At 71.3% G+C, this 57031-nt stretch carries 51 protein-coding genes and 1 pseudogene (1 of these 52 cut by a window edge); 19 read left to right on the top strand and 33 right to left on the bottom strand.

Features of this window, described 5'->3' with window-relative positions; genetic code table 11:
* A protein-coding gene (locus IE317_RS29350; RefSeq protein ID WP_191314587.1) for a hypothetical protein crosses the window boundary here: on the bottom strand, window positions 1-643 show its 5' portion. Its footprint begins 347 nt before the window's first position; 643 of the gene's 990 nt are visible here — the first part of the coding sequence; it begins with the start codon at window positions 641-643; its stop codon lies off the left edge, out of view.
* A 187-nt stretch (window positions 644-830) separates the two neighbouring features.
* Between IE317_RS29350 and IE317_RS45510 the strand changes: the two genes are divergently transcribed.
* On the top strand, window positions 831-1520 hold the full coding sequence (locus IE317_RS45510; protein ID WP_191314586.1) for a helix-turn-helix domain-containing protein: 690 nt from the start codon (window positions 831-833) through the stop codon (window positions 1518-1520).
* Between the two features lie 9 nt (window positions 1521-1529).
* Here the strand turns inward: IE317_RS45510 and IE317_RS29340 are convergent, their stop codons facing one another.
* From IE317_RS29340 to IE317_RS29325, 4 genes are all read right to left on the bottom strand, one after another.
* Window positions 1530-2354: a DUF72 domain-containing protein gene (locus IE317_RS29340; RefSeq protein WP_191314611.1), complete on the bottom strand. Its 825-nt coding sequence runs from the start codon at window positions 2352-2354 to the stop codon at window positions 1530-1532.
* Between the two features lie 74 nt (window positions 2355-2428).
* A complete protein-coding gene (locus IE317_RS29335; RefSeq protein WP_191314585.1) occupies window positions 2429-3280 on the bottom strand; it encodes an alpha/beta fold hydrolase in 852 nt (283 codons plus the stop codon).
* A 31-nt stretch (window positions 3281-3311) separates the two neighbouring features.
* Entirely contained in the window at window positions 3312-4484 is a 1173-nt protein-coding gene (locus tag IE317_RS29330; RefSeq protein ID WP_191314584.1) for a hypothetical protein, read from the bottom strand.
* Window positions 4485-4488: 4 nt separating this feature from the next.
* Window positions 4489-5700: an SAM-dependent methyltransferase gene (locus IE317_RS29325; RefSeq protein ID WP_191314583.1), complete on the bottom strand. Its 1212-nt coding sequence runs from the start codon at window positions 5698-5700 to the stop codon at window positions 4489-4491.
* Window positions 5701-5888: 188 nt separating this feature from the next.
* On the opposite strand from IE317_RS29325, the gene IE317_RS29320 reads away from it, so the two are divergent.
* The 9 genes from IE317_RS29320 to IE317_RS29280 all read left to right on the top strand — a co-directional run bounded on the left by IE317_RS29320 (window position 5889) and on the right by IE317_RS29280 (window position 16034).
* A complete protein-coding gene (locus IE317_RS29320; RefSeq protein WP_191314582.1) occupies window positions 5889-6782 on the top strand; it encodes a TIGR03619 family F420-dependent LLM class oxidoreductase in 894 nt (297 codons plus the stop codon).
* 310 nt (window positions 6783-7092) lie between these two features.
* Entirely contained in the window at window positions 7093-8274 is a 1182-nt protein-coding gene (locus tag IE317_RS29315) for a hypothetical protein (protein ID WP_191314581.1), read from the top strand.
* A 10-nt stretch (window positions 8275-8284) separates the two neighbouring features.
* The gene (locus IE317_RS29310) at window positions 8285-8896 is read left to right on the top strand and encodes a vWA domain-containing protein (protein WP_191314580.1); all 612 of its coding nucleotides are present in this window, start codon (window positions 8285-8287) and stop codon (window positions 8894-8896) included.
* Window positions 8893-9873 (top strand): phosphotransferase, encoded by a 981-nt coding sequence (locus tag IE317_RS29305; RefSeq protein WP_191314579.1) that lies wholly within the window; start codon window positions 8893-8895, stop codon window positions 9871-9873. The genes IE317_RS29310 and IE317_RS29305 overlap by 4 nt, the downstream gene beginning before the upstream one ends.
* Window positions 9870-10511: a hypothetical protein gene (locus tag IE317_RS29300; RefSeq protein ID WP_191314578.1), complete on the top strand. Its 642-nt coding sequence runs from the start codon at window positions 9870-9872 to the stop codon at window positions 10509-10511. The genes IE317_RS29305 and IE317_RS29300 overlap by 4 nt, the downstream gene beginning before the upstream one ends.
* A gap of 179 nt (window positions 10512-10690) precedes the next feature.
* Window positions 10691-11353 (top strand): lytic polysaccharide monooxygenase auxiliary activity family 9 protein, encoded by a 663-nt coding sequence (locus IE317_RS29295; RefSeq protein WP_191314577.1) that lies wholly within the window; start codon window positions 10691-10693, stop codon window positions 11351-11353.
* Window positions 11354-11528: 175 nt separating this feature from the next.
* Window positions 11529-12983: an RICIN domain-containing protein gene (locus IE317_RS29290; RefSeq protein WP_191314576.1), complete on the top strand. Its 1455-nt coding sequence runs from the start codon at window positions 11529-11531 to the stop codon at window positions 12981-12983.
* 196 nt (window positions 12984-13179) lie between these two features.
* Window positions 13180-14226, top strand: coding sequence for a glucose 1-dehydrogenase (locus IE317_RS29285; RefSeq protein ID WP_191314575.1), 1047 nt, complete (start codon window positions 13180-13182; stop codon window positions 14224-14226).
* A 5-nt stretch (window positions 14227-14231) separates the two neighbouring features.
* A complete protein-coding gene (locus IE317_RS29280; protein ID WP_191314574.1) occupies window positions 14232-16034 on the top strand; it encodes a glycoside hydrolase family 15 protein in 1803 nt (600 codons plus the stop codon).
* A 43-nt stretch (window positions 16035-16077) separates the two neighbouring features.
* Here the strand turns inward: IE317_RS29280 and IE317_RS29275 are convergent, their stop codons facing one another.
* The gene (locus IE317_RS29275; protein WP_191314573.1) at window positions 16078-16638 is read right to left on the bottom strand and encodes a TetR/AcrR family transcriptional regulator; all 561 of its coding nucleotides are present in this window, start codon (window positions 16636-16638) and stop codon (window positions 16078-16080) included.
* Window positions 16639-16721: 83 nt separating this feature from the next.
* Between IE317_RS29275 and IE317_RS29270 the strand changes: the two genes are divergently transcribed.
* Window positions 16722-18176 (top strand): aldehyde dehydrogenase, encoded by a 1455-nt coding sequence (locus IE317_RS29270; RefSeq protein ID WP_191314572.1) that lies wholly within the window; start codon window positions 16722-16724, stop codon window positions 18174-18176.
* 135 nt (window positions 18177-18311) lie between these two features.
* Here IE317_RS29270 and IE317_RS29265 read toward each other — a convergent pair whose 3' ends face one another.
* Window positions 18312-18803, bottom strand: a complete 492-nt coding sequence (locus IE317_RS29265; protein WP_191314571.1) for a carboxymuconolactone decarboxylase family protein — start codon at window positions 18801-18803, stop codon at window positions 18312-18314.
* A 69-nt stretch (window positions 18804-18872) separates the two neighbouring features.
* Entirely contained in the window at window positions 18873-19487 is a 615-nt protein-coding gene (locus IE317_RS29260) for a hypothetical protein (protein ID WP_191314570.1), read from the bottom strand.
* A 60-nt stretch (window positions 19488-19547) separates the two neighbouring features.
* Here IE317_RS29260 and IE317_RS29255 point away from each other — a divergent pair, with 60 nt between their 5' ends.
* On the top strand, window positions 19548-20159 hold the full coding sequence (locus IE317_RS29255) for a GNAT family N-acetyltransferase (RefSeq protein ID WP_229902983.1): 612 nt from the start codon (window positions 19548-19550) through the stop codon (window positions 20157-20159).
* A 32-nt stretch (window positions 20160-20191) separates the two neighbouring features.
* Here IE317_RS29255 and IE317_RS29250 read toward each other — a convergent pair whose 3' ends face one another.
* Genes IE317_RS29250 through IE317_RS29240 form a run of 3 tightly spaced genes read right to left on the bottom strand, consistent with a single transcriptional unit; the run spans window position 20192 to window position 25189 of the window.
* Window positions 20192-22933: a bifunctional YncE family protein/alkaline phosphatase family protein gene (locus IE317_RS29250; protein WP_191314569.1), complete on the bottom strand. Its 2742-nt coding sequence runs from the start codon at window positions 22931-22933 to the stop codon at window positions 20192-20194.
* 4 nt (window positions 22934-22937) lie between these two features.
* On the bottom strand, window positions 22938-24275 hold the full coding sequence (locus IE317_RS29245; RefSeq protein WP_191314568.1) for an ABC transporter permease: 1338 nt from the start codon (window positions 24273-24275) through the stop codon (window positions 22938-22940).
* Complete coding sequence (locus tag IE317_RS29240; RefSeq protein WP_191314567.1) at window positions 24272-25189, bottom strand: ABC transporter ATP-binding protein; 918 nt, start codon at window positions 25187-25189, stop codon at window positions 24272-24274. Before IE317_RS29240 ends, IE317_RS29245 begins: the two co-directional genes overlap by 4 nt.
* Window positions 25190-25478: 289 nt before the next feature.
* Between IE317_RS29240 and IE317_RS29235 the strand changes: the two genes are divergently transcribed.
* The gene (locus tag IE317_RS29235) at window positions 25479-25691 is read left to right on the top strand and encodes a DUF5988 family protein (protein WP_191314566.1); all 213 of its coding nucleotides are present in this window, start codon (window positions 25479-25481) and stop codon (window positions 25689-25691) included.
* Window positions 25692-25904: 213 nt separating this feature from the next.
* Here the strand turns inward: IE317_RS29235 and IE317_RS29230 are convergent, their stop codons facing one another.
* From IE317_RS29230 to IE317_RS29220, 3 genes are all read right to left on the bottom strand, one after another.
* Complete coding sequence (locus IE317_RS29230; protein ID WP_191314565.1) at window positions 25905-26573, bottom strand: response regulator; 669 nt, start codon at window positions 26571-26573, stop codon at window positions 25905-25907.
* A 122-nt stretch (window positions 26574-26695) separates the two neighbouring features.
* Window positions 26696-27361 (bottom strand): polysaccharide deacetylase family protein, encoded by a 666-nt coding sequence (locus IE317_RS29225; protein WP_191314564.1) that lies wholly within the window; start codon window positions 27359-27361, stop codon window positions 26696-26698.
* Between the two features lie 2 nt (window positions 27362-27363).
* On the bottom strand, window positions 27364-28029 hold the full coding sequence (locus IE317_RS29220) for a glycoside hydrolase family 11 protein (RefSeq protein ID WP_191314563.1): 666 nt from the start codon (window positions 28027-28029) through the stop codon (window positions 27364-27366).
* Between the two features lie 204 nt (window positions 28030-28233).
* Between IE317_RS29220 and IE317_RS29215 the strand changes: the two genes are divergently transcribed.
* Window positions 28234-28557 (top strand): hypothetical protein, encoded by a 324-nt coding sequence (locus tag IE317_RS29215; protein ID WP_191314562.1) that lies wholly within the window; start codon window positions 28234-28236, stop codon window positions 28555-28557.
* Between the two features lie 40 nt (window positions 28558-28597).
* Here IE317_RS29215 and IE317_RS29210 read toward each other — a convergent pair whose 3' ends face one another.
* Together IE317_RS29210 and IE317_RS29205 are read right to left on the bottom strand one after the other, a co-directional pair.
* Entirely contained in the window at window positions 28598-31138 is a 2541-nt protein-coding gene (locus tag IE317_RS29210; protein WP_191314561.1) for an ABC transporter permease, read from the bottom strand.
* A complete protein-coding gene (locus tag IE317_RS29205) occupies window positions 31132-31866 on the bottom strand; it encodes an ABC transporter ATP-binding protein (RefSeq protein ID WP_191314560.1) in 735 nt (244 codons plus the stop codon). The genes IE317_RS29210 and IE317_RS29205 overlap by 7 nt, the downstream gene beginning before the upstream one ends.
* 124 nt (window positions 31867-31990) lie before the next feature.
* On the opposite strand from IE317_RS29205, the gene IE317_RS29200 reads away from it, so the two are divergent.
* The 3 genes from IE317_RS29200 (at window position 31991) to IE317_RS29190 (ending at window position 34100) form a co-directional block, all read left to right on the top strand.
* Complete coding sequence (locus IE317_RS29200; RefSeq protein ID WP_191314559.1) at window positions 31991-33190, top strand: sensor histidine kinase; 1200 nt, start codon at window positions 31991-31993, stop codon at window positions 33188-33190.
* The gene (locus IE317_RS29195) at window positions 33178-33834 is read left to right on the top strand and encodes a response regulator (protein ID WP_191314558.1); all 657 of its coding nucleotides are present in this window, start codon (window positions 33178-33180) and stop codon (window positions 33832-33834) included. Before IE317_RS29200 ends, IE317_RS29195 begins: the two co-directional genes overlap by 13 nt.
* A gap of 71 nt (window positions 33835-33905) precedes the next feature.
* Entirely contained in the window at window positions 33906-34100 is a 195-nt protein-coding gene (locus tag IE317_RS29190; protein WP_191314557.1) for a hypothetical protein, read from the top strand.
* Here the strand turns inward: IE317_RS29190 and IE317_RS29185 are convergent.
* Window positions 34097-34516 carry a MarR family winged helix-turn-helix transcriptional regulator gene (locus IE317_RS29185; protein WP_191314556.1) on the bottom strand — a complete coding sequence of 140 codons (420 nt, stop codon included), beginning with the start codon at window positions 34514-34516 and terminating at the stop codon, window positions 34097-34099. The two genes, IE317_RS29190 and IE317_RS29185, sit on opposite strands and share 4 nt — an antisense overlap.
* Before the next feature lie 81 nt (window positions 34517-34597).
* On the opposite strand from IE317_RS29185, the gene IE317_RS29180 reads away from it, so the two are divergent.
* Window positions 34598-35743 (top strand): MFS transporter, encoded by a 1146-nt coding sequence (locus tag IE317_RS29180; RefSeq protein WP_229902982.1) that lies wholly within the window; start codon window positions 34598-34600, stop codon window positions 35741-35743.
* Between the two features lie 15 nt (window positions 35744-35758).
* On the opposite strand, the gene IE317_RS29175 is transcribed toward IE317_RS29180, so the two are convergent.
* The 11 genes from IE317_RS29175 to IE317_RS29125 all read right to left on the bottom strand — a co-directional run bounded on the left by IE317_RS29175 (window position 35759) and on the right by IE317_RS29125 (window position 46955).
* Window positions 35759-36871, bottom strand: a complete 1113-nt coding sequence (locus IE317_RS29175; RefSeq protein ID WP_373309140.1) for an MFS transporter — start codon at window positions 36869-36871, stop codon at window positions 35759-35761.
* Window positions 36872-36995: 124 nt separating this feature from the next.
* Entirely contained in the window at window positions 36996-37472 is a 477-nt protein-coding gene (locus IE317_RS29170; protein WP_229902980.1) for an HPF/RaiA family ribosome-associated protein, read from the bottom strand.
* Complete coding sequence (locus IE317_RS29165) at window positions 37472-38038, bottom strand: TetR/AcrR family transcriptional regulator (RefSeq protein ID WP_191314555.1); 567 nt, start codon at window positions 38036-38038, stop codon at window positions 37472-37474. The genes IE317_RS29170 and IE317_RS29165 overlap by 1 nt, the downstream gene beginning before the upstream one ends.
* Before the next feature lie 59 nt (window positions 38039-38097).
* Window positions 38098-39411, bottom strand: a complete 1314-nt coding sequence (locus IE317_RS29160; RefSeq protein ID WP_191314554.1) for an ABC transporter substrate-binding protein — start codon at window positions 39409-39411, stop codon at window positions 38098-38100.
* Entirely contained in the window at window positions 39398-40468 is a 1071-nt protein-coding gene (locus IE317_RS29155) for a branched-chain amino acid ABC transporter permease (protein ID WP_191314553.1), read from the bottom strand. The genes IE317_RS29160 and IE317_RS29155 overlap by 14 nt, the downstream gene beginning before the upstream one ends.
* Complete coding sequence (locus IE317_RS29150) at window positions 40465-41316, bottom strand: branched-chain amino acid ABC transporter permease (RefSeq protein WP_191314552.1); 852 nt, start codon at window positions 41314-41316, stop codon at window positions 40465-40467. The genes IE317_RS29155 and IE317_RS29150 overlap by 4 nt, the downstream gene beginning before the upstream one ends.
* Before the next feature lie 28 nt (window positions 41317-41344).
* Window positions 41345-42052: an ABC transporter ATP-binding protein gene (locus IE317_RS29145; protein ID WP_191314551.1), complete on the bottom strand. Its 708-nt coding sequence runs from the start codon at window positions 42050-42052 to the stop codon at window positions 41345-41347.
* Window positions 42045-42851, bottom strand: coding sequence for an ABC transporter ATP-binding protein (locus IE317_RS29140; protein WP_191314550.1), 807 nt, complete (start codon window positions 42849-42851; stop codon window positions 42045-42047). Before IE317_RS29140 ends, IE317_RS29145 begins: the two co-directional genes overlap by 8 nt.
* 232 nt (window positions 42852-43083) lie before the next feature.
* Window positions 43084-44064, bottom strand: a complete 981-nt coding sequence (locus IE317_RS29135; protein ID WP_191314549.1) for an ABC transporter substrate-binding protein — start codon at window positions 44062-44064, stop codon at window positions 43084-43086.
* A gap of 625 nt (window positions 44065-44689) precedes the next feature.
* Window positions 44690-45934, bottom strand: a complete 1245-nt coding sequence (locus tag IE317_RS29130) for an MFS transporter (RefSeq protein WP_191314548.1) — start codon at window positions 45932-45934, stop codon at window positions 44690-44692.
* A gap of 604 nt (window positions 45935-46538) precedes the next feature.
* Window positions 46539-46955, bottom strand: a complete 417-nt coding sequence (locus IE317_RS29125) for a MarR family winged helix-turn-helix transcriptional regulator (RefSeq protein WP_191314547.1) — start codon at window positions 46953-46955, stop codon at window positions 46539-46541.
* A gap of 53 nt (window positions 46956-47008) precedes the next feature.
* Between IE317_RS29125 and IE317_RS29120 the strand changes: the two genes are divergently transcribed.
* A complete protein-coding gene (locus IE317_RS29120) occupies window positions 47009-47410 on the top strand; it encodes an SRPBCC family protein (protein WP_191314546.1) in 402 nt (133 codons plus the stop codon).
* Here IE317_RS29120 and IE317_RS29115 read toward each other — a convergent pair.
* The 5 genes and pseudogenes from IE317_RS29115 to IE317_RS29095 all read right to left on the bottom strand — a co-directional run.
* Complete coding sequence (locus IE317_RS29115) at window positions 47407-49440, bottom strand: cellulose binding domain-containing protein (RefSeq protein WP_229902979.1); 2034 nt, start codon at window positions 49438-49440, stop codon at window positions 47407-47409. The genes IE317_RS29120 and IE317_RS29115 overlap by 4 nt on opposite strands.
* A 271-nt stretch (window positions 49441-49711) precedes the next feature.
* The gene (locus tag IE317_RS29110; protein WP_191314545.1) at window positions 49712-53038 is read right to left on the bottom strand and encodes an error-prone DNA polymerase; all 3327 of its coding nucleotides are present in this window, start codon (window positions 53036-53038) and stop codon (window positions 49712-49714) included.
* A 130-nt stretch (window positions 53039-53168) separates the two neighbouring features.
* Window positions 53169-54119: a hypothetical protein gene (locus IE317_RS29105; protein ID WP_191314544.1), complete on the bottom strand. Its 951-nt coding sequence runs from the start codon at window positions 54117-54119 to the stop codon at window positions 53169-53171.
* Between the two features lie 118 nt (window positions 54120-54237).
* A complete protein-coding gene (locus IE317_RS29100; RefSeq protein ID WP_191314543.1) occupies window positions 54238-56529 on the bottom strand; it encodes an Orn/Lys/Arg decarboxylase N-terminal domain-containing protein in 2292 nt (763 codons plus the stop codon).
* A 154-nt stretch (window positions 56530-56683) separates the two neighbouring features.
* Window positions 56684-57031, bottom strand: a pseudogene (locus IE317_RS29095) (DNA polymerase Y family protein); the annotation flags it as partial.

Here is a 57031-nt window from a genome sequence, read left to right as displayed (position 1 = left end):
AGCCGAACTCGGTGGCCGCCAGCGGCTTTCCGTGCCGGGCGTATTCGCGCAGGCCCTGGCGGAAGGCGTCCCCGGGATCGCCGTAGGCGTCGGCGCTCACGATGTCGAACGGCGTCCAGTCGATCTGCTCCCAGGTCCCGGAGGCGTAGGTGAGCTTGCCGCGGAACCGGGTGCGCACCGCGGCCGCGACGGCGGCCAGCACCGGGTTCAGCTTCGCGGACGCCGCGGCGACCTCGGCCAGCGCCTCGGGCGCGCCACCGGCCAGGGCTTCGATCCTGGCGAAACTGTCGCGGCCGGGGAAGAAACCGGGGGTGAACAGGCTCAGCTCGCAGCCGGTGACGAACACCTCCGCCCCCGCTTCCTCGGCGCGGTCCGCACAGTCGGCGAAGTACGGCACCAGTTCCGCCGCGGGCAGCTCACAGGGGAACGGCGAGAACCAGACCTCCAGCCCGGCGTCGGCGGCGTGCCGGGCCGCCACGGCCAGCCGCTCGGGGTCGCCGCCGGTGATCCGGACCGCGTCGCAGTGCAGGTCCTCGGCGATGACGCGGATCTCCCGCCGCACCGCCTCCGCGTCGAACACGGGCCGCGAACATTTGCCACCCGGGCTGAAGCCGGTGTCGTACGTGATTCCTCGAGCTCTCATCCCGGAACATTTAGTACGCGGCAAAACCACGGTCAACGAAGGAATTCCCAGTCGACATCGTTTGCGCAGTTCACGCCGGTAGTAGTCGTTGCAACGACCGTGACGGCTAATGCACGTTCGTTGCAAAGATCGACGAGCGGCCCCCATACTGGCCGCACCCACCCCCGGAGCGGAGGAGCCTGCCGGAATGCCAGGACGCAGGCTGACCAGCGCCGACCGGCAGCGGATCGCCGAAGGGCTGGCCCGGAACCTGGACTACGCCGAAATCGCCCGCAGCCTCGGACGTCCCCCTTCGACGGTGAGCCGCGAGGTCGCGCGCAACGGCGGGCCGGGCCGCTACCGCGCGGAGCTGGCGCAGCTCGCGACCACCCACCGCGCCCGGCGCAGTCCGGCCCCGCCCGCGAAACCGGAAGTCAGCGCCGGCGCCGCCACGGCCTTCGTCGCCGAACTCACCGCAGCCCTCGTCGACACCGGCATGCCGCGCACCGCCGCCGGCGTGCTGGCGTGCCTGTTCACGTCCGAAACGGGCAGCCACACGGCCGCCGAGCTGGCGCAGCAGCTGCGGGTCAGCGCGGCGACCGTCTCGCACGCGGTCACCCTGCTGCGCCGCCACGGACTGATCCGCGTCGGCCGCGACAGCCGGCGTCACCGCTACTTCCTCGACGAGAACGCGGGCATCCGTTCCGCGGTGGCCGGTGTCCACGCCAACCAGCGACTCGCCGCCACCGCATTGCGCGGCGCCGGCATCTTCGGCGCCGGCACCGCCGTCGGTACCCGGCTCGCCGCCGCCGGGACGTTCCTCGAACAACTCGGCAACGACATCCTTCGTGCCGCGGAAAAACACGCACGCGCCGCAGGGTCCACTGCGCCCGGCTAGATCGGGGCCTCAGAACAAAGTTGCGGGCTCGATCGGTTCCGGCTCCGGCAGCGCGTCGAGGTCCGGCACCAGCGCTCGCACGTCGTCGTGGAAGCGGCGGGCCAGTGCCGGTGCGTCGGCGTTGTCGGGCGTGTGCACGAACACCGTCGGCGTGCGGCCCTCCCGCAGCCAGCCCGCCACCACCTCGGTCCACGGCTGCCAGCCCTCGACCGTCTCCGCCACCGAGTCGCGGCCCAGGTAGCGGACGATCGGCCGGTCGGTCAGGGCCCGCGTCCGCCGGGGCAGGCGCGGTTTCATGGTCCAGGTTTCCCGTTCGGCTTTGCTGGCCGGCGGCCGCCCGAAGAACACCGTGGTGTCGAACGGCACCCACTCCGCGTCCGCGTCGGCGAGCGCGGCCTCCAGCGACGATGCCGCGCCCGCGTCGGTGAAGAATCCGGGGTGCCGCACCTCCACCGCGCGCCGGCGGCCGGTGGGGAGGCGGCGCAGGAACCGGCGGAGGGCATCGACGTCCGGCGGGCCGAACGAGCCGGGGAGCTGGGTCCACAGGACCGCCCGTTCGCCGAGCGGTTCGAGCGCGTCCAGGAACGCCCGCATCTCAACCTCGACCCCGGCGAACCGGCGCTCGTGCGTGACGACCTTGGGCACCTTGACCACGAACCGGAAATCGGGTCCGGTCTGCTGCGCCCAGCCCGCGACGGTCTCGCGGGCGGGGGTCGCGTAGAACGTCGTGTTGCCTTCGACCGCATTGCACCAGCCCGCGTAGGCGCGCAGCCGCTCCTTGGCCGGCAGCGCCGACGGCACGAACCGGCCGGCCCACGCCTTGTGGGTCCACATCGCGCAGCCGACGTGCAGACGTGCCACTCTGCCAGCTCCCCTCGGGTCCGTGGGTGAACCTACCCCGGGCGTGCCTAGGTGACCGCCAGTGCGTCCTCGACCGCCGCGGCCACGACGTCCGGCGCCTCCAGCGGCGCCGCGTGGCCCACCCCCGGCAGCACCCGGATTTCCGCGTCCGGCAGCAGATCCGCCATGACCCCCGTGTCGGCGACGCTCGTCATCGGGTCCAGGCCGCCGACCAGGAAGAGCACCTTGGCCGGGATTCCGGCGGCCGTGCGCTCGAATTCGCGCCAGTAGTGGCGGTTCTGCCAGAGTCCCGCGATCGTCTGCGCGTTGCCCGCCTCCTCCATCAGGGAGTCGCGGGCCTCGCGGGACGCCAGCGCCGGCCGCGAGACCAGCCGGCGCCCGACCAGCAGCCTGCTCGACCACTCGCGGCTGGCTATCGCCCGTTTCACCACCGGCGGCACCGGGGTGCCGACCAGCGCGAACAACCGCAGGTAGGACAGGCGCGACGTCGTGGTGCCGGGCACCCGGCGCAGGGGCCGGTCGATGAACCGGGCCACGCTCGACAGGCCGCCGTTGGCCAGGACCGCCGACCGCACCGCCGACGGCAGCTCGTGGGCGATGACCAGGGCCACGAACGCGCCGACCGAGTGGGACACCACCGTCACGCGGTCGCGGCCGGCCGCCGTCAGCTCCGCGGCGATCGCCTCGCCCAGCTGGGAGACCGTGGGGCGCGTGTTGCCGAACGCCGCGTGCGCCAGCACCGGGGCGCCGTACGCGAGATCGGCGTCGACGCCGTCCAGCCGGCGGATCACGAAGTCCCATTGCCGTTTGTTGCCGCTCATTCCCGGCAGAAACAGGACCAGCGGGCGGCCGGGACGAAATTCGGTGATCGGCTCCAGCAGGCTGGAAATTTCGGCCACCACACGCCTCCTCGCCAGAGTTTGCCGAATCCTAACGCTTCAGCAGCCACGAAACAAGCGCAAGCACGATCGGGGCGAGCAGGTAGACGAATACCGCGGTGAACGTCGCCCGCGTCCGGAACGGCAGGTCGGGGCTCTGCCAGACTTTTTCCGCCTCCTCGGCCGCGGTCTTCTTTTCTTCCTCCGTTTTCGCGGACAAGAGCCGGTCGTCGACGTAATTCTGTTTCGCCTGCAGCACCGATTTGTGCGCGATCATCGTCGGGTAGATGACGAGCGTGCTGTTGACGATCATCACGGCGGTGACGATGAAGAACGTCCACTGCGTGAACGGCAGCCACACGATGCATACGCCGAGCGTCGTCACGAAGTGCGCGAGCGTCGAGCCGTACGTCCACTGCATGAACCGGCGCAGCGTCCGCAGGCCCCAGTAGCCGTCGTTGTTGGCACGCAGGTGGGGCGTGACGCCGAAGCCGACCGTGGTCGCCGTCTGCGCGAAGATCGCGAAGATCAGGCCCATCAGCAGCTGCTTGAGCACGAAGTAGAACATGTACGCGCCGAGCAGCCAGAGCAGGACGGCCATCACCGGATGCGCGTCGCCGTTCGCCCACCAGCCGGCGTAGACGGCCGCGCGCCACGGCTCGGTCTTGCCGGGCACCGGGTTCCACCCCGCCAGCAGGCCGCCCGTCTGGAGGTAGCGCAGCAGGCAGTACGCGCCGAAGCCGCTGAGCAGGAACAGCCCGAGCGAGACCTTCTTCCCGCCGATCCGGCGGAACCGCCCGTTGGCCCGCATGATCAGGATCTGGACCTCGCGCGGGTCGAAGTGCGGGACGTCGTCGCCGATGTTGCGCACGGTCATCGGGATGAAGTCGCGGATGGACTCCACCTGCTCGAGGCAGAACAGCGGCGTGGCCAGCGCCGTGAAGAGGACGACGAGTGCCACCGGGTCCTGCAGCAGCGGCATCCCGATGCCGTCGAACCGGGCCGGCGCCCGCACGACCGCGGCGATCGCCGACGGCTCCTCCGAGGTGTTGATCAGCACCTGCTGCTGGCCCGCGAACGCGAGGATCACCAGCGCCGTGAACACGCCGAACGAGTTGAACCCGGCTTTCGCGCGCAGCGGGCGCGTCGAGCCGGTGAGCTGCCGGTTTCGGCCGAACGACCGCCCGATCAGCTGCGGTTTGAGGCTGTCCAGCGAGACCGCCATCGCCTCACCTCGCCTCCGCGAGGACCTGGGTGACGTCGATGCTGCCGTCCTCGAACCGCCGCCGCGAACCCGCGAGGTAGGCCCGCCAGGCCCGCGCCCGCTCGAGCCCGGCGGCGGCGACGCAGGCGTCCCAGTTCCGTTCGAGGTTGTCCAGCCAGGCGCCGGTGGTCCGCGCGTAGCCTTCGCCGAAGCTTTCGGCGGACAGCACGCGGAACCCGGCCCGGTCGAGGTCGGCGAGCTGCCGTGACAGCGGGAGCAGCTGGCCGTTCGGGAACACGTACCGCTGCGCGAAGGCGTTGGCGCGCAGCCGCCGCGGCCCGCTCTCGCGGCGCGTGATCGCCTGGTTGACGTAACGGGCGCCGGGCCGCAGCGAGCGGCGGACGAGCGAGAAGAACGCGGGCGAGTGGCGTTCCCCGACGTGTTCGTACATCCCGACACTGGCCGCCGCGGTGATCCCGGGAACCGGCAGCAGCTGCCGGTAATCACCGTACTCGATCCGCACCCCGGCACGGCCGGAAAACCGCCGCGAGGCGTATTCGTACTGTTCGCGGGACGCCGTGAACCCTATTCCCCGCGACCCGAAGGTGGTTTCGGCGTGGTCGAGGAAACTCCCCCAGCCGCAGCCGATGTCGAGCACCGTCGAATGCGCGCCGAGTTCCAGTTTTTCGCCGATCCGCGCGTGCTTGCGGTCCTGCGCGGCTTCCAGGGAATCCGCGGGTTTGGCGAACATCGCCCCGGAATAGGTCATCGACGGGCCGAGCAGCAGGGCGTAGAAATCGGCGGTCAGGCCGTAGTGGAAGTCGAGTTCGGCCCGGTCGCGGGCGACGGTGTGCCGTCCCGGGCGCGCGGCGCGGTACTCGCTCGCCGTGGCCCCGGCCGTGGCCAGGTCGCGGAACCCGCGCCGGGCCGTCACCCGCAGCGCGGTGGTGAGCAGCCCGGCGGCGACGGCCGGGTGGTGGAGATCGGCTTCGTGCGCCGCCACCGGCGCGATGTCGCCGGAGATCTCGATGTCACCCGCGACCCACGCCCGCGCCAGGCCTAGACCGCGCGGCGCCCGCAGCACCCGCGCGAACGCGGCGGGCGTGCGGATCACCAGCGTCGTCGACGCGTCCGAGGGGCCGCTCCGGCTGCCGTCGTAGGCGGCGACCGCGACACCGGGCAGGCGGCGCGAAAGGCGGTCGACCAGCGGCTGGAGTTCCGGGGCCGGTGCGCGCACGGGGGTCCCCCACTTCGTCGGAAGTGACGTCCGCGCGGGAAACCGCGGCTTCCCGCGTCCAGTCAGTCGCACAGCGAGTCCCGCTCGTTACGGTCAGTCGAACCGCAGACTGCTTGAAGGCGCAACTGAATGCGAGTAGTAGTGGCTTCAGGACCGATCGGGTCCGTTCACTCTTCAGGGGAGAAGCAATGCCACTTGGTTTCAGCCTTCCGGTGTTCGGCAAGGCGGCGGCCACGCCGGGCGGGATCGCGCGGTACGCGCGCGAGGCGGAAAGGGCCGGCGCGGCCGGATTCTGGGTCGGCGACCGGTTGCTGTCGCCGGTCAAGCCGGTGGTCTCGTACCCGGGTTACGACACCATGCCCGAGGAGTTCCACACCGCGCAGGATCCGTTCACCGCACTGGCCATCGCGGCGGCGGTGACCGAGACCGCGGTGCTCGGTTCCAGCACCATCAACGCGACCCAGTACCAGCCGGTGAACTTCGCCCGGCTGCTGACCAGCCTCGACGTCGCGAGCAACGGACGGCTGCTGCCCGGGCTGGGCATCGGCTGGTCCCCCGACGAGTACGAGGCCGTCGGCGTGCCGATGGCCGAGCGCGGCAAGCGGCTCGACGACCTGCTCGACCTGCTCGAGAAGTGGTGGACCCAGGACACCGTGACCCACGAAGGGGTCGGCTACCGGGTCGCGGAGTCCCACATCGGCCTCAAGCCGGTGCGCAAGCCGCCGATCCACCTGGCCGGCTTCGGCGAGAGGTCGCTGCGCCGGGTCGCCGAACGAGCCGACGGCTGGCTCCCGGTCTGGTCGGTGCCCGAGCAGTACCCCGCGGACGTGATCACCTCGACCCTGGCCAAGCTCCGCGCCGACGCCGAGCGGGCCGGCCGCGACCCGCAGGCGCTCGGCGTGGCCCTGCGGGTGAACACCGATCCCGGCACGGACGCGAAGGCCATCGCCGAGTCGGTCACGAAGATCGTCGAGCTGGTGGAGCCGGACCACACGTTCGTGGACCTCACGTACCTGACTGGAGGTATCGAGGAACACCTCGACCTCACCGGCCGGTTGCTCGAGCTGACTGCCAAGGGCTGAGGTCCGGCGCGGGAACCCCACGGGGTTTCCGCGCCGGCGTTCACGGTTGCCGGAGTGCGCCGGCGAAGCCGGGTGACGCCGAAGCCCGCCCGAGCACCCGCCGGTTCGGCGGTCGCCGCCGAGTGGTGTAACGCGGGTCGGCCCGTCCGACGACTCCTCGCGGTAACCGGTCCTCGAAGGGGGTGGCTTGCCGACCGAAGACGTGCACCGGCGGATGGTGGAGACGCTGCTGCGGGCAGGAGGCGAACGCGAGCCGAACGAGTTCCCATTGGGAGTGCGATGGGACAAGGCCGTCCGGAGGCCTCGTTGGGTGTTCCAGAGGAACTTCGCATGGGAGTGGTCGTCGGCGCTGGCGGTGAAGTCCCTGTTCGCCGGCGAATCCCGCGTCGGGACCATGCCCGGCGACGAACGTTCGACGTTGCTCACCCGCTACGACCTCTGGTGCCGGCGTGGGGCGCGCCTGAAGTGGATGCTCGACTTCCTCGGCGAGGCCGTACCGGCGGCACTGGCGATGTTCTTCGTGATCTCGACCTTCGTCGTGCCGATTTCGCTCTGGGATTCCGGAAATCTAGGCCGGGTCGCGCTCGTCGGCGAGCTGGTGGTGCTCTTCGGCTCCGGGGTCATGACCGCGACCGTCGTCGCGGAAACCCGTCCCGACCGGGTCTCCACGCTCTTCGCCCTGACGGCGATCGCCGTCGGATTGGCCGCCACACTGACCATCGGTGGCCCCTGGGCGGTCTCCGTCGGCGAAGCTTCCGTCGAATGGTCCAGCCCGCTCGGGCTGCTGATCCTCCTCGGTTCCTGCCTCCTGACGATCTTCTGCGTCGTCGTCCTCAGCCTCGTCGGCTCGCTCGCCACGCGCCTGTTCGCCAAGTACGTCAGCCGGAGCAGGCGCGAGGAGCTGACCCTTTACTCCCTTGCGCTCGTGCTGGTCCAGCTGGTGGACCGCGCGCCCGGCGAACGGCGCCTGCCGTCGCCCGGCCACCTGCGGTCCGTGGCCGCGTGCCTCGAAGGCCTGGGGGGCACCGTCGACCTCACCGACGCCCGCCACCGGCGCGTGTTCCGGGACCGGATCCGGTCGGCGGCGCTGGCCGTGCGGGAAAAGGCGCTGTGGATCGCGCTGCCCAAGGTCGACACGCAGGCTGCTTTGCGCACCTTCGTCGTGGGCCTGATGACGGCGGTGCTCGAGGGCACCTATGACGAATTGCCAGTCACTCCAGCCGGTTCTCCGGCGAAAAGGTGGCGCCGGACCAAGGCGTTCGCCGTCTTGCTGCGGACGCTGGTGGTCGGTGCGTTCCCGGTCGGCGTCCTCTGGCTCATCCACCGGCTCGGCGTGCCACTGCCCGATCCGCTGGGCGCCACGGCTACCCTGTTCGCCGTGCTGTGGGCGAGCATCACGGTGCTCACGGCGCTGGATCCGGCCCTGCGCGAACGCGTCGACCTTCTCCGGAGCGTCACCGGGTTGCTCTCCGGACCCAAGCCGGACAAGTGAGGAGTGCGGAATGCACCGGATCATGCCGCTGTACCTGGTGGTGAACACTTCGCGTTCGATGGCCGCGCGCCTGGTGGAAATCGAACACGTGCTCACCGCTCTGTCCGACGAACTGCTGGAGTCGCCGATCCTGGGTGACCGGGTCCGAGTCTGCCTGGTGACCTTCGCCGAAAGCGCCCGGTGCGTGCTGCCCCTTTCGGACCTGACCGAGGTGACCGACTTCCCCGCCCTGTCGCCGGGGCGAGAAACCCGGTTCGGACCAGCCTTCCAGCTGCTCACCCGGCTGACGGGCGCGGACTCGGCCGCCCACCTGGCCGCCGGGGTGTCTTTCTACCGGCCGCTGGTGCTGCTGGTGACCGACGGCGTCCCCGCGGACCGCGGCTGGCGGGAGGCGTTCGACCAGTTCTACCGGCACGCCCACCCCCGCCTCATCCTCATCACCCTGGGTGTGGAGCGGTCGCAGGCGCAACAGATCCTCGACGCGATGCAGGTCTCCGGGATGCGCATGCTGAGCGACTCCCCGGACCAGCCACTGGCCAAGCAGATCCTGGCCGACCTGATGGCCTACACCGACGAACTGGTGACCTCCCGGGCGATCCGGAACCGGGACGACTTCGCATGAGCGCCGAGACCTGGCCGCCCGTACCGACCCGCATCACCGAAGCCGAGGTCGCGGTCGGCGAGCAGGTGGCGCGCGGCGGCGCGTCGACCGTCTTCTCGATCGCCGGCCCGCGGAAGACGTTGCTGTACAAGAAGTACACGAAGCCGCGAGACGCCGACGAGCTCGACGGATTGGTCGCGACGTACGCCGGCTGGGACGCGAAGACGCTCGGCCACGTCCGGCGCACGCTGGCTTGGCCGGTCGCGACGGTCGGCGAAGGCGGCCAGGCCGTCGGGGCGCTGGTGGTGCGGGCCGCGGCTCACTTCCAGTTCACCCTGCCGTCCGGCCGGATGCGGGTCCGTGACTTCAACTTCCTGCTGTACGAGAAGCGGTCCGAGAAGCTCGGCGTGCCGCGGGCGACCGACCGCGAGAAGGTCGACTTGCTTCGCGCGCTCCTGGACGTCCTGTCGTGGCTGGACGAGCGCGGCTTCGTGCACGAAGACCTCGCGTCGCACAACCTGCTGTGGAAACTCGATCCCGCCGAGGTGTTCGTGCTGGACTGCGATTCGCTGCGGCCGCTCAGCAGCGAAAGCTCCGCGCCCCTTTACACGACAGTCGACTGGACCGACCCTCGCGTGCTCTCCGAGGAGGTCGGCCGACCCGACCGGGCGTCGACGTCGTACGTTCTCGGCCTCCTGGTACCCCGAGTGCTGGTCTCGCCCCACTGGTACCCCGGCGACGCACTGCCGCCCGAACGCCTGCCGGCCGCGCTCACCGAGCTGGTTGTCCGAGCATCCGGCCCAGCCGGGTCCCGGCCCTCGTTGATGGAGTGGGAACGCGGGCTGGCCAAGGCGTCGGCGCAGACGACCGGCACTGTCGTGGAACCGGCACCGGTCGGCGACCCGGCCGCCGTGCGGAGAGCAGACCGGTGGATCTTCGCCGGCGGACTGCTGCTCGGGGCGCTGTTCGCGATCTTTGTGCTGGCGAGGCTCTGGTGAGCACGTCGAAACTGGCCGGGGTTTCGGAATGGGCCGCGCAGGCCACGCAGATCACTACCGGCGTAGCGGGCCTGTCCTACGCCTTCGGCTGGATCCTGATGGCCCGCTTCTACGGCGCGCTCGGCGTCGACCCGGAAGACGTCGGCATCACGTTCACCTGGCTGGTCGTTCGCGCGTTCCTGGTCGGCCTGGTCGTACTAGGGGCGTTCCTGGCCGTCCGCTGGCTGCAGAACCGGGCGGCGTCGGCACAGTCGACGTGGATCACCCTGTCCGTCGGCACCGGCGTGCGGTCGCTGGCGGAGGTGCGCCTGTCACTGCCCGGGCGCTACCTGCTCCGCGGCCTGGCCGGTGCGCTGACCGGATTCGCGGTGGTCTTCCTGGTGGTCCTGCCCTTCCGGCTGGGCGACCACTTCGCGGCCGACGCTCTGGCCGGCCGCCCGGTCGATTTCGGCGTCCTCGGCACGACGGTGATCAGGGCGCCGGAAGTCCGGATTTCTTCGGCCGACCCGGCGAAACCGTCACCGGCGGCGGGATGTGTCCTGCGGCTGGGCGGCAACGCAGGCACGTCGTTGTTCGTCGTCGGCGGCCGCGTGCTCCGCGTGTCGGACCAGAACGTGATGGTGTCGTCGTCTTGCTGATCAAAGTTCCGAAAGTTTCGGCGGGAATTCCGTTCTTTTCGAAAACCACTACGCCGGGGAATAACCCCAATTCTTTTCGGTCGCTTGGTTGAAGTTTGTCCGGATCGGGGATAAGCTGCTGCCACCCTGGGAGCGCTCCCACATGAACCGCACGTTCTTTCGAGAATGGAGGATCATCCATGCGCAGGCGCAAGTTCTCCGGGTCTCGCCCCACTTGGCGCGGTCTCGTCGCCCTGACGATCGCCGGGCTGGCCGGGTTGTTCGTCGGGGTGCCCGCGGCCTCGGCACACGGCACCATCGTCGATCCCGCCACCCGGGCCTACCAGTGCTGGAAGGACTGGGGCAGCCAGCACACGAACCCCGCCATGCAGCAGCAGGACCCCATGTGCTGGGCGGCTTTCCAGGCCAACGCCGACACCATGTGGAACTGGATGAGCGCCCTGCGGGACGGCCTGAAGGGCAACTTCCAGGGCGCCACGCCCGACGGGCAGCTGTGCAGCAACGGGCTGGCCCGCAACAACGCGCTCAACACCCCCGGCCAATGGCGGACCACCAACGTCGGCAGCAGCTTCTCGATGCACCTCTACGACCAGGCCAGCCACGGCGCCGACTTCATCCGGGTCTACGTCAGCAAGAACGGCTACGACCCCACCACCCAGCGCCTCGGCTGGGGCAACCTCGACCAGGTCACGCAGACCGGCCGCTACGCCCCGGCGAAGGACATCACCTTCAACGTCCAGACCTCCGGCGGCTACCGCGGGCACCACGTCGTCTTCACGATCTGGCAGGCTTCGCACCAGGACCAGACGTACATGTGGTGCAGTGACGTGAACTTCGGCTGACGCATTCCGGTCCGTGCCGCATTGAACGGCAGCGCTGCCGTTCAATGCGGCACGGGCGTGTTCTTTCCTGACCGATTCTGAGCGTTTCGCTTCGGAAGCCTGGCCGCTTCCCCGGGCTCGGTGTTACGAGTGTCCGGAACATTCCGGCTGCGCAGGATCCGGGAGGAACGAGCCGATGAGACCGAACCACTCCGCGCTCCGCAGGACGCTGTCCAAGGCGTTCCGGTTCTTGGCGCTGTCCGCGCTCGCCGGCGGGCTGCTGACCGCGCTCCCGCCGCAGGCCCAGGCGTCCACCGCCGACCTCAAGGGCGTCAACTGGGCCGACACGCGGGACAACTTCGTCAACGGGGTGCTCTACGTGTCCGGGCTCAGCGCCTGGGACACCTACTCCTCGGCCGCGGCCACGGCGAACCAGGTCGTCGGCCAGCTGTACTCGATCACCGGGGCGAACACGGTCCGGCTGCCGATCAACGAACCGACGGTCTCCGGCTACTGGGGTACCTACACCGGGGCGATCGACACCGCGCTCACCAAGGGCAAGGTGATCCTGGCCTACTGGGCCTACACCGGCGGCAAACCGCCGGACACCGGCCGGTTCCAGCAGATGTGGGACACGGTCGTCGCCAAGTACGGCAGCAACCCGAACGCCTACTTCGAGGTCATCAACGAGCCGCACGGCTTCGGCACCGCCGACCTGAACAACTTCTACAACGCCTGGCTGGCCCGATACCCCGGCGTACCGCGCGGCCGGGTGATCCTCGACGGCGCCGGCCTGGCCCAGAACGTGCCCGCCGTCGGCGGCGACCGGCGGCTCGACGGGACGCTCCTGGCCGCCCACGACTACTCGTTCTTCGCCGGCTACGAAAGCGAAACCGAGTGGGCCGACCACATCGGCGGCTACATCGGTGCGTACGCGGCCCGGACCGTCGTCACCGAATGGGGCGGCCCGATGTCGCCCGGCAGCAAGAACGGCGTGCACTACGACACGCTCGACTACAGCATCCCGAGCGGGTCGTTCTTCGCCGACTACATCCGGGGCGTCAGCGAGAAGCTGCGGAGCCTCGGCGTCGGCAGCGTGTACTGGCCGGGTCTGCGCGACGGCGACTGGTACAGCATGACGACCAGGACCGGCACCGGTGCGGGCACCAAGCTGTCGCTGTCGAACCCCAGCGGGCTGACCCGGCTGCGGTACGCGTGGGGTGAGGGCAACGGCGGCGGCACGTACGTCCGGATCGTGAACGCCGCGACCGGGCTGTACGTCGACGGACTGGGCCGGACCTCCAGCGGCTCCGCCGCCGGTCAGTCGAGCGGCGACCCCGGCCGGTACGACCAGCAGTGGGTCATCGAGAACTCCGGCAACCGCGTGCGCATCAAGAACCGCGCCACCGGCCTCTACCTCGACGGCGCGGGCCGCACCACCAACGGCTCCGCGGTGAGCCAGTACAACGGCAGCAGCAGCGGCAACCAGCAGTGGTCGGTGGTGACCGACGCGAACAACGTCCGCATCCGCAACAGCAGCACCGGCGAGTACCTCGACGGCATGGGCCGGACCGGCAGCGGCACCGAGCTCGCCCAGTACGCCGACAGCGGCAGCGCCAACCAGCGGTGGCGCATCGTCGCCGCCGGCTGAGCCTGCTCGCGCGGACGGGGGCCGGGATTCCGGCCCCCGTCCCGCCGGGCCGACGCGGCTTCCGGCGTCGCCCGTCCCGGCCCTTCTGCGCCGCAACGTCGCATTTGCCCGCTCGGTGCGTTCTTTTCGCATGTTTGCGGAACGCAAGAGCGTCAACCCCTGGGCGAACGCGCCGTCGCGGGAAGGAGCGGGAGAGATGCGAGCACTGACCGTGGTGCCGGAACAACAGGGCTCCCTGCAGATCGGTACGGTGCCCGACCCGGTACCGGCGGACGGCGAGCTGCTCGTGCGCGGTCTCGCGCTCGGCGTGTGCGGCACGGACAAGGAGATCGCCCGCGGCGAGTACGGCTGGGCGCCGCCCGGCCGGGAACGGCTGGTGCTGGGGCACGAGTCACTCGGTCAGGTGATTCATCCGGCCGGGGACTTCGCCGAGGGCGACCTCGTCGTCGGGGTCGTCCGGCGGCCCGACCCGGTGCCGTGCGGCGCGTGCGCGGCCGGTGAGTTCGACATGTGCCGCAACGGCCGCTACACCGAGCGCGGCATCAAGGAGATCGACGGCTACGGCAGCGAGCTGTGGACCGTCGAGGCGGACTACGCGGTGCGCCTGGATCCGCGCCTGCGGGACGTCGGCATGCTGATGGAACCCACGACGGTCGTCGCGAAGGCGTGGGAGCAGATCCAGCGCGTCGGCGACCGCGCCTGGTTCGAACCGAAGCGGGTGCTGGTCACCGGCGCGGGCCCGATCGGGCTGCTCGGCGCGCTGCTGGGTGTGCAGCGCGGCCTCGAGGTGCACGTCCTCGACCGCGTCACCGACGGCCCGAAGCCCCGCCTGGTCGAGGCTCTCGGCGCGACCTACCACCACGATTCGATCGAGAAGGTGCTGTCCGCGCTCGAACCCGACATCGTGCTGGAGGCCACCGGCGTCGGCTCGCTGGTGTTCGACGCGATGGCGGGCACCGGCCCGTACGGGATCGTCTGCCTCACCGGCGTCTCCCCCACCGGCCGGAACCTCACGGTGGACGCCGGGACCATCAACCGCGAGATCGTCCTAGAGAACAACGCCGTCATCGGGTCGGTGAACGCCAACCTCCGCCACTACCGGGCCGCCGCCGACGCACTCGGCCGCGCGGACCTGGACTGGCTGGGCGGGCTCATCACCCGGCGGGTGCCGCTGGGCAAGGCGGCCGAGGCCTTCGAAGCGGGCGACGACGACGTCAAGGTCGTCCTCGATCTCGAGCACTGATCGCCATGGCCCCGATCGAGGACTACGCCATCCTGGGCGACCTGCACACGGCCGCGCTGCTTTCGCGCGACGGCGCGATCGACTGGCTGTGCCTGCCGCGCTTCGACTCCCCGGCGTGTTTCGCCGCCCTGCTGGACGACGAGCACGCCGGAACGTGGCGGCTCGCCCCGGCGAGCGGCGGCCCCGCGACCCGGTGTTCGTACCGCGGCGACACGCTGATCATGTCGACCGAGTGGGACACGCCCGAAGGCACCGTCCGCGTCCTGGACTTCATGCCGCCGCGCGGGGAAGCCGCCGACGTCGTCCGGATCGTCGAGGGCGTGTCGGGCCGGGTGCCGATGCGCATGTTGCTGCGGCTGCGGCTCGACTACGGCTCCGTCACGCCGTGGGTGCGCAAGGAGGACGGCGAGCTCCTCGCGGTCGCCGGGCCGGACGCGATCCGGGTCCGCACGCCGGTGCCGCTGTACGGCGAGGACCTGGCCACGCACGCCGAATTCACCGTCGCCGCCGGGGAGCGGGTGCCGTTCGTGCTCACCCACTCCGCCTCCTACCGGCCGCGGCCACGGCTCGCCGACGCCGAAGCCGCGCTCGCCGACACCGAACGCTTCTGGGCGGACTGGATCGGCCGCTGCCGGTACGACGGGCAGTGGCCGGACGCGGTCCGGCGCGCGCTGATCACCCTCAAGGCCCTCACCTACGCCCCGACCGGCGGCATCCTCGCCGCCGCGACGACGTCGCTGCCTGAACAGCTGGGTGGGCCGCGCAACTGGGACTACCGGTACTGCTGGCTGCGCGACTCGACGTTCACCCTGCAGGCCCTGATCGGCACCGGCTACCACGAGGAAGCCAAGGCGTGGCGCGAATGGCTCGTCCGCGCGGTCGCGGGTGACCCGGCCGACCTGCAGATCATGTACGGCCTCGACGGCACCCGCCGCCTGCCGGAGGCCACTTTGGATTGGCTGTCCGGCTACGAAGGCTCGACCCCGGTCCGGGTCGGCAACGCCGCGGCGGGCCAGTTCCAGCTCGACGTCTGGGGCGAGGTCCTCGACGGGCTGCACCTGGTCCGCGAAGCCGGGCTGCCGACGTTCCACCCGGCGTGGGACCTGCAGCGAGGCCTGCTCGAGTTCCTCGAAGGGCACTGGGACCAGCCGGACAACAGCCTGTGGGAGGTCCGCGGGCCGCGGCGGCACTTCGTCCACTCCAAGGTGATGGCCTGGGCCGGCGTCGACCGGGCCGTGCACACGGTGCAGGCCCACGGCCTGGACGGTCCGGTCGAGGACTGGCGGGCCCTGCGCGAAAAGATCCACCAGGACGTCTGCGCGCACGGCTACGACGCCGACCGCAACACGTTCACCCAGTTCTACGGCTCCCGCGGCCTGGACGCGGCGCTGCTGCTCATCCCCCGCGTCGGCTTCCTGCCCGCCGGCGATCCCCGGGTGCGCGGGACGGTGGACGCGGTCCGCGCCGAGCTGGCCCGCGACGGGTTCGTCCGCCGCTACGACGCCAACGCCGACGGCGGGGTGGACGGACTGCCCGGCGGCGAAGGCAGTTTCCTGGCGTGCAGCTTCTGGCTCGCGGACGCGCTCCACGCCACCGGCCGCGAGAACGAGGCCCGGTCGCTGTTCGAGCAGTTGCTCGGGCTGCGCAACGACGTCGGGCTGCTGTCGGAGGAGTACGACACCGATGCCGGGCGCCAGGTCGGGAACACCCCGCAGGCGTTCAGCATGGTCGGGCTGGTCAACACGGCCCGGCAGCTCTCGGGCTCCCGGACCAGCACCAACGCGCCGGGCGAGAACCAGCGTTCCTAGCCTTGTCGTGAGTGGTGCGGCGGGTTCCCACCCACCGCACCACTCACCACGAGCCTCGTGCGGCGCTGGTGCCGAAGGCGCGGAGGAACGTGTCGACGATGACGTCCGCGGCCTGGGGGTCGTTCAGGGGTATCAGGTCCCTCGTGGACGACCGCACCAGCAACCCCAGGACGGTGCCGAGCCAGCGGATCGGCAATCCCGCCTGCAGGAACCCCTCGACGGTGGCCCGCTTGAGGAACCGGTCGACCTCCTCGATCGCGCGCAGGCGGCGGGCCCAGATCTCCGGATCCGAGCGCATCCGGCTCACCTCGGCCGGCCAGGTGCGGTTTACCGGGACGATCCCCCGGACGTACCGGTGCAGGGCCGGCAGGACCGGCGCCTCCTGCAGCTCGGCGGCCTCGATCGCCGCTTCGATCGCGTCCATGCGGGCCTGGTAGACCGCGGTCAGGAGCTCCTCCCGGCTCGTGAACCGGCGGTAGACGGTCCGGCGGTCGACGCCGGCTTCCGCCGCGATCGCCGCGATGCTCGTGGCCGGGTCTTCGGCGAGCATGCGGGCGCCCGTGGTCAGCAGCAGTTCGAGATTGCGTGCGGCGTCGGCTCTCACTCTCACACCCTAGCAGTAACTGCCACAGTCGTGAGGCAGTTAAGTGCTACCCTGGTGTGACAGATACTCCTAGGGAGCCAGAAGTGATCACCTACGACGCACTTTTCATCGGCGGCACCTGGACCGCCCCGAGCAGCACCGGCCTGCTGGACATCCGGTCCCCGCACGACAACTCGGCCATCGGCCGCGCCGCGCAGGCGCTCCCGGCCGACGTCGACCGGGCCGTCGCCGCCGCCCGCCAGGCCTTCGACGAGGGGCCGTGGCCGCGCACCTCGCCCGCGGAGCGGATCGCCGTCGTCCGCAAGCTGGCCGCCCTGCGCGAGAAGCGCGCCGACGAGATCGCGGCGCTCATCTCGGCGGAGAACGGCTCGGCGCTGTGGTTCACCAAGGCCGGCCAGCCGGGCCTGACCCGCCAGGCCAACGCCTACCTGAAGGCGGCCGAGGAGTTCGGCTGGGAGGAGACGCTGGAGCCGTCGGACCCGGCCGCGCCGTTCCGGTCGGTCGTGCGCCGGGAGGCGATCGGCGTGGTCGCCGCGATCATCCCGTGGAACTCGCCGTTCTCCTCCGCCTCGGCCAAGATCATCCCCGCGCTGCTCGCCGGCAACACCGTCGTCCTCAAGGTCTCGCCGGAGAACACGCTGAGCATGAACCTCCTCGCGGAACTGCTCGCCGAAGCCGGCTTGCCCGAGGGCGTCATCAGCGTGCTGCCCGCCGACCGCGAGACCAGCGAGTACCTGGTCAAGCACCCGGACGTGGACAAGATCGCTTTCACCGGATCCACCCGCGCCGGGCGCCGCATCGCGTCGCTGGCCGGGGAACAGCTCAAGCGGGTCAGCCTCGAACTCGGCGGCAAGTCGGCGGCGATCATCCTGCCCGACGCCGACCTCGGCGCGGCGATCCAGGGCCTGAAGTTCGGTTCCCTGCTCAACAATGGCGAATCATGCATCGCGCAGACCCGCGTGCTCGCGCCGCGCAGCCGCTACGACGAAGTCGTCGCCGGGCTGAAGGACCTGATCGAATCCCTCGGTGTCGGTGACCCGGCCGACGACACGACGTTCATCGGCCCGATGATCCGCCGCGACCAGCAGCAACGCGTCCTCGACTACATCCGCCTCGGCGTCGAAGAAGGCGCGCGGCTGGTCACCGGCGGCCCGGACGTCCCGGCCGAGCTGGAAACGGGCAACTACGTGACGCCGACGCTGTTCGCCGACGTCGACAACTCCATGCGCATCGCGCAGGAGGAGATCTTCGGACCGGTCCTGGTCGTCATCGCCTACGACGACGAGGACGACGCCGTCCGCATCGCCAACGACTCCGAATACGGCCTGTCCGGCGGGGTATGGTCGGCCGACCCGGCGCACGCGCTCGCCGTCGCCCGCCGCGTGCGGACCGGCACGGTGACGATCAACGGCGCCCCGATCGGCTTCGACGGCCCGTTCGGCGGGTTCAAGGCCAGCGGTCTCGGCCGCGAGTACGGCGCCGCCGGGCTCGGCACCTACACGGAGTACAAGACCATCACTGTGCCGGCCGCGCACTGAGCCTCGACGTCGCTGTGGGCCGGACGGCATCGGGCACCCTGGCCCTTGCCGCCGCGAACGTCCTCATCGGACTGGTGGTCCCGGTGGAACGGCCGGTCGATCGGCGCCACGTTCGGGGTCGCCGTGGCCCCGCGCTCAGCGCTCCTCGGCGAACGCGGCGAACAACCCCGGCTCGTAGGAGCCACCCTTCTGGTGCAGGATCACCGCGAGCCGGTTGGCCGCGTTGATCAGCGCCACCAGCGCGACCAGCGCGGCGGTCTGCTCGTCGTCGTAGTGCTCGCGCACCCGGGCCCAGGTCTCGTCGGACACGCCTTCGGCGGCGTCGGCGAGCCGGGTGCCCTCCTCGGCCAAGGCGAGCGCGGCCCGCTCGGCCTCGGTGAACACCGTCGACTCGCGCCAGGCGGCGACGAGCGCGAGCCGGACGGCCGACTCCCCGGCCGCGGCGGCCTCCTTGGCGTGCATGTCCAGGCACCAGCCGCAGCCGTTGATCTGGCTGGCGCGCAGGCTGACCAGCTCGCGGGTCAGCTTCGGCAGCGGCGTCCGGTCGATCACCTGGCCGAGGCTCGCGAACCGCTTGCCCAGCCGGGAGCCGGTTTCGGTGCTGAACAGGTCGAGGCGGGTGTCCATGGTTTCGTCCTCACTGGTGTCGTCGGGTGGAACGACCTCAAGACACCGGCGGGGCGAACCTTGTGACACTCAGTCGTCCGGGTCGGCCACCTGGAGTTCGACGCGGTGCCGCAGGTAGTCGTCGGGGTGGGTTCGCGCGATCCGCACGGCCTCGGCGACCAGCGGGTGCAGTTCGGCGGGGTACTCGGCCGGGTCGAGGGTGAGCCCGGGCAGGACGCACCGGCGGACGTCGAGATCTTCGTTGGTCACGAACTCGCGCAGTGCGGCGCGGTTCCAGCGGTCCTCGAGGTCGTCGAAGGTCTCGAGCGTGGCCCAGTACCAGGCGCGGGCCACCCCGGCGCGTTCCGGGTTCGTGCCGGTGGCGAGGATTCCGAGCAGCGCTTCCTGCGTCCGGCGCGCACCGAAGGCCGCGCAGAGCGGCTCGACGAACTGCCGGTTGAAGCTCGGGTCCGGGTCTTGGACCGCGGCGCGCACGAGCGGGTCGAAGAACGGCTCCGGGAGGTCGGAGTAGGTGTGGTCCAGGTAGCCCAGCGCTCGGCGCAGGACGATGCGCTGCTCCTCCTCGCCTTCGGGGGCTTCGGCCGTCTGGGTGGGGAGGTGGACGCGGCACAGTTCGACCAGCTCAGCGAGGCAGCGTCCGAAGGTCTCGGAGCCGGCGCGATCCGGCAGGGGCAGCAGGTTCATCGTGTCCTGTCCTTCGCCCTCGGCTGCCCGATCGTTACCCGGGCTGTACCATCACTGCCGATGAGCTGGGCGGGGTGGAAGGTGCGGTTGCGGGAGGTCCGCCCGGCGGATCACCGCACCCTGATCGGCTTCGACCGCGATTCCGGCCGCCAGCTCGGCGGTTACCGCCACTGGGCCACCCACCGCGGCACGGCCGACTCCGGCGAAGACTTCCACTTCGCGATCGAAACCCTGCACAACCGGACGCTGGTCGGCTCGATCTGGATCCAGGCCGACCCGGCCACCGGCCACTTCAGCTACGGCATCGGGATCGGGCCGCAGTACCGCCGCTGCGGCTACGCGGCCGACGCGGTCACGGTCCTGCTGGCGTACATGTTCGAGCTGCAGCGGTACCGCAAGTGCGAAGTCAGCATCAACGGCAGCAACTTCGCCTCGCTGGCCCTGCACGGAGAGCTCGGCTTCCGCGAGGAGGGCCGCCCTCGGGACACCGAGCTGCGGCGCGGGGAAGTCCGGTACCCGGTGCTGATGGGGATCACGGCGGAGGGCTTCGCGGAGCACCAGCCGGCGTTCCTGGCGGCCCGTGGCCCGGTACGCCCGTGGCGGGGACGTCACTGGCGGACACCCCGGCGGGGACGTCACTGGCGCACCGAACACCTGCGCCCGGCCCGCTGAGCCGGGAGGCCCGGAGGCCTCCCGGCGGACGGTCAGCCGTCCGACTCCGCGGACGGCAGGTACGCCCCCGGCACCTGCGCCGGGGCGTACACCTGGTTCTCCCCCGGGTAGGGCAGCTGCCACCCGTGCGTCTGGTACCACGTGAAGTGGTTCATCTGCGCGGGGTTGGCGTAGTCGGCGACGGCGTCCGGACCGGTCAGGCGCTGGTGCGCCGTCCACTCCTGCCACTGCGCCGCCACCTGCTTCTTGTCCGCGGGCACCGCCGACGACGGCACCGGTGCGGCGGCCGGGTCCGGTGCCGCCGGGGTGTCCGGTCCGCACGACGGCGGGGTGGCCAGGCCCGCCGTCAGCGACGTGCGGTTGGGCAGCGCGGTGAACGGCGTGAAGTCCGGCCGCTGGGTGAAGGCCGCGCTCATCGGCGTCGCCGCGCTGTCCTTCTGGTTCATCGGCTTGACCCCGAGGATCTGCTCGATCGTGCGGATCATCGTGATCTGCGAGTAGTAGTGGCTGTCGACGACGCCGTGCTGGGCGTACGGGCTGATGATCTGCACCGGCGCCCGGTGGCCGTCGACGTGGTCCAGACCGGCCTGCGAGTCGTCCTCGACGACGAAGATCGCCGAGTCCTTCCAGTACGGGCTGTGCGAGATCGTGTCGACGATCCGGCCGACGGCGAGGTCGTTGTCGGCGACCTGGGCGGCCGCGTTCGGCGGGCCTCCGGTGTGGTCGCTGGACAGCCAGAACATGTTCAGGTTGGCCGGCCCGTGCTTCTCGAAGTCGTCCTTCCAGATCTGGTAGCGGTAGACGTCCGGCACCGCCGTGTCGAACTTCGGGAAGCCCGGCACCGAAACGTCGTTCAGCGACGGGATCGGGGACGACGACACCAGCGGGTACGCGCTCGGTTCCCCGGTCGCGGCCATGTTCTTGGCGTCACAGTAGAGGTTCTGCCAGCTCGCGCCGGCCGGCTTGTTCAGGAACTGCTGGAACTCGCCGAAGTCCCGCACCGACTTCCCGGCCGCCAGCGCGCCGGTCCAGAGGAACCCGGAGCTCTGGTGGCCGAGGGCGTCGTCCTCGGTGTCGTAGCTGCGCAGGTACTCCCCCGCCGACGACTCGGTGTACTCCGGGTTGTCGGCCTGCATGAGCCAGTTGTGGCCCTCGGCGGAGTTCGTGCCGATGTCGTAGGTGTTGTCGTACAAGCCGAACTGGCGTTCCAGCGCGTGCTGGTTCGGCGTGATGTTCTCGCCGAACTGCGTCACCGACGGATCGCCGTTGCCGCGGGGGTCGTCCCCGAACACCTGGTCGTAGGTGCGGTTTTCCTTGACCAGCAGGAAGACGTGCTTGATCGTCGACGGGTCGCCGAGCCGGGCCGGGACCGGCACTGGCTTGCGGTGGCCGTTGTCGCGGGCCACCTGGACCGAACCGGGCGTCCAGCCGTTCTGCCAGAACACCTTCGCCGTGTACCCGCGGATCGCGGTGTCGGACGGCAGCCGGAACTTCTGCAGGCTCGACGTCGTGTCGTGGGTGCCGTGCCCGGCCGCGGTGGTCGGACGGCGGGCGTCGATGCCGCGGGTGTTGGAAACGAGGACGTCCTGGCCGGACGCGGTGATCGCCGTCGGGAAGTAGTCCGTCGGCAGCAGGCCGACGTAGCTCACCGGTTCCTGCGCGCGGCGGTAGCGGTAGACGGCGACGGCGTTGGCGCGGCCAAGCGTCACCAACAGGTGGCCGTCGCCGGTGAGGGTGACGCCGTCCGGCTCGTAGCCGACCGCCGCCTCCGGCCACGGCTGGGTCGCGATGGTCTGGACGACCTGGTCGCGGCCGGTGTCGATGACCGAGACCGTGTCGCTCGCGGTGTTGGTGACGAACAGCGCGCCGTCCTTGGCGTACACGGCGGTCGGGTGCAGGCCGACGTCGATGCTCTTCGGCACGGCGCCTGCGTTCGCCAAGTCGATCACGCTGACCGTGCCGCTCGTGGTGGCGCCGGTGAACGGGCTGGCGGGCACCTGGGTGTTGTAGGAGTTCAGCGTCGGCTCGCCGGGCCGCGCCGTCCGGCCGCCTTCGTTGCCGACGTACAGCTTGCTGCCGACGCGGACGAGGTCGCGCGGGGCGTTGCCGACGGCCCAGCTCCGCTCGATCGCGCCGGTCGCCGCGTCGAGGGCGACGACCCGGTTCTGGCCGTTGACCGCGGAGTACACAGTGGACCCGTCGGCCGAGAAGACGGCCTGCGCGACCAGCGCGTGCTTCGCGCCGTCCGCCGGGATCTTGACCGGGGTGGGCGCCGCGACCGTGCCGTCCGGGTTCACCGTGAACCTGGTGTAGCCGTCGGTCTGGGCCAGCCACAGCGTCTTGCCGTCCGGCGAGTACGACGGGCCTTCCTGGCCGACGTCGTTGCCGGCGATGCGCAGGTTCGCCGTCGCGGAGTTGCCGACGAGCTGCTGCACCCGCCAGTTCTTCAGGTCGACGACGGTGAGCGCGATGCCGCCGTCGGTGGTCAAGGCGGCGAGGTGGCTGCCGTCCGGGCTGACGGCGGACGCCATGATCTTGCCGTTGTTCACGACCAGCCGATCGCCGATCGGCTGGAGGTACTGGTCGGCGGAGACGACCTGGCCGTTCGCGGTGACCTGGCCGACCTGGTCTTCACCGAACTGCCGCGTCGACGCGACACCGACGCCGGTGCCGGTGGCGACGAGCACGAGCGTGACGGACCCGGCCGTCGCGAACCGGAACCGGTGCCCGGACCGGCCCTTCACGGCCTGCCTTCTGCGGCGCGTTACCTGCATGGGCTCATCCCTTCGGGTTGGTCGAGGCGAGCAGCTCGACGTTGGCGTCGAACTGCCAGAGCGGGTTGGGCTGGTCCCCGTCGGGGGTCCGCACCTGGAAGTAGCCGTTGACTTCCTTCGGCCCGTCGCCGTCGGCGACGTACCGGCCGTCCGCGGTGACGTCCAGCTGGTAGATCGCCGTTCCGGTGGCCGCGACGCCGGGCAGGTGCCAGGTGACGACGCAGCGCCAGTCGTTGCCGGGGCCGTCGGCGTCGACCAGGCCGTCACCCTTGGTGCACGCGGCCGTGGCCGCCAGCTGCGCTTCGGTGACGTCGGGGCGGTGCAGCTGGGCGGCTTGGAGGCGGTAGAGGTGCGCGAACGCGGTGGCGACCGACTGCTGCACCTTGTCCTGGGTGATCCCGGAGCCCAGCGCGGGTGTCGCCGCGGCGACGATCCCGGCGGTGGCGCCGAAGAGCAGGATCAGGGGAAGCGCGGCGAGCGACCGGCGGCCCTCCGGCGCGGGGGTGGTGAAGTCGCGGCGCACGAACAGCCGGTACGCGAGCGCGGTGGCGACGACGGCCCAGGCCAGGCTGACCCCGGCCGCGACCAGCAGCGGCCCGAGCTGCGCGGGGTCGGTGAAGAGGCCGTTCCACGCGATGAAGGCGTAGCTGGGCAGCGCGAGGCGCACGGCGACGGGCAGCGGCAGCAGCTGGGCGAGCGCCATGGCGAGGGCGACGACGGCGGGCAGGAGCAGGCCCATCGGCGACCGTCCCCCGAGGACGGATCCGAGCAGCCCGATGGCGGCGAGGGCCAGCGTGGGCGCGAGCACGCTCACCCAGGCGAGCAGGACGTTCGCGGCGGCGTCACCGGGGGCCAGCAGGTGCCCGTCGAAGCCGACCAGCGCCCGGTTCCCGGCGGTGAGCAGGCCGCCGGCGGTGCTGGAGACGGCCATCCCGGCGACGAGCACGAGAAGGACGGTCAGGCTGGCAAGCGCTTTCGCGGCGAAGAGCCGCCTCGCGGACCGGACGGCGACGAGCAGGTGCCGCCAGGTACCGAGCCGGTCCTCGGCGGCGAACACGTCCCCGGCGACGACGGAGGTGAGGAGCGGAAGGGCGTAGGTGCCGGCAAAGCCGAGCATGACGAGCGGCCCGGCCCACCCGCTGGCGTTCATCCACCGGCCGAAGAGGGTGTCGACGGGCAGCGAGCTCTGTTCCCCGACGGCGGCGACGAAGAGGGCGGGGGCCAGCCAGCAGGCGAGGACGAGCAGGCGGATCCGCCAGGTGGCGACGAGCTTGACGAGCTCGAAGCGGTAGGCCCGGGAGAGCGGAACGGGCCGGGCGGGAGTGGTGGGAGTCGCGGTCATCGGAGAGCCTCCTGCCCGGTCAAAGCCAGAAAGGCGGCTTCCAGCGGCGAAATCACCGGTGCGAGTTCACGGACCGCCACACCGGCCTGCACGAGACGGCGGACCAGCTCGTCGAGGGCCGGCACCTTCGCGCGAACCAGCAGCACCTCCGGGTCGGTCCGGGGTTCCGGGGGCACGATGATCGCCCGCGTCTCCTCGATCACCCGGCGGGCGGCGGCCGGGTCCGACGTCCGCAGGCGGTACTCCAGCTCGCCGTTCTCCGCGGACAGCTCGGCGAGCGGGCCGGTGAAGACCACGCGGCCGGTCGCGATGATCGTCACCTCCGTGCACAGCGCCTCGAGGTCGTCCATCCGGTGGCTCGACAGCACCACCGCCGTCCCCGCCGCGGCCAGCTTCGTCAGCACTCCGTGGACGTGCTTCTTGCCCGCCGGGTCCAGCCCGTTGGCCGGCTCGTCGAGCACCAGCAACCGCGGCGAGGTGAGCAACGCCGCCGCCAGGCCGAGCCGCTGGCGCATGCCGAGGGAAAAGCCGCGGACCCGGTCGTCGGCGACGTCGGCCAGCCCGACCTCCTCGAGGACGTCACCGACGGAGTGACCGCCCAGCTTCGCCAGCGCCGCCAGGTTCTGCCGCGCCGTCAGCGACGGGTAGAGGTTCGGTCCGTCCACGAACCCCGAGACGCCGTCGGGTGCGGTGAGCGCCCGGCCGACCGGCGCCCCCAGGATCTCCAGCCGCCCTTCGTCGGCGACCGCCAGGCTCAGCAGGAGGCCGAGCAGGGTCGTCTTGCCGGCGCCGTTCGGGCCGGCCAGCCCGTGGATCCGGCCCGGTGCCACGTCGAAGTCGATGCCGTCGAGCGCGACGACGTCGCCGAAGCACTTGGTGATCCCGCGGGCTCTGACGGCCAAGGGTGCGTCCACGCGAGGAAACTTAGGCACCGCAAGTAACGGGAGCGGGCGAGCGGGGTGAACGCCGCGGGAACGGCGCCCGGACGGCCGTCGCCGGGCCGGTGAAATGTCCGAGTTGACCGACCCGGGCCCGGCGCGGGGACGCGACACCGGAAACCCCGGGCAAAAGAGTTGTCAACCCCTGTTTTCCAGCAATTCCCCTAACTGCCGCCGAATATCTTGACACGACATTCGGCGCTCCGGCATCGTCGAGAGACGAAGGCCACATTCACTGCTCCGCCGAACCCACGGAGAAGGAATCATGACGGACATCAAGGTGACGCTTTCCGGTGGTCCCGCCGAGCTGATCGAACGGCACCGCGAATGGACGGTCGGCAGCATCGGCGAAGTCGCGAAGGTCAGCTTCGGCGCCGGTTACGAGCACTTCTCCCACCACGGTGAGTTCGCCACGACCGACAGCGGCGACCAGGTCCCGGTGTTCGCCTGGTGCGGCCGCACCCGCGTCGCCGAGTGATCCACCCGCATCTCCACCGCGGGGTGGTCCCCCTCCACCCGGCCGGCCCATTAGCTTTTCTTTCCGTCGGAATCATCCGGAAGGGAAAGCTCCATGAACGAAGTGCTCGGTTTCGTGTTTCTCCGGTTCGCGGTGATCGGCGGCGGAATCCTGCTGCTGGTCCTGCTGCTCGGCGTGATCGCGATCATCCTGAAGAAACTGGGCCGCTGAGCGTCAGCGCGTGAGGCCCCGGCCCAGTCCGTGCTGCACGGCGTAACGCAGTGCTTCGACCCGGTTGCGCACGCCGATCTTGGCGAAGGCGTTGTTGATGTGCGTCTTCACCGTCGCCTCGGCGATGACCAGCTCGGCCGCGATCTCGCCGTTGCTCAGCCCGGCGGAGATCAGGCCGAGCACTTCGGCCTCGCGCGCGGTCAGGCCGTCCGGCAGCCGGTCCGGTTCGCCGCCCCGGCCGGACAGCGCGGACGCCACCCGGCCGGACACGCCGGCGCCGAAGGTCAGCTGCCCGGACACCACGGCCCGCAGGGCGACCCCGATTTCGGCGCGGCCCGCGTCCTTCGTCAGGTACCCGCGGGCCCCGGCGGCCAGCGCGCCGGCGATCGATCCGTCGTCGGCGTAGGTCGTCAGCACCAGGACGGCGACGTCCGGGTGGTCGCGGACGATCCGCTCGGTCGCTTCGACGCCGGTCATGACGGGCATGGTGAGGTCCATCAGCACCGCGTCGACCCGGTCGAGGCGCCGCAGGAGCGCGAGCGCCTCGGCGCCGTCAGCCGCGGAACCGGCCACCTCGACGTCGTCGAGCAGGTCCATGAGGGCGACCAGGCCCTCGCGCACGGCCTGCTGGTCGTCCACCACGACCACCCTGATCACCCGCGGTTCCCCCATGATCCCCTCCCGGTGCCGGGAGGCAGGCTACCACCGCGCGGCCGCGAAGGAATCCACTGTGGAGTGTCGAAGATCGGAGGGTGGCGCGGCGGGTGCAAGCGCCGCGCCACCCTCCACCCGCCTCAGCCCGGGGCGACCGCCCGTCCCGTCTGCGGCGAGATCATCCCCGCGCACAGCCCGCGGCTCGCCAGCGTCCGGGCGATCTGCGGGATGGCGGACAGGGTGTTGGCCGGCCATTCGTGCATCAGGATGACCTGGCCGTTCGTGAGCCGGGCGTTGGCCGCGACGATGGCGCTGACGCTCGCGTTGTTCCAGTCCCCGGAGTCGACGTCCCAGATGACCTGGCGGAGGCCGTACTTGGCCTCGACCGACTGGACCGTCGCGTTCGTTTCCCCGTACGGCGGGCGGAACAGCCGGGGCGTGCCGCCGCCGGCCGCCGAAATCGCCTGCTGGGTCCGGGAAATCTCCGAGTCGACCTGCGCCTGGCTCTGCTGGGTGAGGTGCGGGTGCGTGTAACTGTGGTTGCCCACCCACATCCCCGCGCTCGTCTGGGCGCGGACCTGCGCCGGGTACGCGGCCGCGTACTGGCCCTCGTTGAACATCGTGGCCCGCAACCCGTTCTGCCGCAGCGCGTTCAGGATGGCCGGGGTGTGGGCGTTCGACGGCCCGTCGTCGAAGGTCAGGCCGACGTACCCGCTGCACGCGGCGGCCTGCGCCGGCGCGCCCGCGGCGATCGTGCTCGCCACGGCGAGGGCCGCCGTGGCCAGGAAAGTGCTCAGCCGGCGCATGGTCACCCCACGTTGATGTTCGAGTTGCCGCTGCTCTGGTAGCCCTCGGTCGCCAAGATCATGTAGTACTTGAAGTTGCCGAGCGGCATGCCGGCGCGGCTCCACGCGTCGAAGTGGTTGCCGGTGGTGATGCTGCCGCCGGTCCGCCGCTGCTGGCGCACGCTCCAGTACTGGTTGAACGTCTTGTTGCCTTCGACGGACGGCGCGTTGTAGCGGGTCGTCTGGTAGATGTCGTAGGTCCCGCCGTCGCTGGTCACGGTGCCCTTGTACGTCCCGGTCGGCCGCCAGCTGCCCCAGTTGTCGACGATGTAGTACTCGACGAGCGGGTTGGACGTCCAGCCGTAGAGCGACAGGTAGCTGTTGCCGGAGGGGTTGAAGCTGCCGGAGTAGTTCACCGTCCGGCGGCTGCCGTTGCCCCAGCCCTTGCCGGCGACGAAGTTGTTGACGTTGCTCCAGTTCGTCCGGTAGTTGCCGCCGGAACCGAGCGTCATGGAGACCGAGCCACCACCGGCGGTCCAGAACGAGTAATAGTACCCGTTGTTGTTCCCGGTCTGGTTGGTCGTGATGACCGTGTCGGCCCAGGCGGTTCCGGGCAGGAATGCGGCGATCAGCGCAAGGACGGCGCCGCCGGCGAACACCCTGCTGCGGCCGCGTTTCTTGGTGAGCATGCTTCCTCCTCGTCGAGGCTGGCAGGCGAGCCAGGATGGCAAAAGCATGCGAGTGCGGCCAGTGGTCGGGCAATAACTTTCGGAAACTTTCGATGATCTCGCGGTGCCCGTGTTCCGTCAACCCCGGGAATTGCGGCGGATTTGCCGTTCCCGGAAAAGCGCTAGCGTGGGTGCCGCACTGTTTCCCAGACAACGGGGGGTTCCATGAAACGCATTGCGGCCGCGGCCGTGCTCGGGCTGGCCGTGACGGCCCTGCCCCTGGCGGCGGGCACGGCGTCCGCGTCGGAGTCGGTCACCTGCGGCACCTACACCACGCAAGGGGCGTCCGGGCCGAACGCCCGCGACTACCACTGGGGCAACTGCGGTTCCGCCGCCACGAAGATCGACGTGTACAGCGTGACCTACGGCGTCTTCCGCACCAAGATCGGCGAAAAGTGCGTGCCGGCGGGCACCGCGGTGCTGATCGGGCAGACGACCCAGTACCTGGTCAGTTCCTACGACGGCGTGGACACCCACACGGCCTGCTGACGCACGGGCGGGGTGAGCCGGACCGGCTCACCCCGCTCCGCTATTCGCGGACGCCGATCGCGTCGATCGGCCGGGCCCGCAGCGCCACCGACGTCGCCAGCCCGATCGCCACCATGCCGAGCACGGCCGCGCCGGCGATGATTCCGAAGTAGACGGTCGGCGAGCCGGCCGGGACCGGGTTGCCCCGCAGCCCGAAGTTGAGCAGGGCCAGCGGGATCAGCGCGACCAGCGTCCCCATGACGATCGCGATCCCGACCGTGGCGACCGCTTCGAGCCGCATCATCCGGGTCACCTGGCGGCGGCTCGTGCCCACCAGCCGCAGCAGCGCGAACTCGCGGCCGCGCTGCGCGGTCGTCAGGACCAGCGTGTTGGCCACCGAAATCGCGAGGTACCCGACGATGACGCCGGCCGCCACGAGGTTCAGGTAGAACTGCGCCTGCCGTTCGCCGCCTTCGGGGGCGGCGACGACCGACGCCGGGGCCACCACCAAACCGGGGTACGGCAACGCACTCAGCGCCGAAGCCACCGCGCCCGCGTCGGCGCCGGGCTGGCGCCGGACCAGCACCGAATCGTCCAGCCGGCCGCCGATGTGCTCGCGGGCCAGCGCGACCGGCAGCACGAAGTCGCCGAAGGCCAGGTCGTGCGTGTAGGTGGCGACCAGCCGCAGCTTCGCCGGGACGCCGTCGCCGAAGTAGAACTCCACGTCGTCGCCGAGCTTCTTGTCCAGCCAGTCCGCTTCCGACCGGCTCAGCGCCACGGTGTCCCCGGTCAGGTCGGTGAGCCGTCCGGCGTCGACGCCCAGCTCGAGGGCGGCGCCGGCCTGGTCGCCCGCCACGCCCTGCGCCGGGGTCCGCTGGACCTCGACGCTGTCGCCCACCGGCGTCGCGGTGATCACGGACGTGCGCACCACCGGCGTCGCCGCCGCGACCCCCGGCACCCGGCCGGCCGCCGCGGCCACCTCCGGCGAGATCCCGCCCGGCGCCGCGAGCACGTAGTCGGCGGTCGTCGACCGCGCCGATTCCTGCTGGGCGGCCGCGGTCATGGCGGTCGGCCCGTAGAAGGTGGCGAGCGCGAACGCCACCGCCAGCATCAGCGGGGTCACCGCGGCCGCGACGCGCCGGGCGTTGGCTTGGGCGTTCGCCCCCGCGAGGTACCCGCTGATCCGCCACAGCCGCGCGAGCACCGGCACCAGGAACCGCATCACCAGCCCGGTCACCTGCGGACCGACCACGGCCAGCCCGATGACGACGACGAGGGTGGACATCGTCGAGACGGCGGCGGCGATGTCCCCGCGCAGGAACAGCGGGACGAGTGCACCGCCGACCCCCGCCAGCACCAGGCCCCAGCCGGTGAGCAGCCGGCCGCGGCCCAGCTCACGGCGTTCCACCGCGGCCTCGCCCAGCGCTTCGACGGGCCGGATCGACGACGGCCGCCGCGACGCCGCCCAGGCGGCCAGCCGGGCCGCGCCCAGGCCGAGCAGGAGGGCCGCGACCAGCGGGAGCGGGCTGATCGCCAGCCCGAAGTCGGCCGGGATGACCCCGATCGCCGCGAACGCGTCCCGCAGCCCACCCGCGACGGCCAGGCCCAGCGCGCTGCCCAGCACGCCGGCGACGAGCGCGATCAGCGTCGTCTCGGTCCCGATGAGCTTGCGGATCTGCCGCGGGGTCGCCGCGACCGCGCGCAGCAGCGCGAACTCGCGGCGGCGCTGGTTGATCGTCAGGGCGAGGGTGCTGGCCACCACGAACACCGCGACGAGCAGCGCGAACCCGCCGAACGAGCCGGCGATGGCCAGCAGCAGCACCCGCGTCTGGCTGACGTCGAGGAACTCGATGCTGCTGCGCTCGACGCCGGTGGTCACCTCGGCGCCGCCGGCGACGGCACGCACGCGCTCGGCCAGCGTCTCCGGCGCGACGCCGGGGTCGGCGAGGACGCCGATCGCGTGCACCTGGCCGGGCCGTCCGGCCAGCTCCGCGGCCCGCTCCGGGGTGAAGAACACCGCCGACTGGCGCGAGCCGCCGTCGACGACGCCGCTCACCTTGACCGGCACCGTGCCGGACCGGGTCGTGATCCGGACCTGGCCGCCGATGCCGACGTCGGCCCGGCGGGCGAGGTCGGCGTCCAGCACGACCTCGTCGGCGGACGCGGGTGCGTCGCCGCCGCGCAGGGTGAACGGCGCCAGCACGGCCGCGTCCCAGTTGTGCCCCAGCGACTCCCGGTCGGCGAGCACCCGCCCGTCGCGGGTGACGACCTGCGCCGGGAAGCTCTGCTCGGCGACCGCCGCGCGCACCCCGGGCACCGAAGCGATGCGCCCGGCCAGCGCGGCCGGGACGGACGGCTGCTCGCCGACCTGCTCGGTGGACAGGGCGTCGGCGCCGGGCGGGCGCACGCTCTGCGCCCCGCCGACGACGATGGCCGCGGCGGCGTAGCGCTGGGTGGGGACGCCGGCCCGCAGGCCGGATTCCATGAGGATCCCGCAGGCGGCCACCAGGGCGGTGCCGCACAGGATCGCGATGAAGGCGCCGGCGAACCCGCCGAGGCGGGTCCGGATGGTCTGCCAGGCGAGGTCGAGCACGCTCACCACTCCCCGAGGTGCGTCATCCGCTCCGCCACCCGCTCGGGGGTGGGGTGCGGGAGGTGGCCGGCCAGCTTGCCGTCGGCCAGGAAGAGGACGCCGTGGGCGGCCGAGGCCGCGACCGGGTCGTGGGTGACCATCAGCACGGTCTGGCCCATCTGCTCGACGACCGCGCGGAGCAGGTCCAGCACCTGCCGTCCGGTGCGGGTGTCGAGGGCGCCGGTCGGCTCGTCGGCCAGCACCACCTCGGGCCGGGTGACGAGCGCCCGCGCGATCGCGACGCGCTGCTGCTGGCCGCCGGACAGTTCCGCCGGGCGGTGCTCCAGCCGGTTCGCGATCCCGACGCCGTCGACGACCTCCCGCAGCCACTGCGGGTCCGGCTTCCGCCCGGCCAGGCGCAGCGGCAGCGTGATGTTCTGCAGCACGTTCAGCGACGGCAGCAGGTTGTAGGCCTGGAAGACGAACCCGATCCGGGTGCGCCGCAGCTCGGTCAGCTCGCGTTCCTTGAGCCTGCCGATTTCGCTGCCGCCGAGCAGGACCCGCCCCGACGTCGGCCGGTCGAGGCCGGCCGCACAGTGCAGGAAGGTGCTCTTGCCCGAGCCGGACGGGCCCATCACCGCGGTGAACGTCCCCCGCGCCACCCCCGCCGACACCCCGTCCAGCGCGGTGACGGCGCCGTCACCGGAGCCGTACACCTTCCGCACCCCGGTCAGTTCCAGCGCATACGCTGTGGTCATTTCGATCCCCTTCGTTCTCTCCCAAAGAAAACTAGGGCGGTGCAGCCGGGTCTTCGATCCCGTGGAGAGGTGGATCCGGGGTAGCGCCAGCACTACCCCGGCGGTGGGGTGGGACACTGTGGCCGTGACGACCCGCTTGCGCGAGTGCTGGTCGGCGGTGCGTTACCTCGTGATCGGCGCCGGCACGTCGCTGCTGTCGATGTTCGCCCTGACCGGGCTGTTCGCCGTGCTGCTGCTGTGCCCGTTCGGCATCGGGATCCCGTCGCTGGCCCCGATGGTCCGGCTGTCCCGGTGGCCGGTCGGGATCGACCGCCGCCAGGCCGCGCGCCACCTCGGCGAGCCGATCCCCGAGCCCTACCGCGACGGCTCCCCGCTGAAGGACCCGGCGACCCGCCGCGACGTCGCGTGGCTCGCGCTCCACGCCGCCACCGGGATGATCATGGGCGCGCTGGCGTTCGGCCTGCCGGTGGCCGCGCTCGAGCAGGTCGTCTTCGCCTTCCTCTGGCCTCTGGTGCCCGGCGGGATCGAAGGCTCGTTCGGCCTGGTCGTGAACTCGTGGCCGATGGCCGCGCTGAGTGTGCTCACCGGGGTGGCGATGGCGGCGTTGTCGCTGCTGCTGCCGCGCGTCGCCCGCTGGAAGGCGCGGCTCGCGCAGCGGCTGCTGCGGCCCGCGCCCGGTGTCGAGCTGGCGGACCGGGTCGCCGAGCTGACCGCGACCCGGGCGGCGGCGCTGGAGGCGCACGGCGCCGAGCTGCGGCGCATCGAGCGTGACCTGCACGACGGCACGCAGGCGCGGATCGCGGCGGTGGTGCTGCAGCTCGGGATCGCCGACCAGCTCTACGAGCGGGACCCGGCCACGGCCCGCGACCTACTGGTCAAGGCCCAGGACACCGCGACCGACGCGCTGGCCGAGCTGCGCACGGTCGTCCGCAGCATCCACCCGCCGCTGCTGGGCGAACGCGGCCTGGCCGGGGCGGTGCGCGCGCTCGCCGAGCGCAGCCCGGTGCCGGCCGCCGTCGACGTCGAGTACGAGACCGGCCGCCCGGCCGCGGTCGAGGCGGCCGCGTACTTCGTGGTCGCCGAGGCGCTGGCCAACATCACCAAGCACGCCGACGCGTCCCGGGTGGACATCACGCTCGGTGGCACCGCGTCGGTGCTGCGCCTGGAAATCCGCGACGACGGCCGCGGCGGCGCCGACGAGTCGCGGGGCAGCGGGCTGGCCGGCATCCGCCGCCGCGCGGAAGCCTTCGACGGAACCCTCACCCTGACCAGCCCACCCGGTGGGCCGACCGTGCTGCGAGTGGAGCTGCCATGCGGGTCGTGATCGCCGAGGACGACGCGTTGCTGCGCGAAGGCCTCGCCCTGCTGCTGAAGACGGCGGGCATCGAGGTCGCGGCGACCTTCGACAACGCCGAGGACTTCCTGGCGTTCGTCGAGGACGAGCGGCCCGACGCGGTGGTGATGGACGTGCGGATGCCGCCGACCCACCGCGACGAGGGCCTGCGCGCGGCCGTCCGCGCCCGCGAGATCCACCCGGCGCTGCCGGTGCTGGTGCTGTCGGCGCACGTGGAGACGAGCTACGCGGTCGAGCTGCTCGCCGACGGCGTCGGCGGCGTGGGTTACCTGCTCAAGGAGCGCGTCGGCAAGGTCGAGCGGTTCCTGGAGGCGCTGCAGCGCGTCGCCAAGGGCGGCACGGCGATGGACCCCGAGGTGATCGGCCGGCTGATGGCCCGCCGCCGCGCCGCGGACCCCCTGGACGCGCTGACCGCCCGCGAGCGCGAAGTGCTGGGGCTGATGGCCGAGGGCTACAACAACAGCACGATCGCGGAGCTGCTGGTCGTCAGCGACGGCGCGGTGCTCAAGCACATCAGGAACATCTTCGCGAAGCTCGGCCTGCCGTCCGACGAAGGCGCGGGGCACCGCCGGGTGCTGGCGGTGCTGGCCTACCTCGGCCGGGACGCGGGGTAGCGCAGGCACCACCCCGGATCGGGGTGTGCGCAGCATTCTCGTGGCCGCAGTGGTTCTTTAGCGTTCAGGGCATGAACAACGACAACGTTTCGACGCGTTCTTCCAGCCCGGTGCTGCTGTGGCTGGTGCTGGTGGTCAGTGCCGCGGTCAACGCGGCGGGCCCCTTGGCAGGACTGGGATTGCCGGTGCGGACGGTGGCCGGCGCGGTGGCGATCGGGGCGATCGCGCTGCTGATCACCCACTACGTCCGCCGGCGGCGAGCCTAGCGCTCGCCGTCGGAAGCCAAGGCCTGCAACAGGTTCCGCAGCGCCTCCTGCTGATCCGCGCGCAACGACCCCAGCGGTGAGCTCTCCCCGAGCCGCTTCACCGCCTCGGCCCGGCGGCGGTCGCCCTCCGGGGTGAGGACGATCTGCTTGGCCCGTCGGTCCCCCGGGTGCGGGTGGCGGTTGAGCAGCCCGCGTTCCTCGAGGCGGTCGAGCACGAACGTCGCGTTCGAGGCTTCGCACGCCATGCGCGCCGCCAGCTCGCGGGCGGTGATCGGTTCCGACAGCTCGCGCAGGGCCACCACCTGGCTCGGGGTGAGCCCCATGGCGTCCGCGACCCGGCGGACGTGGCCGTCGAGGGTGCGCGCGAGCCCGTGGACCAGCTTGCAGACGTCGCGGTCGATCTCCTCGCTCGGCATGCCCCGAACTCTAGACCCCATGGTTCGAACTGTGATAGTTCTAGCTCGAATCATTCTAACTCGAACCAACTGGGGAGTTCCGTGGCCGTCTTTTCCCTCATGCTCGTCGTGTTCAGCCTCACGACCGGCGAATTCGTGGTGTCCGGCATTCTCCCGGACGTCGCCGGCGGGCTGGCGATCCCGCTTTCGGCGGCCGGGCTGCTGACGACCGCGTACGCGATCGGCATGATCGCCGGTGGCCCGATCGTCACGCTGCTGACCGCGCGGGTCTCGCGGAAACCGCTGGTGATCGGGCTGGTCATCACCGCCGTGCTGGCGAACGCGGCCTCCGCCGTCGCCCCGAACTACCCGCTGCTGCTGGTCTCGCGGGTGCTCGCCGGCCTGGTGATCGCGACCTTCTTCGCCGTCGCGATCGCCACCGCGGCGGCGGAAGCGCGCCCGGGCAAGCAGGGTTCCGCCGTGGCGAAGGTGGCGCTGGGCCTGAACCTCGGCATCGTCCTGGGCGCGCCGCTGGGTACGTTCGTCGGCCAGCACCTCGGCTGGCGGGCGACGTTCTGGTCGGTCGCGGGCGCCGCCGCGCTGGCGCTGCTGGCGGTGCTGCGGTTCGTCCCGGACCGGCCGTCCGCGACGACCGGCCCGGTGACCGGCGAGCTGCGCGTCTTCACCGACCGCCGGGTCCGGCTGGCGATCGCGCTGACCGCGGCCGGCAACGTCGGCGTCTTGATGGTCTTCACCTACCTCGCGCCGCTGCTGACGGAGGTGGGCGGCTTCCCGGCCGGCGCCGTCCCGGTGCTCCTCCTCGGCTACGGCGCCGGCGCGGTCCTCGGCAACGTCGTCGGCGGGCGGCTGGCGGACCGGGCCCTGCTGCCGTCGCTGGCCGGGTTGCTCGCCGTGCTGGCCGGGGTGCTCGCCCTGGCCTGGTTCGGCGGCGGCAACCCGGTCGCGACGGCGGTGTCGACGGTCGTGCTGGGCGCGCTGGCCTTCGCGATCGTGCCGGGCATGCAGACCCGGGTGATCACGGCGGCGGCCGAGGCACCGACGCTGGCCGTGGCGGTCAACGCCTCCGGCTACCAGCTGGCGGCGGCCGTCGCCGGCTGGCTGGGCGGCGGCGTCATCGACACCACCGGCGGCCCGCGGGCGATCTACCTGGTCGCGGCCGTGCTCACCCTCGGCGGCCTGGGGATTGCGCTGTACTCGCTGCGGCAGGATCGCCGAGTGCCCGCGTGACCACCCACGCACGATCTACCCGGCCGCCGTCCTCACCCTCGGCGGCCTCGCGAACACCCCGGGCACCAGGACCGCGAGCACCGACGCCGCCGCGACCAGCCCGGCGGCGACCCAAAACGGGTTCCCCGCCGCCCCGGTGAGGACGGGGCCGGCCGTGGCCCCGACGTTGAGCGCGGCGGTCGCGTACGCCCCCTTCATCGTCGGGGCGGCCTCGGCCAGCCGCAGGATGCGGGCGATCACCGTGCCGCCGACGGCGAAGGACAACGCGCCTTGCGTGAAGGCGAGGGTCACGAGCACCACTGGGATCGCCGCGGCCAAAGCCGCGGCGACCCACCCGGCGAGCAGCAGCGGACCGCCGATGGCGACGACCCGGCCGGTCCACCGGTCGGCGAGCCGCCCGGCCGCGGTGATCCCGGCGAAGCACCCCACGCCGAACGCGCCGAGCACCACCGGCACCGGGGCGACGCCCGAGGCCACCGGCGCCAGGGAGGTGAAGACGCCGAACGTGGCCGCGTTGACGAACGCGCCGGTCAGGAGCACGCCGGCCACCGGCCGCAGCACGGCGAGTTCGGCCCGCAGGTCACCCGGCTCGCGGCCCGCCGGGGTGTCGGGGATCCACCGGACCGCCGCGAAAGCGGGCAGGCACAGCGCCGCGACGGCCCAGAACGCCGGCCGCCACCCGAGCAGCGCCCCACCCGGGATGCCGACGACGCACGCCGCGGTCGAGCCGCCCAGCAGGACGGCAAGCGCCCGGCCCGGTCGCGCCAGCTCGGTGGCGGCGATCAGCGCGACGGCGAGAAACCCGGCGTTGGCGATGGCGGCCACGAGTCGCGTGCCGACGAGGACACCGAACGAGGTCGTCAGCCCACCGGCCACGTGCATCGCGACGAAGACGGCGAGGAAGCACAAGAGCGCGGTCCGCCGCCGCCACGACCGCGCGAGGGCGGCCATCACTGGCGCCCCGGCGACCATCCCGGCGGCGAAGGCGGAGGTGAGGTACCCCGCCTGCGCCGGCGAGACGGCGAAGGCGGCGGCGATGCCGGGCACCAGCCCGGCCAGCATGAATTCGGACGTGCCCATGGCGAACACGGCCAGGGCAAGCAGGTACAAGGGCACACGAAGCTCCAGGGATCACGAGATCGGCAGGACGATTTCGTGGTCACCCGGTGACCCGGGAACGGGGAGTTATCGGGCCACCGGGAAGACCGGCAGCCCGGTCCTGGACGCTTCGGGGCTCGACACGGTGTCGAGGTTAGCCCATGTCCGGCGCGGTGTCGCGCGAATCCTCGAGCACGCCGACCACGTCCGGGTCTTCCGGAGCGGGCATGTGGCGGATGCTGTCACTGCCCTTGTGGTCGTGGGCGCGGCCGTACCGGGAATCCAGCACCCGCCCCAGCTTGTGCGCCGCGCCGGCGTAGGCGTCGTCCACAGTGGCCGCGTGGTGGGTGACCGCCACCGGCTGCTTGCCGCCGGGCCGCGCCTCGATCACGCACTTCTTGTCCTCCGGTTTGGCCCCCCCGTCTTCGCTGAGGTGCACCTCCACCCGGGTCAGCCACCCGCGGAACCTCGACAGGCTCTGCTCCAGGTCGGTGGTCACGTACCCGGCCAGTCCTTCGCCACCGTGGATGTTGTGGTCGGTGTTGACCTGGATCTGCACGAGCACCCTCCTCAGCGAGACAGCGATGATCCCGGTCAGTACCACGGACGCGGCGAAGTCAAACCAGTCCACTAAGGACGGAGACTGCGCAGCATCAGGTCCGCGAAGTGCTTCCCCACCTGCTCGCCCGACAGCTCCCCTTCCGCGTGGTACCACATGCCCAGCCGGTGGATGGCGCCGAAGTGGTAGTTGATCACCAGGTCGGCCGGGACGTCGGCGCGGAAGACGCCGGAACGCTGCCCTTCGGCGACCAGATCGCGGACCCGTTCGTGATAGGTCCGCCGTTCCGCGCGCACCTGGACCTGCTTGGACTTCTCCAGCAGCGGGAACGACTGGAAGAACACGGTCGCCGCGTCGAGGTCGGCGATGCTCGTGACCACGACGTCGGCGATGATCGCGTGCAGCCGCTCGGCCAGCGGCAGGTCCGACTCGGCGATCGTCACCATCCGCCGGGTCTGCATCCGCAGCATCGCGGCGTAGATCTCGAAGAGCAGGTCGTCCTTGGACTCGAAGTAGTGGTACAGCCCGCCCTTGGTGACGCCGGCTTCCTCGACGATCTCGCGGACCGTCGTCGCCTCGAAGCCCTTCTCGGCGAACAGCCGCACGGCCGCCCGCACGACCTTCTCCCTGACACTCATGTCGCCACCCTATGTGAGCGGATGGGCCGGCTCGCGTCGCCCACGAGCCGGCCCGATCGTCACTTGCTCACCAGGTTGACCTGCTCCGGAGTGGCCCGCTCACCGGAGTACGGCGTGATCGCGCCCGTGCCACGGTCGGTGACGGCCGGTGGCTGGATCACCGTCGTCGTGACGTCCGGGTTGATCTTGAAGACGTACGCACCCGTGTAGCCGGCGTGCGAGTCCTTCGAGAACCCGAACGGCGTCAGGCCCGGGCCCTTCAGCGCGCCGGAGCTCATCGCGTCGACGACCTTCTGCCGCGTCGGGTCCGGCCCGGCCGCCTTGAGCGCCTGCCCGAACGTGTAAGCCTGCACCATGCCGAACAGCACCGTGTTGGTGAACGGCTCCTTCGGGATGTACTTGTCGTGAAGGCCCTTGAAGTAGGCGATCCACGGGTCCGACGTCTGGGCGACGTCCGGCAGGTACCCGGTGCCGATCAGGCCGGCCAGCAGCTGCCCGCTGGAGACGCTGGCGCCGCCGCGCTTGGCGAAGTCCTGCAGCAGCCCGGACAGCGTCGCCGGGTCCGCGCCGATGCTGCTGACCACGAACTGCGGTTTGTACCCGATCTTCGCCGCGGCCAGGATCGACAGCGCCGTGAACGCCGGGATGCACGCGCAGACGACGACCTCGGCACCGGCCGCCTTGAGCGCGGACAGCTGCGGGGTGACGTCGGTGTTGGCGCTGTCGTAGCCCTGGCGGACGACGACCTGGTCCTTGACGAACTGGTCGAGCCCGGCCTGGGTGTCGCGGCCGACGTCGTCGTTCTGCGTGAAGTAGCCGACCTTCTTGCCGGCGAACGTGTCCTTGACGTACTGGCCCTGGATCTTGCCTTCCCGGGTGTAGTCCACCTGGTACCCGAAGGTCATCGGCGCCTTCTGCGGGTTGTCCCAGGCGAGCGCGCCCGACGACACGAGCAGGTCGGGGACGCCTTCGGAGTTCAGGTAGTCGACGACCTTCGAGTGCGTCGGCGTCCCCAGACCGCCGACGATCGCGAAGACCTTGTCCTGCAGGACGAGCTTCTTGACGACCTCGACGGTCTTCGTCGGGTTGTAGCCGTCGTCCTCCACCTTGTAGTCGATCTTGCGCCCGTTGATCCCGCCGCCGTCGTTGATCGCCTGGTACACCGCGCGGGCGCCGACGGAGATCTTGCTGTACCCGGGGGCGGCCGGGCCGGTGAGCGGCTGGTGCGTGCCGATGACGACGGTGTCCTTCGTGACCCCGACCGCCGAATCGGCGGCCTGCTGCCCGCCGCCGTCGCTCTCCCCCGCGCCGCCGCAGGCGGTCAGCGTCAAGGCGAGGGCGAGGAACCCCGCGCCGTACCTAGTGGTTCTCATGGTTCTCCTTCTTTTCGGCGGGTCGGCGGAGAAGTCCGCGCAGCTTCGAGAAACCGCCCTGGATGCCGCGCGGGAAGGCGAGCACGACGACGATGAGGATCACGCCGTACACCGCGAGCGGGAGGTTGTTGGCCACGTCGGTGTTCAGGTGCAGGACGTCGGCGAGGTCTTCCGACCAGGCCTGGAAGTACACGAGCGCGACCGCGCCCCACAGCGCACCCCACAGGGACCCGAGCCCGCCCAGCACCACCGCGGCCAGCAGGCTCAGCGACAGCGCGGGCGTGAACGAGCCGGGTGCGGCGGTGCCGAGCAGGAACGCCTGCAGGCCACCGGCGAGCCCGCCGCACACCGCGCTGACCAGGAACGCGAGGATTTTCGTGCGCCCGACGGCGATCCCGCTCAGCGCCGCGGCGACCTCGTCGTCGCGGACCGCGCGGAAGTCCCGGCCGAGCCGGCCGCGGACGATGTTCACCACCAGCACCAGCGCCAGCAGCACGCTGAGCCAGACGATCCAGGTCTGCCAGCGCAGCTCCGGGACGCCGATCCCGTTCGGTCTGCTGTGGACGGTGAAGCTGAGTCCGTTGCTGCCACCCAGGAAGTCCGGGAACTTGCGGGTCAGCGCGGGCAGGCCGACGGCCAGCGCGAGGGTCGCCCCGGCCAGGTACGGGCCGCGCAGCCGGGCCGCCGCCGCGCCGGCGAGCAGCCCGGCGAGCCCACCGGCCGCCGAGGCCAGCAGCAGGTCGGCCCACAGCGGCAACGACGGCACGTGCTTCACCAGCAACGCCACCGTGTAGGCGCCGATGAACATGAAGGCGCCATGGCCGAGCGACACCTGCCCGGTGAGGCCGGTCAGCAAAGTCAGCCCCGCCACCGCGATCAGGTAGTACCCGATGGTCGCGATGCGCAGGTTGGTGAACTCGTCGGTGACCAGGGTCAGCAGCACGACCACCACGAGCGCGGCCAGCGCGGCGAGCGCGTGGACGAGCAACGGCGGCAGCGTGCGGCGCTGCTTCACCGGCGTGGCCGTGGCTTCCGCCGGTTTCGTGCGCACGGTCATACCCGCCTCACCTTGGCCCGGCCGAACAGCCCGCTGGGCCGCAGCGTCAGCACGATGACCAGGATGGCCAGCGCGGCGATCGTCACCATCTCCGGTCCGAAGTAGCCGGACACATAGGACAGTCCGACGCCGAGGACGAACCCGCCGGCGATGGTGCCCAGCGGGTTGTCGAGGCCGCCGAGCACCGCCGCGGTGAGCGCGTAGACGAAGACGCCGTCGAGCACGTTCGGGAAGAGGAACGGTGGGGTGGCGAGCAGCCCGGCCAGCGACCCGACGGCCGCGGCCAGTCCCCAGCCGGCGGTGAGCATCAGCCCGACCCGCACGCCGAGCGTCCGCGCCACTTCGGGGGCGAACGCGGCCGCGCGCATCCGCAGGCCCAGCGGCGTGTACTTGAACACCACCAGCACCAGCGCGGCGATGGCCACGACGACGAGCACGACGAACAGGTCGTTGGCCGAGAACCGGCCGCGGAAGTCGAAGGCGTACGAGAACGCCAGTGGCTCGTTGGACCAGATCATGCCCGCGACCGCCTGCAGCACCAGCAGGAGCCCGAGCGTGACGATGATCGAGCTGAGCTCCGAGCGGTGCCGCAGCGGCCGGATGAGCAGCCGTTCGGTGGCGACACCCAGCAGCGTCCCGGCGACGATCGCGACGGCGAAGCCGAGCCAGTAGCTGCCCGTCGCCTTCGTCACCGAGTACGCGAGGTACGTCGAGATCAGGGCGAGGGCGGGTTGCGCGAAGTTCACCACCCGGGTGGCCCGGTAGATGATGACCAGGGCGAGCCCGAGCGCCGCGTACACCGCGCCGGCCGAGATCCCGCCGAGGGTCAGGTCGAAGAAGTCCTGCATACCGGACCGTTCACCTCCATGATGACGCTCAGAAGCCGAGGTAGGCGTGGCGGAGGCCGTCGTCCGCCAGGAGTTCCGCCGCGGTGTCGACGGCCACGACCCGGCCGAGCGCGAGGACGTACCCGCGGTCGGCGATGGACAGCGCGGAGTGCGCGTTCTGCTCGACGAGCACGACGGTGAGGCCGGTCGAGGCCCGCAGGTCGCGCAGGATGCCCATGATCCGGGCGGTGATGAGCGGGGCGAGGCCCAGCGACGGTTCGTCGAGCAGCAGCAGCGACGGCCGGCTCATCAGGGCCCGGCCGATCGCGAGCATCTGCCGTTCGCCGCCGGAGAGCGTCGAGGCGGGTTTCGCCGAACGTTCTTCCAGGGCGGGGAAAAGCTCGTACATCTCCCGGCGCGCGGCGGCCCGGTCGGCGCGGTCCCGCCGCCACAGCGCGCCCAGCCGGAGGTTCTCGTCGACGGTGAGTTCGGTGATGACCCCGCCGCCTTCGGGCACGTGCGCGACGCCGCCGCGCGCGATCCGGTCCGGCGCCAGCCCGGTGAGTTCCCGCTCGTCCCAGGTGATCCGGCCGCCGCGGGCGGGGTGGAGGCCGCTGATCGTGCGCAGCAAGGTGGTCTTCCCGGCGCCGTTCGCGCCGAGCACGGCGGTGATCCCGCCGCGTTCGACCGTGATGCCGACACCGTCGAGCGCGCGGACCGCGCCGTAGGAGACGGACAGGTTTTCGATCTCAAGCACCGGACGCCTCCTCGGCGGGATCACCGAGGTAGGCCTCGGCCACGCGCGGGTCGGCCTGGATCTCGGCCGGGCTGCCCGCCGCGATCACCTCGCCGAAGTTCAGCACCACCACGCGGTCGCAGACCTCCATCACCAGGTCCATGTGGTGTTCCACCAGCACCACCGCCATGTGCCGCCGCAGCGAGAGGATCAACGTCGACAGCTCGACGAGCTCGGAGGCCGACAGCCCGCTCGCGGGTTCGTCGAGCAGCAGCAGATCCGGTTCGGCCACCAGGGCCCGGGCGAGCGCCACCCGTTTCCGCACGCCGTAGGGCAGCACGCCGGGCAAGCGGCCGGCGAGGTCGGCGATCCCGAGCTCGCCCAGGGTTTCCCGGGCCCGCCCGGCCAGCTCGGCTTCGTCGCGGGCCGAGCGGCCGGCGCCCACGAGCGCCGGGAACGCTCCGGTCCGGGCGTGACGGCCCGCGCCGGCCATCACGTTCTCGAGGACCGTCAGCCCGGGGAAGAGCCCGAGACCCTGCAGGGTCCGGACGATCCCGAGCCGCGCGAGGTGTTCGGGGCGGTGCCGGACGAGCGGGCTTCCGCGCCACAGCACGCGGCCGGCCTGGGGCCGGACGAACCCGCAGACGACGTTGAACAGCGTCGTCTTGCCCGCACCGTTGGGCCCGATGACCCCGACGACGGTGCCGGCGCCGACGCTCAGGTGGACGTCGTGCAGGGCGGTGAGGCCGCCGAAGCGCACCGTGAGGCCGTCGACCACGAGCAGGTCTTCACCGGGCTGTGCCTCACCGAGAAGTGCCATCGATGACTGTCCCTCCCACCATGTGGACAACGCCGTACCGCGCGGTCGGTATGAAGAGGGTGGGCTGCGGCGGCGGTCGTGTCAAGGTGCGAATCACCGAAACCGGACGAGGGCCGGCGGACTGAAAATTTCGGATTCCCCATCATCGGCGGGAAGTCCTGACGGGAGGGGCTGTGACATGAAAAAGGGCGGGTGCGCGCTGCGCACCCGCCCTTGGCGACCGGTCGCCGGCTCAGCCGGTGCCGGCCTGCGGGGCGAGCATCGAAGAGGCGTCGATCTTCGTCTGGACCACGCCCAGCTGCTGCAGCAGGTCCGGCACCCGCTGGATGCGGCGGGCGTCCAGGGTGGACCCGAACGCCGGCATCACCATCAGGCTGGCGATGTCCTGGTCGACCTTGGCGTTGCGGACGACGAGCGGCTCGATCCGGGACCGGTCGACCGCCGCGCGCGTGGCGTTGAGCATCGCGCGCTGGAACGCCCGCACCGTCTTCGGGTGGTCCTGGACCCACTTGGCCGTGGCACCGTAGCCGGTGAGGGGGAAGTTCTGGGTGCTGCCACTGGCGGCGTCGATGACGGGGTACGCGCCGGCGGTCTTGGCCGCCTGGGTGAGGAACGGTTCCGGCTGGTAGGCCGCGTCGACCCGGCCCTGCGCCAGCGCGCTGCTCATTTCCGGCAGCGGCATCGGGACCCACTGCACCTTGCCGGGGTCGACGCCGTGGTCGCGCATCACCGACCGGGTCAGCACGTCCGAAGCGGCGTTCTTCGAGCTGATGGCGATCCGCTTGCCCTGGAGGTCGCTCACCGTCTTCACCGGCGAGTTCGGCACGGTGACGACCTCGTTGCTGCGCGGGCTCGCCGAGGTGCCGTCGGTCACCAGCTTGAGGTCGGCCCCGCCGCTGCTCTTGGCCAGGAAGAACAGGGTGTAGGTGGACAGCGCCAGGTCGTCTTGGCCGCTGGTCATCCGGCTCAGCGTCTCCTGGCCGCTGGCGCCGATGTCGGTCTGCACCTCGAGACCTTCGGCCTTGAAGTACCCGCCCTCCTGCGCCAGCCACAGCGGCGCGAGGTCGACGGTGGTGAGGATCGCGACCCGGATCGACGGCTTTTCGACGCCGCCGGCAGCGGAGGGGCTCTTGAGCTGGCTGCACCCGGTCAGCAGGACGACGAAGGCCAGGGCGAGCACGGCGAGCCGGCGGGTCGAGGCGCGATGAAGCATGCCACTCCTCGGAGAAGATTATGGGGACCACGGAATACGGCTCGTTCGGCCGTGATCAGCGGGACTGTAGATGACGATTTCCCGGGCCGCAAATACGTTGCCGAGAAATATGTCACGCCACGTTCACGCGAAAGAGTGACAGAAGGCCGAACGGGTTACCCACTGACAGGGCGGACGGGATTGACAGAAAGAAACTTGCCTCACTCGATCAGGTTTCGTGATCTTGCCACCGCAGGTAGTGGCCTCGGGTTGCGCTGATCGTCGTAACGCCGCGGAGTGGCGAAGCGACTGCTTGGCGTAACCCCCCACGCCGACGAACCGGACCCTGCCAAAGAATGGAAAACGATTTGGTTCGCGCCGGAAATGGGCTGCGACGGTCAATTCCTGGACCCCGCGACCGGATTTCTCCGGTTTCGACCTCCGGCCCGGCGCGAGCCGATGGAGGCCAATCGGGGCACGGCATCCAGGCCGCGAAGCAGCGGGACGTCATCGCCGAACGAATTCTCGCGGATCCTCCAGGAAAGCTGGTGGACGTTCGGCGCAACGGGAAACTCGGCATCGAATGCCGACGCGCGTTCGCGACGGCGGTGATCGGCACCCCGCAGCACGTGCCGCCACCGGCCGGCTAACGCGGCGCGGTCTCGGCGAGGGTGGTGAAGCGGCGCAGCCCGGGCGTGACCGCGCCGACCAGCGCCACCGCCACCACGCACAGCACCCCGCCGCTGACCAGTGCGAACGTGCCCGACACCGCCCCCGCGACGAGGCCGCCGCGCAGGTTGCCGATGTCCGGGCCCGCCTGGCCGACGATCTGCTCGGCGGCCGCCACCCGGCCGAGCAGGGCGTCCGGGGTGGCGAGCTGGACCAGCGCGCTGCGCGAGACCACCGAGACCGTGTCGGCCGCCCCGGCGACGACGAGGCAGGCCAGGCCGAGCCACGGCTGCGGAGCCAGGCCGAACCCGGTCAGCGCGGCGCCCCAGAGCGCCGAGCCGGCGAGCATCACCCGGCCCGGCCGCGACCGCCGCGTGAACGTCCCGGAGAACACCGACGCCCCGACCCCGCCGACCGCGACGGCCGAAAGGAACAGGCCGAGCGTGCGCGGATCGCCGGCGAAGCGTTCGGCGTTGACCAGCGGAAACAGGCTGATCGGCATGGACAGCACGGTGGCGGCGAGATCGGTGAGCAGCGCACCCCGCACAACCGGCGTCCGCACGAGGAAGGCGAGCCCATCGAGCACGCCGTGCAGCCCGGGCCGCGAGGGTTCACCGTCGGGCCGCATCGCCGGGAGGCCGAAGACGCCGTAGAAGGCCAGGCCGAAGGTGAGCGCGTCGACGAGGTAGCAGCCGCCGACGCCGAACCAGCCGAGAACGAGCCCGCCGAGCGCCGGGCCGAGCAACATCGCACCCTGGAAGGCGATCCGGTTCAGCGCCAGGCCGGCGGACAGCTGTTCCGGCGGCAGCAGCCGCGGGATGAAGGTCCGTGCGGCCGGCCCCCCACAGGCGACGAAACACGACTGGACGGCCACCAGCCCCAGCACCGCAACCACCGGCACATCCCCGAGAAACCCTTGCACGGCGAGGAAAACCGAGCAGACGGCCTGCCCGGTCGTGGCAACCAGGGCAACCTTCCGCCGGTCGGCGCGGTCCACAAGCGAGCCGGCGAACAATCCGAACACGACGATGGGAAGCGCTTGCGCAAGCCCGACGGCACCGGTCCACACCGCACTCCGGGTCTGTTCCCACACCTGGAACATCACGGCGACGAGTGTCATCTGCGAGCCGAACCCGGAGCAGACCCGGCCCAGCCAGAGCCGCCGGAACGGCGGCGAGGTCCGTAGCGGCGCGAGGTCGACGAACGCGCTGGTCAGAGGCATGGCCGGATCACAAGAGGATTGTAACAGTGCTTACGCATCCCGGGATGGCGATCGCCCGGGGTCTTGACCCATAGGAGGAGCAGGGTGGTCATCCCGTCGCCTGAGGCCGTCAAATCACTTTGAGCCGGGCCCGCAACCACAAGACCGGCGCGAGGGAACAGCGCAAGCTTGCGGGCCCGGCTCAAAGTGATAGGCCTCGTTCAGGCGACGGGATGACCACCAGCGGCCCACCTCGAGAACGTGAGGGGACAGCGGGGAGGAGGGGTCATCCCGGAGCCTGCCCGTCCGGCGAGGACAGTCTTTTGTCTTTTTGCCACGGCAGATTTCTTTTCTGCCACGGCAGGGCTTGAACGCTGATTTCTGCCGCGGCAGAGCGGGTCCGACCTCCCCCGCCCCTCCGGTGGGATTTTCAGCCGACGGGCGGGGGAGGTCTGGTGACGTCGCTGGTCGCCTTGCGCTCCCGGCCGCCGGTTTGCGATCACAACGTTGGCCACCAATCCGCATGCCTGTGGACAACCCCTGCGGAAGCCTCCAGTTTTGTCGGTGCCCTCCGCTAGCGTGGAAATCGGGGGCTGCTCACCCCGGCTCCCGGCAACCAGTGCAGTCAGTCCGAGTTCGCCAGGTGCGCCAACCCCGTCCGCAGCAACCGCCGAGCCTCCGGCGCCAGCCCCGCCAGTTTCCGCTCCTCCACCTCCCGGATCGCGGCACGGACCGCCGCGTGCCGGCGGGTGCCCTCCGGGGTCAAGCGGACCACTCGCGCGCGGCGGTCGGCCGGGTCCGGGTCGCGGGCCACCAGGCCCTCCGCCTCGAGCGCGTCCAGCAGGCCGATCAGACGGGTCTTGTCGTAGCGGATCTGCTGGGCGAGCACCAGCTGGCTGGGCGCCGCCCCGGCGGCCAGTGCCGACAGCACGACGTACTGCCACATCGAGAGGCCGTGCCGGTCCAGCACCGGCCGCTCGGCCTCGGCCAGGCTGCGGCCCGCCCCGGCGCAGAGGGCCCCGAGATCGTCGTCCTCGTTCACCGGCGAGATCTTACGCGTCGACAAATCATAAGCAGGTGCGTATCGTTTCCGGCATGACACTGGGAAGAGCCGAAACGCGCACCATCTCCATTGCCACCCCGCCGCAGCGGGTCGTCGAATACCTGGCCGATCCTCGCCACCTCCCCGAATGGGCCCCCGGCTTCGCCACCGCCGTCGACCACGACCACGGGGACATCTGGCGCGTCCACACCGGCGGCGGCCCGCAGCGGGTCGCCGTGCGGGTCGCCGCCGAGCACGGTGTCGTCGACGTCGTCAGCGCCGATGCCCCCCACCTGGGCCTGTTCACCCGGGTGGTGCCGAACCTGACCGGCGCCGAGCTGATCTTCAGCCTGTTCTTCCCCGGCGACACCGAGCCGTCGGCGGTCGACGCGCAGATGGCGGTCGTCGGGGAAGAACTGCGGGCCGTGCGCGATCGCGTCGAGTCCGGGCGTTAGCCCGCCGCGCAGAGGACGCCGTTGAGCCTGAACGCCGTCGGCAGGATGTTCGGCCCGCTGTAGTCGGCGGTGAACCCGACGTCCACGCCCGCCGCCGGCGGGGCCGGCGACGAGACCGTCACCGTCGTCCCGTTCTGCGCCCACGTGCCGTTCCAGCCGCCGGTGAGCTTCTGCCGCGCGGTCGGCCAGCTGAAGGTCAGCGTCCAGTCCCCCACCACACCGCTGCCGGTGACTTGGATGCCGCCGACGAACCCGCTCGCCCAGTCGGTGACGTCGATCATCCGGACCGTGCAGCTGCTCGCCGCCGGCGCGCCGGTCGTGAGCGTCAGCGGCGGGGAGGCCGCGGACACGTTGCCCGCCGTGTCGCGCGCCAGCACGTTGATCGTGTACCGGCTGCCGGGCACGAGGTTCCCGACGTCCAGCGACGTGCCGGTCGTCTCACCCCACTGCTCGCTCACCGCGCCCACCTGCCGGTAGACCTCGTACTTCGCGATCGGGTGGGCGCCGGGCGCGGCCGCGGGCCAGCTGATCGCCGCGGTCCGGTCGGTCGCCGTGCCGGTCGGCCGGCCGGGCGCGCCGGGCCCGGCGGACGCCGCGGCCGCCGGGTGCAGCACCACGGTGGTCAGCGAATACGGCGGCAGCGTCTGGGCCGTGCTCGTCCCGGTCGCCGCACTGCTGATCGAAGTCGCGCCGTTGGTGAAGGTGAACACCTGGGGCGCGCCGGCGGCCGGCGTGTAGCCCGCGTAGTCGAGCGTCACCGTCCTGGCCTGGTCCTGGTCCTTGTTCAGCAGCAGCACGGCGAGATCGCCGTTCGGCCGCCGGACGGCGTGCGCGCCGACGAGCGGGTCGTCCGCGGCGGCGCGGACGAACTGGTCGCCGGGGTGCGCGAAGGCGCTCAGCATCTTCAGGCCGTAGTAGGGCGCGAACGGGGTGTTGAGCGGCGGTTCGCAGACACCACCGTCCAGGCAGGTGCCGCTGGAGAGCAGGCCGCCGTCGCCGTAGTCCGGATATCCGGCCACAGTGGACAGCTTGGTCGGCCCGTTGTGCGTGTCCCACCAATCGACGGTGAACACCCCGTTCTCGAGCAGCGAGCTGTAGGTGTCGGCGGCGAACAGCGCACCGGGCTGGGTGTTCACGCCGACCGGCGTGTTGGTTTCGGTCATCGAGATGCCGATGCGGCCGGAGTTCGCGCCCGCGTACCGGGTGATCTGCTCGCGCGCCGCGTAGATCATGTCGTCGATCTGCTCCGGCTTGGCCAGGGCTTCCGCCGCCGTCGAACCGGTGGGGTACCAGTGCAGGATGACGAAGTCGATGTGCGGCCCCGCGATCGACAGCACGGTCTGGTTCCAGGTCGCCGTGTCGCCGGAGCCGACGATGCCGTCCGGCCAGTTCGCCGGGGTGGTCAGCACGGCGCCGATCTTGACGCCCGGATCGACGGCCTTCATCGCGTCGGCGTAGGCGACGACCCCGTTGGCGTACGCCGCCGGGCTCTTGTCCGCGTGGTTGTCGGCTTCCCAGTTCGCGCCGTAGTGCCCGTTCCCGTACAGCTCGTTGCCGATTTCCCAGTACTTGACGCCGTATCCCTTGGTGACGTTGGCGTACCGCACCCAGTCCGCGGCTTCCTCCGGCGTGCCGGTGCCGTAGTTGGCGATGATGATCGGCTGCGCCCCAGCTCTGCGGACCCCGCCCATGAAGGTGTCGAAATCGGTGTTCGGCGCCACGTACCCGCCCGGCGCGGTGTTGTCCTTCCAGTGGTAGATGTCGCCGTAGGAACCACCGGGGTAGCGCATCGTGCGGACACCGGCGGCACCGAAGAGGTCGGCGACCTCGTCGGTCCCCAGCTGGCTGTCCCAGACCGCGTGGTTGATGCCGATCCCGGTGTCCGGCATGGTCGCCAGCCCGGCTCGGGCGTTGACGGTGACCGTCGCCGTGGGCGTGGTCGCGGCCCCGGCGACACCGGTCGCGGGTATCGCCGCGGCGAGCACGGCGATCACCGGCCACGCTGCCCAGCGCAGACGTCGAGCTGTCATGAAGGTCCATCCTCACTTCGTCGGGCACGAACGGGTGACTGGGAGCGCTCTCAGCGAGAGAACCACCGAGCGGGCCCGAAAGTCAACGGAAGTCGCGCGAGGGCCCGGTGCGCGACGGAAGTTCGAGCTTTTCGATGCGGTCGGTGCCGAGCGGACGGTCAGCGGGCGGTCGCCCGCAGTGCCGCAACAGCGGCGGATCGGACGGCGGGTGCGGGTCGGCCAGTGCGTCGGCGAGGAGGGAGGCAGCACGCACCGACCTGCGCAACACGCGTCAGCGGAAATCGCGGGACGGGACGGCGAGCCCCCGGATTTCGAGCGGGACAAGGCGGTCCGCGACGAGCGTGACGACACCTTCGCCCGCTTGCACCAGCCCGCGGACCACCACGGCGGCGCTGGTCCGGGCCACGAGCCGCTGCCGCTGCCACAGCCCGGGCGAGACGAGGACGTTGGCCATGCCGGTTTCGTCTTCGAGGTTCAGGAACGTGATCCCGCCGGCCGTCGCGGGGCGCTGGCGGTGGGTGACCGCGCCGCCGACCCAGACCCGCGTGCCGTCCTCGGTGCGCAGGAGCTCGGCGACCGTGATCGCGCCGCGCCGGTCCAGGAGCTCGCGCAGGTACTCGACCGGGTGGCTGTCCGGGGAGACGCCCGTGGCCCACAGGTCCGCCGCCGTCACTTCCAGCCGCGTCATCCCGGGCAGCGCCGGTGCGTCGAGGCCCGGGGCGAGGCCGGGCAGGTGGCCGGGCCGGGTCGCCGCGGCCGCGCCGGCGGCCCACAGGTCCTGCCGCCGGTCGCCGCCGAACCCGCTGAACGCACCCGCCGTGGCCAGCGCTTCGACGGCGTTCTTCTTCAGCCGCACCCGGCGGGTCACGTCACCGATGCTCGCGTACGGACCGTGCGCCGCCCGTTCGGCGACGATGAGGTCGGCGACGTCTTCGCCGAGGTGGCGGACCGCGGCGAGGCCCAGCCGGAGCGCGACGCCGCCCGTGCTGCCGCCGTCCGGTTCGAGGGTGGCGCCGGCGAGGCTCGCGTTGACGTCGGGCTCCCGGATGTGCACGCCGTGGCGGCGCGCGTCGGCGACCAGGGACTGCGGGCTGTAGAAGCCCATCGGCTGCGCCCGCAGCAGCCCGGCGCAGAACGCGGCCGGGTAGTAGCGCTTGAACCACGCCGACGCGTACACGAGCAGCGCGAAGGACATCGAGTGCGCTTCGGGGAAGCCGTAGCCGGAGAAGGCGTGGATCTGCTCGAAGATCCGGGTGGCGAGCTCGCGGTCGAGGCCGTTGGCCGCGCAGCCGCGGAAGAACCGCGCCATCAGGGCTTTCATCTTGGCGCTGGACCGCTTGGCACCCATCGCGCGGCGCAACTGGTCGGCCTCGGCCGGGGTGAAGCTCGCGACGTCCACCGCCATCTGCATCACCTGCTCCTGGAACAGCGGCACGCCGAGGGTGCGGTCCAGGGACGCGGCCAGCAGCGGGTGCGCGTGTTCCCATTCCTCGTCGCCGCGGCGACGGCGGATGTAGGGGTGCACCGAGCCGCCCTGGATCGGGCCGGGCCGGATGAGCGCGACTTCGACGACGAGGTCGTAGAACTTCCGCGGCCGCAGCCGCGGCAGCGTGGCCAGCTGAGCGCGGGACTCCACCTGGAACACGCCGACGGCGTCGGCTTCGCAGAGCATGTCGTAGACCGCCGCGTCGGCGAGGTCCAGCTTGCCGATGTCCACAGTGGTCTCGTGGTGTTCGGCGACGAGGTCGATCATGTGGTGCAGCGCCGAAAGCATGCCGAGCCCGAGCAGGTCGAACTTGACCAGCCCGACGGTGGCGCAGTCGTCCTTGTCCCACTGCAGCACGCTGCGGTCCTTCATCGTCGCCCATTCCACGGGGACCACTTCGGACACCGGCTGCTTCGAGATCACCATGCCGCCGGAGTGGATGCCGAGGTGGCGCGGGAAGTCCTCGATCCGCGCGGCCAGGTCGAGGACGTCGGCCGGGATCGCCCCGGCGGCCTGCTGCTTCGTGGCGGCGACCCCGCCCCAGCGATCGACGAGCTTGCCGTAGGCGTCCTGCTGCCCGGGGCTGTGACCGAGCGCCTTCGCGGCGTCGCGGATCGCCGACGGCGCCCGGTAGGTGATGACGTTGGCGACCTGGGCGGCGTGGAACCGGCCGTGCTTTTCGTAGACGTACTGGATGGCCTCCTCGCGGCGGCCGGACTCGATGTCGACGTCGATGTCCGGCGGCCCGTCCCGCTCCGGCGCGAGGAACCGCTCGAACAGCAGGTTCCACTTCACCGGGTCGGCGTGGCAGATCTCCAGCGCGTAGCAGACCGCGGAGTTCGCGGCCGAACCGCGGCCCTGGCAGAGGATGTCCGCCTCCCGGCAGAAGCGGACGATGTCCCAGACGACGAGGAAGTAGCCGGGGAAGCCGAGCTTCTCGATGACGGCGAGTTCGTGGTCGAGCTGGGCGTAGGCCTTCGGGTGCGCCTCCCGCGGCCCGTAGCGCTTCGCAGCGCCCTGCCAGGTCAGCTCGGTGAGGAACGACATCTCGTCGTGCCCGGCCGGTACGGGGAACGGGGGCAGGTCCGGCGCGACGAGGTTGAGGTCGAACGCCACTTCGACGCCCAGCACGGCAGCCCGGCCGACGGCGCCGGGATACCGGCGCTCGAAGCGGCGCCGCTGCTCCATCCCGGACCGCAGGAACGCCTGTCCCGACGGCGGCCGCCACCCTTCGAGGTCTTCGGCCGACCGCCGCGCCCGCACGGCGGCGACCGCGTCCGCCACGACGGCGTCTTCCGGGCGGGCGTAGTGCACGTTGTTGGACACGACCGTGGGCAGCCGCAGTTCCCTGGCCAGGTCGTCGAGGAGGTCGTTGGCGGCGTCGTCGGCGGGCAGCCGGTGGTCGATCAGCTCGACGGCGACGTGCGACCGCCCGAACCGGTCGACGAGCCGCCCCAGCTCGGCGCGCGCGGCGGCCGGGCCGTGGCGGGTGAGCGCCTGCCGGACGGCCCCCTTGCGGCACCCGGTGAGGACGACGACGTGCCCGGCCAGCTCGTCCGCGAGCTCGTCGAAGTCGTAGACCGGCCGTCCCTTCTCGCCGCCGGCGAGCTGGGCCCGCGAGATGACGCGGCACAGCCGGTGGTAGCCCTCCTGCTGCCGGGCGAGCAGCAGCAGGTGCGAGCCGTGGGGGTCCGGCTCTCCGGCCTGCGGCCCGGGCAGCCCGAGCGACAGTTCGGCCCCGAACCCGACCCGCACCCCGAGCTCCCGCGCGGCGTCGTTGAACCGCACGGCCCCGTACATGCCGTCGTGGTCGGTGAGCACGAGCGCGTCGAGCTCGAGCCGCGCGGCCTCCTCGACGAGCGTCTCGGGGTGGCTCGCACCGTCGAGGAAGCTGAAGTTGGAGTGGACGTGCAGCTCGGCGTAGGGCGCCCGGATCCGGTCCCCGCCGTCGTCCCGGCCACGCCGGTTCCGCAGGTCCTCGGGCGCCCCGCCGTAGCCCTCGCGCTTGCGCGACCACGCCGGGGCGTCGAGCTCGACCCCGGGAACGGGCGGCCGCCCGGAGGCGATCCGCTCCACTTCGGACCACGGCACGCGCGGATTGTTGAACGCCAAAGCCGGCTCCCACCGATTTCGCTGTGGGGAAGCCAGCGACTACTGTTCGAACACACGATCGACTACTGTGGTCCGATCCTGCGTCGGGGCGCGGCCGATGTCAACTGTGGACGGACCGGAGTTGCCTCGGTCACAGCCGCGTGGGCGGGACGTAGCTCTTGACACGCGCGATCCAGATCGCCTTGGGGATCCGGTGCAGCGGCGGGACGGAAACGCGCGAAACCACCGACTGAACGAACTGCTTGGTCTCCCGCGACCACGCCTTTTCTGCGGCGCAATCTTCGACGTAGTCCATGAGAGATCGCGGCAACGGCTTGTCCCGATTGTGTCCGAGACCGTCTTCGACATACTCCCGGAAGTCGTAGACGTCATTGACGTTTTTGTGCTCACCTCCCGCCTTCCGGTTTTCCTCGTCCATGACCAGCGACAGGTGCGAGTACAGGCCGTCCAACTGGATCCTGGTGTGCTGGTGGGCGACGAGGTCGCCGAGGTCCACCTCGCTCACTTCTTCGTAGCGGCCGCCCATGTCGGCGACGCGCCCGCCACCGAGCGACAGGGCGACGTGCCGTTCCGGGATGTCGAACACGATCGCGTCACCGATCGACAAGGCCCCGTAGTCGTTCAGGAGATCCGTTTCACTGCCGGCGAAAACCTGGGCTGCGGACTCCTTTTCTGCGTTCACGAAACCGTCTGCGTCCGTATAGAGCCTCACCAGTTCCGGTCTCGACAGCTGACCCGTCCTGACCGCGACGAACAGGAGGTATTCCCAGCAGTTCATGCTGCCCGGCTCGGAAACCTCGCCCCTGAGGTACTTCGCCCAGTCGCTGTCTCCCGACGAGGCCCAACGGAACTTGCGTTGCGCGGCATCTCCGGCACTCCCGAACGGATCGGCTTCGCAGGCCGCACGCACCTCCGCCGCCTTCGCATCCTCCGCGGTCTGGCCGAGGCGTTGCAGGGCCTCCCGCACCCGTACGGGACCGAAGTCGCCCTCCAGCGTCTGGAGTTCTGAAGCGCTCATCCTCTGCACGAGTACGCGCGCCACCGCGCTGTTGCCCGCCCCGCGCTGCAGCGCGCGCACCACGTCCGGCCAACTCTCGGGCCCTGCGGACGGTGACCGCCGTGCCGGCGCCGGCCGGGAGGTTTGCCGCGGTTCCCGATAGTGATCCATCAGCACCTCTTGCCCCGCCGCGGCACAGCGATCAGGAAACCCGGAGGCAGGTGATCCAGTAGTCGCCGTCGGTGTCCCTCGCGACACCGTGGGTTTCGCTCGGGAAGCCCGGGAAGTGCCGGTCGAAGTCCTCCAGGGCCCGCAGGTACCGCAGCGTCGGCTCGTCGTGGCCGCCGGCGTTTTCGCCCGGCATCAGGACCGGGATGCCGGGCGGGGTGGTGACGACCTGAGTGGCGACCGTCCGGCCGGCCAGCTCGGCGAGGCGGACCGGCTCGGTGCCGCCGCGCAGCAGGCGCTGGTAGGTCTGCGCCGGGGTGAGCTCCGGGCGGGGCGGGTGGGTGAACGCCGCGTCGAGGAGCGGGATGAGGTCGCTCTTGCGCAGGTGGGCGTGCATCTGGTCGCACAGGTCCCGCAGCGTGAGCTCGCCGTAGCGGGCGGGATGCGCCTCGACCAGGGCGGGCAGGACGTCGGCCAGGCGCGCGCCGGTGTCGTGGAGCGCCTTGAAGTCGAGGAGCCCGTCGATGAGCGTGCCCCACTTGCCCTTGGTGATGCCCATCGAGAAGAGGATCAAGCACGTGTACGCGTCGGTCTTCTCGACGACGATGCGCCGGGTCTCGAGGTAGGCGGTGAGGATCCGCGCCGGGATCCCGTGCTCGGCCACGGTGCCCGCCGCGTCGGTCCCCGGGCAGGTGACGCTGACCTTGACCGGGTCCAGCAGGCAGTAGCCCGCCTCCAGCCCGGGGAAGCCGTGCCACGACGCGCCGGGTTCGAGGCTCCAGCAGGCGGGCTCGGTGCGCAGCAGCTCCAGCGGGGCGTCCGCGAACGGGTAGCGCCGGCCGGTTTCCGGGTCGCCGACCTCGTCCGGCTGCCAGGTGCCGAAGAACCAGGCGGGCCGGTCCCCGGCGGCGGCGATGCGGCGCCCGATGCGGGCCACCGCCTGCCGGAACCGGATGGCTTCGGTGACGGCCTCGTCGACCAGCCACCGGCCGCCCGGCCCGTCCATCATGCCGGCGGCGACGTCGAGCCCGGCGATCATCGGGTACAGCGGTGACGTCGTCGCGTGCATCATGAACGTCTCGTTGAACTGCCGGTGCTCGACCGGCGACCGGGGCGAGTTCTTGACGTGCAGCATCGCGCTCTGGGACATCGCGGCGAGCAGTTTGTGGGTGGACTGGGTGCTGAACACGGTCGGCCGGACGGTGTCGGGCACCGCGTCGCCGTCGACGGCCATGCCGTAGCGGCGGGCGTAGAGCGGGTGGAACCGGGCGTAGGCGAACCACGCCTCGTCCAGGTGCAGCCGCGGCACGCTGGCCCCCAGCAGCTCGGCGACGCGGACCGCGTCGTAGCACAGGCCGTCGTAGGTCGAGTTGGTGATGACCGCGTACACCGGATCCGGCGCGGCGGCTCCGGCCGCGAGCGGGCTGGCCGGCAGGAGCTCGGCGACGGCTTCGCGGGCCAGCGCGGCGGGCGGGATCGGGCCCATCAGCCCGTAGCCGTTGCGCGTCGGCACGAGGTAGACCGGACGCCCGCCGGTCAGCGTCAGCCCGTGGTAGATCGCCTTGTGGCAGTTGCGGTCGACGAGCACCAGCTCGTCGGTGGCGACGCTGGCGTGCAGGGCGATGCGGTCGCCGGTGGAATCGCCGTGGAGCACGAAGTACGTCAGGTCGGCGCCGAAGATCCGGGCGGCGTTGCGCTCGGCGTCGCCGATCGGCCCGGTGTGCTCGAACAGCGAGCCCAGTTCCGCCACGGAAATCGAAAGGTCGGTGCGGAACAGCCGTTCACCGTAGTAGTCGAACAGCGCCCGCCCGACCGGCGATTTCAGGAACGCCACGCCACCGGCGTGGGCCGGGGTGTGCCAGGAGTATTCGTGGGTGTCGTCGAACCGGCGGAGTTCCCGGAAGAACGGCGGCAGGATTTCGTCCCGGTACCGGCGGGCGGCCACGCCGATCCGGCCGGCGATGAACCCCGGCGTGTCCTCCAGCAGCCACACGTACCCGCAGATCACTTCGGAGACCCACAGCGGCAGGTCGTCCACCGACGCCGAGGTGGTCACCAGGAACACCGGCAGCCGGGTGAACCGGCCGACCAGCGCTTTCAGCACGGCTTCGGCGGCTGCTTCGCCGTCCCCCAGGTCCCAGCTCACGAGGGCGGCGGCGAGATCGGCCCGGGTCTGCACGACGGCCAGCGCGTCCTCGCCGGTGCCGGCGCGCACGACCTCGTGCCCCTCCTCGGCGAGGTGCTCGCAAATCCGCGCCAACTGCCCGGCGGGTACCGAACCCGGCGGGATTTCGGTCAACGCCAGCAAAACCGTCGAACCGGCCACGTCGGATTCCTTTCCCAGAGATCCTTTCGGTTATAGCCGCCGTCCGGCGGCGGCGTCGATCGGCCGGACGCCTGACCCGTTCTGTTCTTTCGAGTCATTTCGGGACCGAAATGGTGCCTGCCGGTAGCGCTTCATCACGCTTTCGTGGCGACGGCTAGTCGTAGCAGCCCTCGACCGTCCACTGTGGATCGTCGCCGATCGTGGCGCTGAGCAGGAGCGCGATGTCGCCGTCTTCGGCGGTGTCGCCTTCCAGCACCACCTGGACGCGGGCGAGGGGCCGCTCGCCGCGGCGGCCGGGCAGGGCCGGGTGCACCACCCACGGGCCGGCCGAGCCGATGACCCGCCGGGGCGGTCCCCCGTCGACGGCGACCGTCGACGGGGGGTAGCCGAGCTCGCCGCGCGCGGTGCAGCGGACGACGTCGCCGACGGCGTCGAGCACCTCGGCCGGCACCGGGCGGGGCGGCACGACCGTCGGCGAGGGCGCGGGCAGCCGTCCCGGCCA

Source organism: Amycolatopsis bullii (assembly GCF_014654205.1).
GTDB classification, from domain to species: Bacteria; Actinomycetota; Actinomycetes; order Mycobacteriales; family Pseudonocardiaceae; genus Amycolatopsis; species Amycolatopsis plumensis.
This window is presented reverse-complemented; position numbering and strand designations above follow the sequence as displayed.

Bases quoted from the DNA above. Each gene is read 5' to 3' on its own strand.
- IE317_RS45510 (WP_191314586.1), top strand. From the start codon at position 831: ATGCCAGGACGCAGGCTGACCAGCGCCGACCGGCAGCGGATCGCCGAA.
- IE317_RS29340 (WP_191314611.1), bottom strand. From the start codon at position 2,354: ATGTGGACCCACAAGGCGTGGGCCGGCCGGTTCGTGCCGTCGGCGCTG.
- IE317_RS29330 (WP_191314584.1), bottom strand. From the start codon at position 4,484: ATGGCGGTCTCGCTGGACAGCCTCAAACCGCAGCTGATCGGGCGGTCG.
- IE317_RS29320 (WP_191314582.1), top strand. From the start codon at position 5,889: ATGCCACTTGGTTTCAGCCTTCCGGTGTTCGGCAAGGCGGCGGCCACG.
- IE317_RS29310 (WP_191314580.1), top strand. From the start codon at position 8,285: ATGCACCGGATCATGCCGCTGTACCTGGTGGTGAACACTTCGCGTTCG.
- IE317_RS29305 (WP_191314579.1), top strand. From the start codon at position 8,893: ATGAGCGCCGAGACCTGGCCGCCCGTACCGACCCGCATCACCGAAGCC.
- IE317_RS29295 (WP_191314577.1), top strand. From the start codon at position 10,691: ATGCGCAGGCGCAAGTTCTCCGGGTCTCGCCCCACTTGGCGCGGTCTC.
- IE317_RS29290 (WP_191314576.1), top strand. From the start codon at position 11,529: ATGAGACCGAACCACTCCGCGCTCCGCAGGACGCTGTCCAAGGCGTTC.
- IE317_RS29285 (WP_191314575.1), top strand. From the start codon at position 13,180: ATGCGAGCACTGACCGTGGTGCCGGAACAACAGGGCTCCCTGCAGATC.
- IE317_RS29280 (WP_191314574.1), top strand. From the start codon at position 14,232: ATGGCCCCGATCGAGGACTACGCCATCCTGGGCGACCTGCACACGGCC.
- IE317_RS29265 (WP_191314571.1), bottom strand. From the start codon at position 18,803: ATGGACACCCGCCTCGACCTGTTCAGCACCGAAACCGGCTCCCGGCTG.
- IE317_RS29260 (WP_191314570.1), bottom strand. From the start codon at position 19,487: ATGAACCTGCTGCCCCTGCCGGATCGCGCCGGCTCCGAGACCTTCGGA.
- IE317_RS29255 (WP_229902983.1), top strand. From the start codon at position 19,548: ATGAGCTGGGCGGGGTGGAAGGTGCGGTTGCGGGAGGTCCGCCCGGCG.
- IE317_RS29250 (WP_191314569.1), bottom strand. From the start codon at position 22,933: ATGCAGGTAACGCGCCGCAGAAGGCAGGCCGTGAAGGGCCGGTCCGGG.
- IE317_RS29245 (WP_191314568.1), bottom strand. From the start codon at position 24,275: ATGACCGCGACTCCCACCACTCCCGCCCGGCCCGTTCCGCTCTCCCGG.
- IE317_RS29235 (WP_191314566.1), top strand. From the start codon at position 25,479: ATGACGGACATCAAGGTGACGCTTTCCGGTGGTCCCGCCGAGCTGATC.
- IE317_RS29230 (WP_191314565.1), bottom strand. From the start codon at position 26,573: ATGGGGGAACCGCGGGTGATCAGGGTGGTCGTGGTGGACGACCAGCAG.
- IE317_RS29225 (WP_191314564.1), bottom strand. From the start codon at position 27,361: ATGCGCCGGCTGAGCACTTTCCTGGCCACGGCGGCCCTCGCCGTGGCG.
- IE317_RS29220 (WP_191314563.1), bottom strand. From the start codon at position 28,029: ATGCTCACCAAGAAACGCGGCCGCAGCAGGGTGTTCGCCGGCGGCGCC.
- IE317_RS29215 (WP_191314562.1), top strand. From the start codon at position 28,234: ATGAAACGCATTGCGGCCGCGGCCGTGCTCGGGCTGGCCGTGACGGCC.
- IE317_RS29205 (WP_191314560.1), bottom strand. From the start codon at position 31,866: ATGACCACAGCGTATGCGCTGGAACTGACCGGGGTGCGGAAGGTGTAC.
- IE317_RS29195 (WP_191314558.1), top strand. From the start codon at position 33,178: ATGCGGGTCGTGATCGCCGAGGACGACGCGTTGCTGCGCGAAGGCCTC.
- IE317_RS29190 (WP_191314557.1), top strand. From the start codon at position 33,906: ATGAACAACGACAACGTTTCGACGCGTTCTTCCAGCCCGGTGCTGCTG.
- IE317_RS29185 (WP_191314556.1), bottom strand. From the start codon at position 34,516: ATGCCGAGCGAGGAGATCGACCGCGACGTCTGCAAGCTGGTCCACGGG.
- IE317_RS29165 (WP_191314555.1), bottom strand. From the start codon at position 38,038: ATGAGTGTCAGGGAGAAGGTCGTGCGGGCGGCCGTGCGGCTGTTCGCC.
- IE317_RS29160 (WP_191314554.1), bottom strand. From the start codon at position 39,411: ATGAGAACCACTAGGTACGGCGCGGGGTTCCTCGCCCTCGCCTTGACG.
- IE317_RS29155 (WP_191314553.1), bottom strand. From the start codon at position 40,468: ATGACCGTGCGCACGAAACCGGCGGAAGCCACGGCCACGCCGGTGAAG.
- IE317_RS29150 (WP_191314552.1), bottom strand. From the start codon at position 41,316: ATGCAGGACTTCTTCGACCTGACCCTCGGCGGGATCTCGGCCGGCGCG.
- IE317_RS29140 (WP_191314550.1), bottom strand. From the start codon at position 42,851: ATGGCACTTCTCGGTGAGGCACAGCCCGGTGAAGACCTGCTCGTGGTC.
- IE317_RS29135 (WP_191314549.1), bottom strand. From the start codon at position 44,064: ATGCTTCATCGCGCCTCGACCCGCCGGCTCGCCGTGCTCGCCCTGGCC.
- IE317_RS29130 (WP_191314548.1), bottom strand. From the start codon at position 45,934: ATGCCTCTGACCAGCGCGTTCGTCGACCTCGCGCCGCTACGGACCTCG.
- IE317_RS29120 (WP_191314546.1), top strand. From the start codon at position 47,009: ATGACACTGGGAAGAGCCGAAACGCGCACCATCTCCATTGCCACCCCG.
- IE317_RS29115 (WP_229902979.1), bottom strand. From the start codon at position 49,440: ATGACAGCTCGACGTCTGCGCTGGGCAGCGTGGCCGGTGATCGCCGTG.